Here is a 45059-nt window from a genome sequence, read left to right on the forward strand (position 1 = left end):
AAAGATGTACGATTTTCATTTGAAAGACTAAAAGAAGTTCACTCTCCTTTCGAATGGTTAACAGAAGAAATTGTTCAAATTGAAACACCATCACCACTGCAAATTCGATTTCATTTAGCAAAACCAAATTTATTTTTCTTACACTATGTAAGTTCCATACAACTAGCAATTTTGCCACATGATGCAGTTATTCAAAATCATCATTATATAGGTACTGGACCTTTCAAACTTGCTCATTACTCTGAAGACAATATCGTACTCGAAGCGTTCACTCATTATTTTAAAGAGCGCGCGTTATTAGATCGTATTGAATTTTGGGGTATTCCGGATCATGTACAAATCGATGCTGATTATGAACTACCAAATGAAGAAGAAAATGAAAGGCATGATATACAAATAGAAGAAATAGGTTGTATTTATGCTGGCTTCAACTTTACAAAACCTGGTCCTCATCACGACATTTACTTTCGAAAGGCTTGGAGAGAACTATATGACGTTGAAATGATACTTCGTAACATAGAAGGAAGACGAACAATTGCTGCATCAAGCTTTTTCCCTGAAAGAAGCCGCCAAGCTCCTAAAAGATCTTACTCTTTAGAAAAAGCGAAAGAGTATTTAAAAAAGAGCACTTATAATGGAGAGACGATACATATTTACTTCTTCGCATTTAAAGATAGTGCAAATGATGCATATTTCTTAAAAGAACGATGTGAAAGTTTAGGTATACAAGTAGAGCTTCACCCATTTCTCGTTTCAGATTATATGAACCGTTCTATCGATCAACATGCCGATATTATTTTCATGGGAGAAGTGTTTGCTGCCGATCATGAACTTGCATTCTTAAATGTATTTAAAAATAAAAGTTGCTTCGTAAACCGGTTTATGGACCCGCATTATGAAAAACAAATTAACTGCTTACTTGATACATTTTTATTAGAAGAAAATAAAGAAAAGCGCTACGAGCTCATGTATGAGATCGAAGAATTTTTACAAACAGAACACATCATTTTATTTAACTATCACGTTTTAAAAAGAAAGACATACCCTTCTTCTTTAAAAAACGTAACAATTGATTCATTCGGTTGGGCAAATTTTGCGAAGTTATGGATACAGCCATCCACTTATTAAATTATGTGGGCTTTTATAAAAGGAGAAAAACATGAAACGTATAAACTTATATTTTATGAGTTTATACACTATTAGACTTCTCCATATATGTGCATCAACTTAAAAATTTTATAATGTCCCCACAAGATAAAATCTATATTTTTTCTTGTGAGGGTATACACGCAAAGCAACTAAATCTTTGGCTTGTTATTTACTGGTTCGTTGCACAAACTAAACAACTTTAAAGAGCCATTCCACAATAAAAAGTAGAATGGCTCTTATATTTTTATATCAAAATTTATATTGATTTTACAAACACAAAACTTAGGGGCATAAATATTAGTAATTGTTTTTATGAAAGTATTAGTATGACAATGGAGAGTTTAGAGTAATACGAAGTTTCACCCGATTAAACAATAAAGTGCCCCCAATTATTAGCATTAAATAATTCATTTTTTCGTTGATCATTACTATGAGTATGGATACGCAATATATTCTTTTCCAAAGTACAAAAAATCCCTAACATATTATATATGATAGGGATTCATTTCATAATCATTTTATAAATTGAACCTTGATAACTCTGATAAGGGGTTTTATTACTTCGCAAAACTCTCAGCTAACTGTTTCTCTCTCCACATAAATGTAATAGCGAGACCAACTATTAAGACAACTCCTGAAAATGCATATGGATAATGAATATTCATATCAAATAATATTCCGCCCATCGCTGGTCCTGCTATATTTCCTAAACTCGTATAAGTCGAGTTCATACCAGCAACGAATCCTTGCTCTTTTCCAGCTGCTTTTGATAAAAACGTCGTTAAAGCTGGGCGAAGCAAATCAAATGCAAGGAAAATAAAGCAAGTAACGAGAAGTACAATCCAATAATTAAAGACTACAGTTGAAACGAACGCTAATACTGCACCTACAATTAAACAGATTTGAATTAACACTTTTTCACCGAACATATCAACTAATTTACCAAACATAAATACTTGCACAACTACCCCAAAGATTGAACTAATTGTAATAATTGCCGCAATATCTTTCGGTGTGAACCCAAACTTATGATCAGAAAACAGACTAAACACAGTTTCATACGCCGATAAACCAAATGCAAGGACAAATACGATAATAAATGCGATTGCATACATTGGATGTAATGATTTCTTTAAATCTCCAATAAAACTTGATTCTTTCGTATTAGAAGAAATCTCTGCAAGCTCTTCTTTCGTTAACGGCTCTTTTAAAATAAAAATCGAAATGACACATGCTATAAAAGCAATTGCTGCTGCAACGAAAAACGGCACACGTATACCGTATTCTGCAATAAATCCGCCGATTCCAGGTCCTATAATAAAGCCGGTACTAATAGCAGCAGATAAATATCCCATCGCCTTTGGACGTTCCTGTATAGATGTAATATCCGCAACATATGCCGTAACACCAGGCATAATAAACGCAGCACTAATTCCGCCTAACACCCTCGCTGCATAGAGCATCCATACATCTGTTCCTAATCCAAACAGAAGCTCTGAAACACCAAAAATAAATAATCCAATGATTATCATTTTCTTTCTACCATAAAGGTCGACCCACCGGCCTGTAATAGGTGAAGCAATAAGTTGAGCCATTGCGAATACTGCAACGAGATACCCCATCGTCTTCCCTGTTAAATGCATATCATTCATAAAAGACGGCATAACCGGAATAATTAATCCAATCCCTAAAAAAGCGATAAATATATTACTCAAAAGAATGACCAATACCATCTTTTGTTCTTTTATCGGTTTCTTCACTTTTAACACCTCTTCCCGTAAATTCCTCTCAAAAAATAATGCCCAAGAAGCTTTTTCTTTATCCTGCTATTTATGGGCTAATAATGAGTGAAGATGTCCCACTCATTAGAATTTCACTCTATCCTTCCACACATACATACGCATTAGGTGAATGACTATCATTCAGTTTTCCTCAAAAATGAACCTACCTTTTCAGACAGGTTCATCCCACTATTTCTTTATATGTAGTGCATGTGTTAAAAAATCTAGTACTTCTGCCTTTTGCAAATCCACTTGCTCATCATCTTTATGATCATATAAATAAACTTGTTCCGCTGCTGATTCAACTAGAGCGATAAATAACTTCGCTGTTCGCTCTGCGTGTACCGACTCACGAATTTCACCCGCTTCTTTCGCCTCACCTAAAAATTCACTTAGCCACATATAAAGAGGCTCATACACAGCTTCCCATTCTTTTATATGTTCTGTAGATGCAAGACCCGCATACATTAAAGCTTGTATTTCACGATATTCCTCTATGAAGTGAAACACCGCATCTATTACTTGCGTTACTTTACTTAAGAAAGGCGCATCGTTTTGCACTTTTTCTTTTACTGCAAGTATCATCTTTTCAACCATCACTTCTGCTATTGCAGGCATAACAGATAACTTAGAAGGAAAATATAAATAGAAAGTTCCTTGTGCAATGCCAGCTAATTTCACGATATCAGAAATCTTCGTTTTTTCAACGCCCTTTTCCTGAAATACTTCAATCGCTGCATAGACAATTTTCTCTTTTTTATTCATCATCTAAACCCTTTCACACGCGTATTGAATGACTGTCACTCATTTTATAGAATAACTAGCTGTACTGTCAATTATCGTGTACTTTTTATAATAAAAATCTCCTAACGACTTGTTAGGAGATACAGTATATCTTTACGAAAGAGCCTTTAATCCTGTCACTCCGCATACAATAAGAGCCACACTAATGATACGCGCTTTACTTTTCGACTCACCAAACAAGAACATGTTTAATAAAACGGCTCCCGCTGTTCCAATACCAATCCAAACCGCATACGCGACACTTACTTGTAAAAATAAGAAAGATGTATACAAGAATGCGAAGGATGTAGCAAAGCCACCTATATAAAGTGCCCCATTTGCTAACGTTTTATCTTTACTATACATTTTAAGACCGATCACACCGACTATTTCACTAATTGCAGCACAAAATACGAAAAACCAACCCATTTTTAAGCAGCTCCTTCCACAGTTTCTTCCTTATTATCAGCTAGCTTTAAACCGATAACGCCGGCTACAACCATCACGATAAAGAATAATTTTCCTACACTGAAACTCCCGCCAAAAAGGAAGACATCCATTAAGAAAGTACCTACCGTACCAGCTCCGGCGAACACAGCATATACGGTCCCTGTTGCAAGATGTTCACACGCTTTAGAAAGGAAGTGAAAATCAACAGCGATAACTCCTAAAATGATAATCCAATGCCACCAAGTATTGGCCGTATTAAAACCAAACACCCAAAAAATTTCAAAGATACATGTTAATATGACATATAACCAAGCTTTATTTTTCATACCTCTCACCTCTTATGACTGACTATCAGTCATTTTGTTTTAAAAAAATATGCTCTTTCATCACTACTATATATAAACAACTATCATCCTCATTTACCTTTTGTATTTGTTCCGTTTTCAAACTAACTACATCCTGACACAGAATATGACTGAATGTCATTCATATGTATTGTACATGAATATTTTAAAAACTGTCAATGCCGAAAGTTTATTTAAAATTTCTTTCATCTGATTTGTATATTTCCTAATAATCTGTCAATACTGCTAGTAACATAATATTTTCTCCACTCCCCCTTGGAGAGATCCCTTGAATAGAGCAGTTAGCTTTTGCTAGCTGCTCTTATTTCTTTTGCTTCATCCAACGTACCGAATCATCGCCACCTCATCACAATAATCTACCTTTGGACAATGTCTACAATCAATCCATACCTTCTCTGGTAACGCCTCTCTATTCACAAAATCAAACCCGCACTTTTGAAAAAATTCCGTTTCATATGTTAAAGAAATAACTCTGCTCACTTTTATTTTCGCTGCCTCATTTATTACATGGTTTACTAACATACGTCCGATACCTTTCCCTGCATAAGTATGCGAAACGACTAACGATCGTACTTCTGCAAGGTCCTCCCCTAATACATGTAAACCAGCAACTCCGACGATTTCCCCCTCTTTTTTCACAACATATAAACATTGTAAATATTGATAGAGAGACAAAAGAGAACGCGGTAAAACCACTCCCTCTTTTGCATAAACTTCAATGAGACTATAAATTTCTTTCACATCACTCGTAACCGCATTACAGATTTTCATATGCTATCCCCTTGCCCCCGATATTAATATTTATAACCCAAAATGAATTTTAATACATAATTTTATATAATAATACATCTCTCTTTTCTTCTCGTCAATCACTTTATACAAACAAAAAACCAAGCAATCTAATCGATGCTCGGTTCCTCATTTCGTATCGGTAATACCGTCGAATATTTAATTTCACGTAGTGCTAAACTCGTCTGTATCCTTGTAATACCAAGCTTATTTAGCTTTCTAATAAACTGTTCCAGCTCTTTACGATCACGATTTGCAACCTTTAATAAATAATCATACTCCCCTGTTAAACAGTGACATTCTAACACTTCCGGCATCGCTTCTAATTCTTTTTCCAACACTTCAAGTTTATCCGATTGATGAATATTCGTACTCATAAAAATGAAGCATAACAAATCAAAACCAAGCTTTTCTTGATTTAAAATAGCTACTTGCTTATCAATGAATCCTTCTCCATCTAATCTTTTTATTCTCGCATGCATTGCAGCTGGTGATAAATTAACACGTCGTGCAAGCTCTGCATTACTTACTTGTGACTCCTTCTGCAATATATCTAAAATTTGTACGTCTAGATCATCCAACACTTTAATAACAGACGACTCCATCGAAATCCTCCTTTTTATTACCGATGATTATTCGAAAAAACACCTTATAACTTATATAAAACTGAATATTTTTCTGTGAATTTCATTTATAACAAAACATTTTATCGACTTTTATTCATTATACAAAATAATATATTACACAATAAAGAAAAATGCTAAAATTATTTACAATTCACATTGATTACAACAAAGGGGATTTTAATATGCCTTATTTTTATGTATTTTTACTATTACTAACGAGCTTATTATGGGGAGGAAACTTTGTCGTTGGAAAATCACTTGTTGATCACGCATCTCCAATGACACTTACAAGTTTAAGATGGATGATTGCGATTGTTTGTTTATTACCAATGGTATGGTTTAAAGAAAAGAAAATCATTCCACCACGCGCTGCGATACTTCCGTTAATATTGATGGGAATTTCAGGGGTTGCTCTTTTTAACATCTTTCAATTTCTAGCATTAGAAAAAACATCCGCAACAAATGTAGGGCTTATTTCTACATTAAACGCGATTTCCATTGCACTATTTTCTGTCTTATTTCTAAAAGAAAAAGTAAATACACTTCAAATTTTATCTATGATTCTTTCATTCTTCGGGGTTATCCTCGTCCTATTAAAAGGTAACTTTACCCTTTTATTTTCACTACATTTTAATAGTGGCGATTTATGGATGATCGCGGCTGTTTGTATTTGGGGAATGTATTCTGTTTGTAGTAAATGGGCAACAAAGACAACAACACCACTTATGGCGACGCTATACTCTGGTATTTTCGGCGTTATTTTATTACTGCCATTTAATATAGAGAGCTTCACTGTTACAAATATAAATACTTCTTTCATAACTTCACTTTTATATACAGGGCTTATTTCCACAGTTCTTTGCATGGTATTTTGGAATATTGGCGTACAAAAATTAGGAGCAACTACATCAGGTATTTTTCTAAACTTCAACCCCATCTTCACAGCTATTTTAGCATTCCTTTTCCTCGGAGAAGAATTAACGTGGATTCAAATTTTAGGGACAATGATCGTTGTGACAGGATGTTATTTATTTTCCCATTTCAAAACGGTTACTGTTCAGCCAACTAGAGCTTTAATGCGAAAACATTCTTAATCCAAAAACATCGCCACCGAAGTGGCGATGTTTTTATTTACGTTTCATTTCTTTCACATACTGCTTTTCTTCTTCTGGCGATAAACGTTCTGTCGCCTTTCCAGTATCACCACCTTGAATTTCCCACAAAAAGTTATGCTCCTCAACCGTTTGTGAAAAATCCCCTTTCTCCCAGCGCTCCAAAGTAGAAAGTAACTCTGACTTATATTTAAAATTCGTACTGCTTTCTACTGCGTTCTTCGCACCACGAATTTCCTTATTTGTCATTTCAATAAATCCCCATTTTTCAGAGGATTTCACTTTTTGATGTACCATCCTATGCATTGTAGAAATAATTTCAGCTTCACTAACTTGTTGCTTCTCTTCCTCTGCTTTCTTTCCTTGTTGTCCCATTACTTTTTGTGCTTTAAGACTCTTCTCCTCTTCTTCTATATAATTAATACCTTTAGTAACACCGAATACAGCTCCTATCGCAATTACGATCACTGTAATTGTCCCTATAATCCATTTTTTCATATTATGTATTCCCCATTCCCCTAATAATCACATAAACAAATGGAATCGCCTGCACACAGTCGATTCCATTTGTTTCCTTATTTCATTTTAAACCTTAAGCGCTTCTCGCACAATATAACTATCCACACATTGCTTGAATTTTATGATTTTTCCATTTTCAAGTTGCCATACATGAACAAATTCTGCTTCAAATGATTTTCCTGTTTCTTTATAAACTCCTGAATAAACACCTTCAGCAATAATTACATCTTTTTCACTTACTTCATGATACGTATTTACACTTGCTTTATAAGCATCCCATTCTGATCCTAATCGGCTAAATACATTTTCCATTATTGCTTCTACACCGATATAAGTTCCCCCGTACGGGAATCCTTCTGCCTCTGTCCATTCTACTTTTTCAGAGAGGGCTTCTGCTAAATGTTTTGCATTCGAAGAAGCTGATCCTTCATATGTACTTCGAATAATTTCTAAATTTGATTTAGACATGTTACTTCCTCCCGTTATATTTATTTTTCGCACAAGGTGTAACCAAACGTGTTACAACTTGTGCGAAAAAATATTTAAATTATTTTATTCTTAATCTAAGAGTTGTAATTATTATAGTTACAATAATGATTCAAGTCAACAATTTATAAATAGAGTCTACTGCGTTTTCATTACTTTCTCTTTTATGAAACGGTCTACATATCCTTCTGCTTTTACAACGAATAAATACGCACCCATTGCTAATAATGCAAGGTCTAATTCATATCCTGGATTCTTTCCATCTCCTAATAATCCTGCTGCTCCATTTACCTTTACGATAGCTCCAGCTAAAATAAGAGCGAATAACAATCCTAAATATTTTACGCCTAAACCGATAATTAATAATATACCACCAACTAATTCAACTGTTGCTACGCCATATGCAAGACCGCCTGGTAAGCCAATGCTTGTAAACCAGCCTGCTACATTATCGATACCTGATTGAAACTTCGCTAAACCATGTGCAAAGAACGTTACTCCTAACACGATACGAATAATTAAGTTACCAATGTATTGATTCATTTTGAACTCTCCTTTTTGTTTTGTTATGGTGAACTTTTATTTACAAGTCAAAACAATACGGTATTTCATTTCATTCGTCAAATACTTTTTTAAAGAAAACAAAAAACATTATCCCTTTTACGGATAATGTTTTCTTACAAAATAGCGCTAATGCAAGCTTTTACTCTATCGCACAAAAAAGTTGAAACATTTTTCCAGCACCAACATACGGCAATAAAGATATATCCTCTTCTACAACGATGCCAACAACGTTCACTTTCTCATCTGCAGGTAAATCATGTATAGCAACTTGCATCTCTCCTGCATATCTACCGTACAATTCATTATCAATTGTAACGCTGCCTTTCTTTCTTAAAATTGCATTCATCGGCTGTAAGATCACTTTATTTTCTTCTCGTGATTCTACAGAACGAATGACATCACGCGCTGGATCTAGTCTATTTGTATGCACTTGTTCTACCATTTTTAACACTTCACTTTTCTCTATCAATGGCTCGTATCGCAGCGGAATAATTCCTCTACTCGCACTCGCTATTTCTTGTACACTTTCTATACTTCCGCTTATATCCCCGATTAACACTTTATCGACACCACAATCTTGTACAAGTTCTAAGTACGCTTCAAGCGGGCGCATATAGCGGTGCTTTTCTAACGTTGGTAAACCTTCACATAACGGACCGCGTTTTTCACCATCTCCCGGAATAAATGCCATCGTTTTTATTCCACACTCATGTAAATATTGATTTTGCTGTTGCAAGAAGGACTTTGCTAGTCCTGTTTCTGGACGCGGATAAAAATTATGCCATGCTTCTACATTCTCTACCCGTATCTTTTCAGTGATTAACTCTTTCCAAAATGAATCTGTAATCGTACTCGCATTTAAAGCTACTTTCATTTTATGGGATACACGTGCGATTTCTTTCGGCGTGATGCCATAGTCCATTCGTAAACCAGTAATTCCCCACTCTACTAACTCTTCCACATTTTCGTACGTCATTCCTAAATGGTGTAGCGATTTTGGGGAAACATCAACCATTAATTCCATTTCATTTTCAAGAGCCTGTTTCCCAAGTGTTTGAATTAACTCTTTATACGTATTTGGATCATCTTCTGGTATATGAAGTGATGTAAAAATAGATAAAAATCCGTTTTTCTTCGCTACTTTTAGCCATTCTTCTTGCTTCTTTACTCGTTCTTTTGCAAGGTAAATTGAAACTCCAATCATATGAATCTCCCTTTCTATGAATAAAAAAAGAGAAAGGAATCCCTTTCTCTATATGTTTTCTGCCATTTCTTCTTTAAATCCGAAGAAGTACGTAAAGATGAATCCGAACGTATATGCCACTACTAATCCAAGGAAATATAATAAATATTTATTATCAGCAATTAACGGAATTAATGATAATCCAGATACACCGATTCCGAGTGCAGCTGTTTTCATAACTGCTTGGAATGCACCGCCAACTGCTGCTCCTAAACAAGCTGTAAGAAACGGTTTTCCCAGTGGTAATGTAACCCCGTATAATAACGGTTCACCAATTCCTAAAAATCCAACTGGTAATGCTCCTTTAATTACGTTACGAAGTCGTTTGTTTTTTGTTTTTACAAAAATAGCAATCGCTGCTCCTACTTGCCCAGCGCCAGCCATTGCAAGTACCGGTAATAAAGGCGTTACGTGCGTTTGATTAATAAACTCCATATGAATCGGTGTTAAACCGTGATGTAATCCGACCATAACGAGCGGTAAAAATGTTCCAGCAAGTACTGCTCCCGCAAACGCTCCGCCAATATTTAAAATGCCATTAATTCCGTTTGTAATTCCTTCAGATAAGAAACCTGCTACCGGCTGAATTGCTAACATCGTTACGATACTTACCACTAACACAGTAATAAGCGGCGTTACAATAATATCAACTGCATTTGGTACAGCTTTTCGAACTTGTCTTTCCACTACAACCATAAGCCACGCTGCAAAAATAACTGCAAACAATCCGCCCCGTCCGGGTACGAGCGCTTCACCAAATAACTTTACGTTCGCCATCGCCGGATTGAAAATTAAAATACCAGCAATTGCCCCAAGAACTGGTGTCCCGCCAAACTCTTTCGCTGTATTCCAGCCCACTAAAATGCCTAAGAATGTAAAGATACCGCCGCCAATAAGTAGTAACATTTGTAGCCATGTTGCATTCGGATCAGCGCCTGCGTTTTTCGCAAAGTTAGCAACCCCGTTTATAATACCTGACGCAACAAGACCCGGAATTAACGGAATGAAAATACTTCCTATTTTTCTTAAAAAGTTTTTCACCGGTGTATTATTTTTCTTCTTCATCTCTGACTTCATCTCTTGCCCAAGATCTTCAAGGTGATGATCTGCCACCTCACCAATTCGCAGTCCCGTTAAACCTTCCATCTCTGCTGCTACTTTATTTACCGTTCCCGGACCAACGACAACTTGAAGCGTCTCATCTTCAATAACGCCCATAACCCCTTCAACCTTTTTCAAAAGGTCCATGTTCACTTTACTTTCATCATGAAGCGTTAATCGTAGTCTCGTCATACAATGAGCGATGCCACGAATATTTTTTACTCCCCCAAGTTGCTCCGAAATTTCTTTCGCCATTCTCTCTTCTTTCCTCATAATAGAATCCCCCTCCCTATTATTTATAGTGCCTTCTTCACAAACCCTTTCGCTTCTTTTAGTTTCTTCAGTGCTTCCCCATACTCACACTGCAATAACACCATAACAATCGCAGCTTTCACGTTACGTTCTGCTTTTTCATAATGCTCTGCCGCTACTTCATAACTAACCCCTGTTGCTTCCACAATAATTCGTTTTGATCGTTCTATTAACTTTTCATTCGTAGATTGAACATCTACCATTAAATTTTTATATACTTTTCCAACACCAATCATAGAAGCTGTTGAAATCATATTCAGTACTAATTTTTGCGCTGTACCAGCCTTCAACCGCGTTGAACCTGTTAAAATTTCTGCGCCTGTTTCTACTTCCACATTTAGTTTTGCATATTTACTTATTTCAGCATTTTTATTACAAGAGATACTAGCTGTACTCGCTCCTACGCTATTCGCGTACTTCAAGCCGCCAATTACATAAGGAGTTCGGCCACTTGCCGCAATTCCAATCACTGTATCTTTCTCGTTTAATCCAATACTTTTTAAATCTTCTTCTGCTAATTCTTCGCGATCTTCTGCACCTTCTACCGCTTTAGTAAACGCTTTCAATCCACCTGCTATAAATCCTTGCACCATTTTATCGTCTGTGCCAAATGTCGGCGGACATTCCACTGCGTCCAAAATACCTAAACGGCCACTCGTACCAGCCCCAATGTAAATTAATCGGCCCTCTTCTTCGAAAGATTTAATAACAGTCTGCACAACTTTTTCAATCTGCTCTATTTCATTTTCAACTGCTAATGCAACAGTTCGATCTTCTTCATTCATACTTTGCAAAACTTCTTTTATGCTCATCTCATCTAAATTCATCGTCTTCTCATTGCGATGTTCTGTCGATAAATTTTCTAACATATTCCCACCTACTTTGAAATTTAATTTCATACTTTCATTATAACTTCAAGAAATTTAAAATCAATATCACTTTATTATTTTATGAAATTTCATTTCTTTTCATGACGAATTTATGTCCGTCCGTATGCAAAAAAGATGGGTTTCCCCATCTTCTCATTTCAGCTTCCGTAATCGCAAAGCTTCTTCTCTTGTTTCCATAAATTGATCCAGCACTTTATTACCAATACGATTAAACGTAATCACATATAGAGCATCTATCATGTTCAATTGCGTCATTCTTGAAGCAATACTTGCAATACGATGATCTTGTTCTACATCTGGCATACAAAGACGAATATCCGCCTCTTTATATAACGGTGATGATTGATCAAGCTTTGTAATCGCGATAACTGTTGCACCCTGTCTCTTCGCATATTGCGCCATTTCAAGTACATCTTTCGTACGACCAGATGTTGAAATCGCCACAAATATATCGCCTTCTTTTAAATTCGTCACAAGCGGCAACATCATATGAAAATCAGATAGCATCATCGCTGTAAATCCGAGCCTTGTAAATTTATAAGCTCCGTCCATCGCCGGAGTAGCTGATCCGCCTACTCCGTAAAAGATAATTTTATCGGCATTTACAATATGATCTGCAGCTTTTTCAAGTTCTTTTTTATCTATCGCCGTCACGCTCGCCTCAATTGCAGCTTTATTCACATACGTAACTTTATTAAACAAGTCGTACGGGCCATCTTCCGTATTCATCACTGAAAAATCATTAATATTATAATCAGCAATCGTTAATTCACGAACGAGAGCGATTTTAAATGCTTTAAAGCTCCCAATCCCAATCGACTTACAAAAACGAACAACACTCGCCTCACTTGCGCCTGCATTCGTTGACACTTCTTTCGTCGTTAAGTTCGGAACAATCTCTGCATTCTCCATTATGTACATGGCAACCTTCTTTTCAGCTGGTGAAAATTGATCCATATTACTTTCAATTTTAAATAGTAATGTTGAAGCTTTCACTATTTAACCTCCACTTCTTACGGTTGCGTTCACTGATTTTCTCTTGCTTCAAGAAGGTAAAAACCATCATCGCCAGGAGGATGAAACACATTTACAATGCGATTCCCTTTTTGATAAACAGTTCTTTCCCCTTCTGTCCACTTCTTTTCCCAACCGTTCATCCAAATCGCAACATCAGGTAAAAAAGCGGTATATTTCAGCTTCTGATCGTACTCACCATCTGCTTCTTCCGAGAAAATAGAAACCGGAAAATCTTTCACTTTTGATTCTTTCCATGCAGTAAATGGTATGCACAATAAAAGAAGTATAATTACACCTATAATCTTTCCCTTCGTAATCCTCAAACACATCCCTCTCCTTGTCATATCACATACATAGATTTTACCATAATTACAAACCTTTCATGCCACATGACTATTGCTTTTCCAATAAAAAAAAAGCTTACCCACATCAGATAAGCTCTTCCTCTCTATACAAAATACTTCTTCAAAAGCGGCGGGGTAATAATCGTTGTCAATATAACAACAATAACAATCGCTGTGAAATTTTCTTTCGCTAATAAATTCGCCGTAAGTCCATTCGCTGCGATGATAAGTGCTACTTCTCCGCGCGACACCATTCCCGCACCGATACTAATAGAAGATTGAAGGTTGAATCCTGTTAACCTTGCTCCTAAACCTGAACCAATTAACTTTGTGAAAATCGCAATAAGCGTCATGATGATAATGAACCAAAGCTGGCTTCCGATACCTTGAAATGTAATTTCCATTCCGATACTTACGAAGAACACCGGTACAAATATTGCATAAGCAATCGGTTCAATTTTATGTTCTACTTCGTGCTTATACTCTGTTTGAGAAATGGCAATTCCGGCTGCAAATGCTCCAATAATGCCTGCAATTCCCATCATTTCACTGTAATAAGAAAAAGAGAAGCAAATAATAAGAGCCGCGCTAATTAACGCTTCTGTTACACGAAGCGGCACGAGCATTTTCATAATCCAAGGAACAACTTTCCATGCAATAAAAACAATGCTAACAAAGAAGATAATTTTCTTTACGATAACAAGTGTTATATTCACATCTTGCGTTCCTAAAAAGCTCATAACAAACGCTAATAAAATAACGACGATGACGTCATCAAATACGGCAGCACCTAAAATCGTTGTACTTTCTCTCGTATTCATTTTCCCTAAATCTCTTAGCGTCTGCACTGTAATACTAACTGACGTTGCGCAAAGTAATAATCCTAAAAAAATGGCATGAGATTGTATTAATCCAAACAGCAATCCTGTTACATAACCACCGATGAAAGGAAAAATAATTCCACCAGCTGCTACTGCAAATGATGATTTCAAATTCCGATTTAGTTCTTCTAAATCTGTTTCAAGTCCAGCCATAAACATAAGGAGTAAAACACCAATCTCACTCAGCTCATCAATCAGTTCAGAACTATTTATAATACCAAGTACAGCTGGACCGATAATAATACCGATAATTAATTTACCAAGTACAGAAGGCTGGCCAAGCCTCACGCTAATATCACCAGCTAATTTCGTACAAAGTAAAATGACGACAAGTTCAAAATAAAATAACATAACATCTTCTCCTACTTTAACTTTAATCAGTGGGGCGTTAACCCTCGTCCATTCCTGCAAGTAGTTTCTCCTATTCATCCGCATTTTATTTGTCATATTTTTATTTGACAAAATATTCTGAATTATATTAAGATTAATCCAGCAATTTTAAAAAACTACGCACCATAACTGTACCTCCATTTCCTTACATACTCTTTTCTAGTGGGCTCATACTACATTCGCAGTTATGGAAATGAAAAACGGGGGGAGAGTCCAAAGTGAAATCATTATTACGAAAAAAGGCGATTACTACTGAATCACCACGACAACTACAAAGAACATTAACCGCACTTGATTTAACGTTTTTAGGAATTGGCGCCGTAATTGGGACAGGGATATTTGTATTAACAGGTATTGTTGCAGCGAAACATTCTGGTCCTGGTATTATGCTATCATTTCTTATTGCTGCATTTACTTGTGCTTGTGTAGCCTTTTGTTATGCCGAATTTGCTTCTTCTATTCCTGTCTCAGGAAGTGTGTATACTTACGCATACATGACAGTCGGTGAAGTCGTCGCCTTCATCGTCGGATGGTGTTTAATGCTCGAATATTTACTTGCCGTTGCAGCAGTAGCTGTCGGTTGGTCTGGTTATTTACAATCTTTACTACAAGGATTTAACGTCCATCTTCCCGCCATAATCGCCTCGGCTCCTGGCGTAGGAAAAGGTGGTCTCATTGATTTACCAGCTGTTTGTATTTTACTACTCATTACTGGACTTTTAAGTTTTGGTATACGCGAAAGCGCACGCATTAATAATATTATGGTTCTTATTAAGTTAGCCGTTATTATCGCCTTTATCGTAGCAGGTGCAAAATATGTAAAACCTGAAAATTGGACACCGTTCATCCCATTCGGATATGACGGTATTATTACTGGGGCTGCTACTGTATTCTTCGCCTTCTTAGGATTTGATGCAATCGCAACCGCTGCGGAAGAAACGAAAAAACCACAGCGTGATTTACCAATCGGCATTATTGGCTCTCTTCTTATTTGCACTGTTTTATATATGATCGTATCTTTCGTTTTAACAGGTATGGTTCCTTATACACAATTAGATGTTTCTGATCCAGTTGCATTTGCCTTACATTTCGTTGGCGAGGATACAATTGCAGGACTACTCGCTGTTGGAGCGATGACTGGAATGACAACCGTTCTCTTAGTCGTTATGTATGGACAAGTTCGCGTTTCGTATGCGATGAGCCGTGACGGTTTACTTCCAAAAGCGTTAGCACGTGTAAATAAAAGAGTGAAAATCCCTTTATTAAACACGTGGATTACTGGTGTTGTTGCCGCTTTATTAGCAGGACTTTTAGATCTGCACGTATTAGCGAATTTAGTAAACATCGGGACATTAACAGCCTTCACCTTCGTTTGCTGCGCAGTACTTATTTTACGAAAAACACACCCTGACTTAAAACGCGGATTCCGCACACCTTTCGTACCTGTACTACCAGTTGTCGCAATTCTTTGCTGCTTATATTTAATGATCAATTTGTCTAAAACAACATGGATTAGCTTTGCCGTTTGGCTTATAGTCGGCTTATGCTTCTATTTCTTCTACTCTAGAAAGCATAGTCACTTAGCGACCGAAAAAACGAATGATGAAAAGAAAAAAGCATAACAAAATAGCTCGCCGTTTTAGCGGCGAGCTATTTTTCTGTACTATTATATTTTTTCGTTAACGATTGTAAAATGAAAAATATGCCGATGCAAGCTGTAAACGATGCCCAATTTCCTATTGGTGTTGCGTATTTCACAATTCCAATACCTACAAGTAATAGGAAAATAATCACCTGATATATGAGCTTCCACTTTTGCATATATTCCCTCCTTTACTTCGTTCCCTTCTTTTTCTTCTTCCATGCATTTAAACTATCAAAGAAGAAATTAATAAATAACGTGCCTAAACCCGCTAATAAAAACGTCATTAAAAATAGAACCCATATACTTTTTTCTTTTAAGAAATAATATCCTACAAGGAGCACAACCGCGATCCATACATATTCAAGAATTCTTTTTAGCTTTTTCTCTTCCAAATTATTCGCTCCTTCATTCTATGCTATTTTTAGTATAACAAAAAAGAAGCCTATCATGATAAGCTTCTTTTCTTCTCTCTTATTTGTTTATGCTTTTTTCAACAAGTGAAATCGTATACTCTAATGTACGATTCATCGTTTCTACTTGTGCATCCTTTACTTTTACATCTTTCACTACAGCTTCGGCCACTGTAATTTTTTGACTCAGTGCTTTCACTGAACCGTCCGTTACATTTGCAGCTTGCGCTTTTTTCACTACTGCTTTTGCAGATTCAATATTGATTTGTAATTTTTCTTTCGGTGTTTTCGGTTGTTCTACTACTTTAGATTGTACAAATGTTACATTAGCTGTTTTTAATTCGTTATACGTTTGAACGATTTGCTCTCCCGTACTCCCTACATTTTCAAATGCTTGCTTTGCATTATTATAGCTTTTCTCTAATTCTTGAAATGCTTCCTTTGAATATTGACCTGGCTTATCACCAAACTCATACGTACCAGCTAGCACTTCTTTTACTTTTCCAAGCTCTTCAAATAACGCATTTACTTGCTCTAATTTCGTACGGTTAGAAAACTCATTGTACGCCGCTAATACTTCTGAAGAACTTAACGCTTTACTATATAATCTTGCAAGCGCGATTTGTCCGTTCAACGGAATACCACCATTTCCGTTACTATCAGGGTCAGCTCCAAATGCAAATGGTACGTTCGGATGAGACACTTTCCCTTTAGCTGGTTGGCTATTTACTTTTTTACCATCGACATAAATAGCTACTTCACTTCCGTTATACGTTCCTGTTAAGTGATATGTTTTATTTGCTTCTAATTGAACACCAACGCGTTTATAACTGCCGCCAATGTGAGCCCATAATTCAACATATCCACTTCCTGTAGATTCAAAACCAATTCCGCCACTCTCTGTATTTTGCAAAATACCTTGTCCGCGAATTTCATTCATTGAAAATACAGTTTCTAGCGTGAACGTATTTGCTACTTTCTCTTTTTGTGCTGCTGAAAATGGAAGGTATCCAAATGTATTAGCTTGTCCATTCAATTTCATTACATTTGTTTTTAAAGCTTTATCGTATGCAATAGATACATTTCCTTTCACATCGCCCTTCGTTCCAAACGATGAGTTATCTTTAAATGTACCATCTAAGAAATTCACATCAAAAACATCTGCCTTTGGCACTTTTACATTCGGATCAATATTATCTTTTTTCGTAGTAACTTCTGCCGTTAACGGCTGCGAACTTTCATTACCGAACGAATCGATTGCAACTACTTCAAGCGTATATGTTTTTCCACCATCTAATCCTGCAAGCGTAAACGTAAGATCTTTTGGCACTGGATCACGATAAAACTCTGAGAATGCTAACAATTTATTCTTTATTTCGCCCGTTTGCTTATCTCTAGCTTGTACACGATAAGAGTGAACAAGAAGGTTATCCAGCGCTTGTGGGAATGTTACTGTTGCTGCATTTTCTGTTACATTTGATACAGCGAGCTTTGCATCCTTAGCAAAGTAAGGTTTTTCTTTATCACGATCTTCTACATGTGTAAAAGTTTCTTTCTTTGCTGGTAATTTAATTTTCCAAGGCTCACCTGTCCAAGAATTTGTATGGAAATCACGACGGTTAATCGTTACTTCTTCATCATCTACTTCTACTAATAAACCTTGGCTTAATGTACTAGCTCCTGGCGGGATATTCCCCTGTACTTTACCACCTTCAACTTCCATGTAACTTATAGAAGATGTACCAACGGATGTAAAGTCTTTTTGATGAATCGATCTTGGATCATCTAGCGGATAATGTGAATGACCTGAAAACGTAATAGCCTGCGGATATTCTTTTAATACCGCATTAATTTTTGCACTATCTTGCGTCCCCCATTCATGACTACCGTATACTGTCTCTTTAATGTGTTGATGTAAAAATACGAAAATCGGTTTTTCTGGGTCATCTTTTTGTGCTTTCGCCATCTCTTCTTTTAACCAATTAATTTGCTTGTCTGAATAATATCCGTGTGTTGTCCCATTTTCTGGCGACATAACAAGGAAGTGATACCCTTTCACCACTTTATGATAATAAATCGATTCCATTCCTGTTTTTTCTAAGAAACGCTTCTGTGCGCCCTCTACAGATAAACCGTTCCAATAATCATGGTTACCAAGAGAATTCATTCGTACGGCATCTTTATTTGCATTTTCATTATACACTTGCATGAAACGATCATATTGCTGCAGTGACCCTGTATCTGTGAAATCACCTACGATAACAAATGCATCTTGCTTTGGTGCAAGCGTATTGAGCTGTTCAATCGCTCGTTTCCAGCGAAACGTATCATCCGTTCCACTATTTTTAATATGTACATCACTTACAACTGGAAAAACGATCTTCTTTTCACTAGGTACCTTTTCTTGCTTCTTCTCTTCCGCTTTAACTGATGTACTCCACGGAAATGATACAAATGCTAATACAAAAACCATTAATAATCCAATAAGACCTTTTACTTTTCGTAAAGCAGTTCTGTCCACGTGTATCCTCCTCATAATAATCGATTCATTACAAGGGCTATTTTATCTAAAGCATATTAATGTCGTTTAAATAATAAATGAATTTTATTAGATTCTTGTAAATATACAGTTAATTAAAGGTTAAGTCCAACATTCTTCTTACTATTGTGTATACAACCACTTTTTGTCTAAAAGAGTCTGAGCATTCTTTTCCCATGTTTATTCACATATAATCTTTTCTATAACATGAATAATAATTTAAGTTTTAAGCCTGTTAGACAATCTTAATTTTTAACATTTCCTTCTTTTTTTAACACATCGGCCATGCTTCTACATTTAATAGTAGTAAAAGACTACTTAAAAAGGAGGGGGTTGTATTGAAGAATAAAAAAAACATTGGCTGTTTTGCTCCTTTGTCTATCATTTGCCCAGATCCTTGTCCACCTCCCCCTCCTCCAGATCCAGATTGCGAGCGAGTAACAAATGAATTTGCAGGAAATTTCCTTATAACGAATAACAACATTCCCTCCGCCAAAGATGAATCGCAATCGATGATAATGTGGCAAAGTGATGGAATGCTGCCCCTGAGCACTCACAAGACATAGTTGTTTCCCCTCTCTTTTATATTCCCTATATGTGTATGTCCCTCAGAGTCTTTTGCCTGTACGATTCATCTATTTTCAAAAAATATACAAATATCAATGACTAGATAGATTCCGTGCTGTTCCTTTTTTTCATAAATTTATAGGTTAATATACCACCGACAACGATAACGACGACTAGTAATATCGGTAGCATATATTGCCCCACAACATCCGCCGCTTTTTCCCAATGCGGACCTAATTTCATTCCAAAATAGACATATAAAGTTGTTAACGGGAACATTGCTACAAATGTATATATACTAAATTTCCATATGTTCATTTTCGCCATACCACATGGAACAGAAATAAGCGTTCGAACGCCAGGTACAAAGCGTCCAACAAATGCTACAACTGGTCCATATTTCTCAAAGAAATCATCTGCTTTTTGAATTTGTTCTTCTTTAATAAAGAAGTATTTCCCGTACTTTATTAATAGAGGACGACCACCGTAATAACCGAGTGCGTATAACGTTAACGGTCCTGTCGTTCCGCCAAGCGTTCCAGCTAATACAGCTAGCCAAAAATTCATATCACCCTCGTACACCCAATATCCAACCATAGGCAAAACGACTTCTGCGGGAATAAATTCAAACGTTAAAGCCAATACAACTCCAAAATAAGAAAACTGCTTTAAAAACTCAATTATATCTAAAATAATTTGCTCCATATTTTAACTCCTATCCTACATTTACGTTATGCTTTTCTTGTAATTGAACTGGAGCCATTTTTACAATTCGGTTCAAAATAAATAACACAATCCCAATATCATCTAAAATACCGATGAACGGTAAGAAGTCTGGAATTAAATCGAGCGGCATCGCTACATAACCAACTAAAAAAGCAATGGATAAGATTTTCTTCTTTATTGAAACCTCTTTTGAAGTAAAAAAGTCAAATAGGAATGGAACAAATCGGCGAACATGAAATACAACTCTTAATCTACTAATAAGTTTTTTCATTTTTATATCTCCTCTCCTTGTATACAAAAAGGCCCCTACCAAATATGGTAAGGGTCCTAAAAAAGACAATAAGGGGCCTTTACCATTGCTGGTAAAGGTCTCACTAACAACGAAACGTTGCCAATAAAGCCGAGGGTTTCTCCCTGTAATGACGACTTTACTGTAATAAGTTACTCCCCTTTATATACACAATTTTATACAATCACATTAAAATATTTTAGAGGGCTTGTCAATATATTTTATATTCCAATCCCTTCTGCTTACCCTTCCATAAAAAACAAAAAACGTATAGGAAATTTCTTACTATCTCATAATATACATAATCATTTTTGAATGAAAGGAGAGGCTTCATTTGCATACAGTATGGAAAGGTGCACTTTCACTTGGACTATTAAATATAGGAATTAAACTATATAGCGCCGTAGATGAAAACGATATAAAATTTTTAAGCCTCCATAAAGAATGCTTAACACCTATTAAATATAAAAAATTCGCTCCCAATTGTACAGATGAAGAAGTCGATGATAAAGATATTGTAAAAGCCTATGAATACGCACCTCATAAGTACATTATTATGGATGAAAAAGAATTAGCTGCGTTACAAAAAGCTCATGAACCACGATCTATTCGTATTATATCTTTTATCCAAAATAACGAAATTGATTCTGTTCTCTATGATCGTTCTTATTTTATAGGCCCTACTCCAGGACACGAAAAATCGTATCTATTATTAAAAGAAGCTCTTGAACGTACGAATAAACTTGGTCTTATCCATATTTCCATTAGAAAAAAACAACATTTAGCTATTATCCGTAACTTTGAAGATGGACTTATGTTGCAAACTATTCACTATCCTAATGAAATTCGCGATATAACAAATATACCTAACTTACCAAGTAACGAAAATTATCCGATTCAAAAACAAGAACTCACCGCAGCAATCAACTTAATTCATCATCTTACAAACCCTTTCGAACAAGAGTTATATACAGATGAATATAAAGAAGCCCTTACCGAATTAATAGAAAATAAAATTGAAGAACAGGAAAAAACGGAAACCATCTCTCCTGCTCCAAACATCATCAATATTATGGAGACATTACAGGCAAGTATTGAACAAGCAAAAATAAAAAGAGACAATAAAACAGAAAAAGAGGCCAAATAAAATTGACCTCTTTTTCTTTAAAGCGGATTACATTTCGGCATTTCGAGTCCAGATGATTGGGCTAATTTTAATAAATAATAACATTCCTCTCTTGCCATATGATCTGCCATTCTCGCTGATAATGCACTTAATATTTCATTTGATAACTCTAATTCTTCCACTTCATGTAAAAAATGCGAAAACAATTTTAGTTCAAGTGAAACATCTTTTGTAAACTTCTTTAATGCAGGAAAATGATGAAGCTCTGTTCTTAAATACCCCGTCATTTCAACTGCCTTCAAATAAAACTGTTCAAAGTGCTTCTCGAATTCTTCACTTTTCTCTTTCAACCTTTTTTCAACAAGATCTAACCCACCAGAAATAGAGCCTGCATGACCAGCTGCATCTGTTAACCAAACGAGATGATAATGCAGTTCATGAAAAACAGGTGGAACTTCCCCCTTCTTCAAAAACTCTAAAACCGTTATATACTCTTCCACTTCGTTTACCATATGATTAATAAAAGTCGGCGTAAAATGAATAGTAATTCTTCCTTCCAACTGTTTCTGTATAATATTTAATTTAAACATTCGTATTTCCTTAGCGGCTTGTTCCGCCTCTTTGGAAAATGCCATGAGATTCACATTACGAACTTTATTTAACAGATTCGTAAATGTTTCAACAAAATAAGTAGCTTTTTTTATATCTTCTTTTTCCTTTGGGGCTAACGCATCAAGTAAAAATTGCGAATGATCACTCAGCACTTTTAGCCAAAATTGATGCTCGAACAACGCACTTTCTTCATAATTTCTCTTCACCAAATCCCCTCCGTTTATTCATCCTTCTCCACCACTTGAAGTTTATATCCATCTGGGTCTTGTACTACAATACTCTTTGCACATTCATTTTCTGTATATAAAATTTCATAAAACGCTAGCTTCTTTTTCAATTTCTCTATGTTAGAAATCGTAAATGTTAAAACCTCGCATGAATCTGTAACACCTTTTTCCCGCCCACCTAAAATACGATCCATGACAAAACTAATTCTCTTTGAATCAGAATCATACCAAACCCCCGTTACATCTAATTGAGGTCTTTCTAAACTAGGTTTAATTCCTAAAATCCCTTCATAAAAATACAAAGTTTCCTTTAAATTCTTCACTTCTAATACAATACATTGCTCCACATTCATTCCCCCTGTACCTATTACCTTTTTATATGTGTCATAAATGCCTATTATGTCTGAATACAATACGTAGTGATGAAGAATATAGGGAGGTTTATTAATGGATAAATATATGAAATCATATGTGCCATACCATAGTCCTCAAGATCCTTGTCCTCCTATTGGTAAAAAATATTACTCTACCCCTCCTAATTTATATTTAGGTTTTCAACCGCCAAATTTACCACAATTCTCACCGAAAGAAGCACTACAAAAAGGAACTTTATGGCCTGTTTTTTATGACTATTACGAAAATCCTTATAAAAAAGGGCGGTGACGACTGACGTGAACCAGCCACTACCAGAAGAATATTATCGACTTTTAGAGAATCTCCAAGAATTAGACTTTGTACTAGTCGAACTAACGCTTTACTTAGACACCCACCCAGACGATACAGCAGCTATTAATCAATTTAATGACTTTTCCTATAAACGAAGAGTACTAAAACAACAGATGGAAGAAAAATATGGACCACTTCAACAGTACGGAAATAGCTATTCTAATGCCCCTTGGGAATGGAGCAAAGGTCCTTGGCCATGGCAAATATAAAGGAGAGAAACTATGTGGATTTATGAAAAAAAATTACAATACCCTGTTAAAGTAGGAACTTGCAATCCAGCACTTGCAAAATTATTGATTGAACAATATGGCGGTGCAGATGGAGAGTTAGCTGCTGCACTCCGTTACTTAAATCAGCGTTATACAATTCCTGATAAAGTCATTGGCCTCCTTACCGATATTGGTACAGAAGAATTTGCGCATCTTGAAATGATTGCTACAATGGTTTATAAACTAACAAAAGATGCGACTCCTGAACAGATGAAGGCAGCTGGTCTTGATCCTCATTACGTCGACCATGACAGCGCACTTCATTACCATAACGCGGCTGGTGTTCCATTTACTGCAACCTATATACAAGCTAAAGGTGATCCAATTGCTGATTTATACGAAGATATTGCCGCTGAAGAAAAAGCACGTGCCACATATCAATGGCTTATTAACCAATCAGACGATCCCGACATAAATGACAGCTTGCGCTTTTTACGTGAACGAGAAATTGTCCATTCACAACGTTTCCGAGAAGCAGTTGAAATTTTAAAAGAAGAACGCGATCGAAAGATTTATTTTTAACACACGTATCCTAGCGATATGTGTTTTTTTTACGTTTAAAGTTAAATCCTTCCTATTAAACATATAAATAGTATATTTATTCGATTTAATGCATTATTTTTTAATTTTTTCAAAATTCCCTATTGCTTTCTAGTCATCAGACCTTTAAAATAATAACAGTTACTCGACAAATTGTTTGAATTTTCGACAAAAACACTCAGTAGGAGGATTTTCTTTATATGCGTACAACTTTAAAACCAGCGCAAATACTTTCGATTAGTTTATTACTATTCGCAGTTTTCTTCGGTGCTGGTAATATGATTTTCCCGCCCCTTCTCGGCCTTTCTTCCGGAGAAAACATGTGGATTTCCATTACAGGATTTATTATTACAGACGTCGGTTTATCTTTACTAGCTATCGTCGCTGTTGCCCTTGCCGGTGGTAGTTTTAACACTTTAGCAAGCCGTGTTCACCCAAAATTCGCAGCAGTATTTGCTATCATTATTTATCTTTCAATCGGCCCACTATTTGTTATTCCACGAACTGGATCTGTATCTTATGAAATTGGGATTGCACCACTTTTCCCAGACCAATGGTACTCTATGTTAATCTTTAGTGCGATTTTCTTTACAGTCGTCTACTTCTTATCATTAAATCCATCAAAATTAGTAGATCATATCGGAAAAATATTAACACCAATTTTACTTGGAATTATTGCGATTATGGCAACAAAAGCAATTCTTTCACCAGGAACGTTTGCAGAACCTGTTGGTGACTATAAAGAAATTCCGTTTTTCAAAGGATTTCTTGAAGGATTTTTAACGTTAGATGCAATCGGTGCACTCGTACTATCAACGATTGTTGTAAATGCAATTCGCCAAAATGGTATACAAGAGAAGAAATCAATTGCGAAATATACAATTATTTGCGGAAGCATTGCCGCTCTATTTTTAACAATTGTGTACTTCTTACTCGGTTATATCGGGGCTTCAAACGGCAACTTAGGACAATTCGAGAACGGTGGTCAACTATTAGCAACTGTTATGTATCACTTCTTTGGGACAAGCGGTAATGTTTTATTAAGCATCGCCATTATCTTCGCTTGTTTAACGACAGCAATTGGTGTTGTAAGTGCATTTGCAAACTATTTCGCAACAGTACTAACAAATGTTTCTTACAAAAAGCTCGTACTATACGTTTGTATTTTTAGCTTCGTGATTTCAAACTTAGGATTAAGTTTACTAATTAAAATTACTTTGCCTGTATTAATTATTCTATATCCAATTACAATCATTTTAATTTTCGTATCATTTATCGATAAATATACGAAACGTAAACCTTCTGTCTACATCGGGGCAATGATCGCAGCATTCCTTATTAGTTGTATTCATGCACTTGATAATGTGGGAATGATACCAAACTTTATTGCTAATATTGTACACACCATTCCTTTTTATAACTTAGGAATCGGTTGGATCGTTCCAGCAATAATTGGTGGTATAATCGGATACTTTATTCCGCAAACAGAAGCTGAAGGCGAAGTTTCTACAAAATAAAGAACAGAAGCAAGCATGAAATACATGCTTGCTTCTTTTTATTTTCTATCGCTACATACTGTATTTGTGTATGAACGGACCGTTAACGTATAGTAACCAAAGTAAATGATGATATACACCCCTATACTACCTAATAAAGGAATGCTATATTCAAACATACCTGTAAATCCCATCAAGCTTAAAAATGCAAAGAATGTATGACAAATCGCAAGAAGTAATGGCATTAAAAATATCGCACCTACTTGCTTTCTTACAGACTCTCTTGCTTCCTTTTTCGTGAGTCCGATTTTCTTTAACATTCCGTACGCTGGACGCTCTGCCATCGCTTCTGTTATTTGTTTAAAGTATAAAATACAACCTGTTGCAAGAATAAAGACAATCCCTAAAAATACACTAGCAAACAATAATACTGCCCCATCTTGCAATTCAGATTGGCTCGCCTCTTCAAAGGATTGGAATTTCGCTTCTTTGGAAAGGATATTCGCTAGATTTTTCGTTACCTCTGCATTACCATTTCCTTCAACAATAAATCCACTTACTGTTGAAATAGCTTTCCCTCTTTGCAACTTATTAAATAACGAATCTTGAACAACAAGTCCAACTGGTGCAAGTTTTGCGCTAACAACTGTTTCTTCGCGGTGATCAGCAATTATTACCTCTCTCTTCATCCCTTCAAAGGACACATTATTTCCTTCAAGCGAATTCTTTTCGATGTTATATGATTTATACGGATCTAATAAAACAACTTCCTTTTCAGAACCTAAAACAGCTTTTTTATTACCTAATATAGAAGCTGCTTTATTATAATCTGACTCTTTTATAACTTGTACATTGCCATCACTAATTAAATATCCTGTTAACATACTCGAACCATCTATATTTACTTGCCCCGAAAACAACTCTACTTTTGTTTCACCCTTAATGATTCCTCCATGTTTTTGTATCTCTTCTCTAACTTTCTTATTTAATTCCTTCCCAGTGGTTACATATTCATAACTAACTGGATTCATAAGTGTTGCTGTTTTCTTTGCTCCATAATACATACTAGAACTTATACCAATTGTGCATAGTGTTACCGCACTTAATAAAGATAGTAAAGCTAACATCTTTACGTTTCCTTTTATTCTAAAGAACAATGAAGAAACCGATAAAATGTTCGTTCCATTCCAATATTTCGTTTTATCTTCCTTGATTGTATGGAGTGATTTCACTGTATATTGCTCAAATAGTAAAAACGTACCTTTTACAATACAGCCAAAAATAAGTAGACCTGTAATAAAAATTGCTCCAAATCCAAAAACTTGTGTAAGTAGCGCAATGATATAACCTGTAATTAATAAAACAATCGCTCGTTTTGCCTTCTTACTTGAATACGTAGGTGCCTCTTCTTTTTGATTTTCACCATATAGTAATTCAACTAAACGATGCTCATAAATTAACTTTTTACTTTTCCATGATGCAATAAAGAAAATTGCTCCTATCGTTATAAGAACTTCTACTATAGATAAAAATGAAATCGTAAATGTAAAAGTAAATGCACTTCCCATTAACTTTACGAGAAACCCTGCGCACATATTCGCTATAAATAAACCAGCAAGAATACCTAACACACTTGCCGCAGCACCAACTAATAATGTTTCATAAAAGAGTAATTTCGCAATCTCCTCTTTACGAATACCTAATAAACTGTATAGTGCAATTTCTTTTTTCTTCTTTCGTAAAAAGAAGCTATTACAATAAAAAATAAATATCGTTAAAAAGATAATCAACAATATTTGTGCAAACGTAAATGTCGTTTCCACCTTATCTGATTCTTTTAAAAGAGCTACTACACTTTCATTTCGTTTAATCGATACGAATGTAAAATAAATAATAATGCTGCCTACTAATGAAATAAAGTATAGAAAATAATCTTTCATATTTCGTTTTATACTACGTTTTGATACTTCTAAAAAATCCATCGTATACCTTCACCCGCTCTCGTATTTCTCTATACATGAAGTGTATACGAAATTGTATTTCTCCCCTATCGATTTTCATTACATCTCTCTTACGATATTGTAATATAATAAAATAAAAAGAACCTAGTCTCCTAGGTTCTTTACATCGTATGTTTAAACGTAAACAACTCTTCTTTTGAATGCACAGCAGATTGTTCCTCTTCTACAATGTCCTTCTTTATCTCTCCTCCCAACCTTACTTTCATCATCGCCTCTTCTATACTTTTTACAATCATATTTCCTGAAAAAATAGTAAGTCCAAAAAATGTAATAGGAACGAGAGGAATCCACGGATTCACTGTTAATGACCTATAGTATACTCCAATTAAACCTGACCATTCATGCGTATAAGATTCCACCTCTTTTATTTGTCCACCAAACATTACAGTCCCACCAAAGAACACTTCAAGTAATCCTAAGTGCAGTAAAATAGTAAGAGTCTGCGTAAACTGCTGAAGAAATACGAGTATAAACGGCATATAGAGATGCGGAAAAAGATGCTTTATAACAATATGTCTTCTCGATCCACCTAATATGCGCGCGGCATCAACAAATTCTTCCGTTCGCAATTTACGAACTTCCTTCGCAACATACAGTGCAATAACTGGCATTACAAGCAGTACAAGTAATACCACTTGAAACGAAGCCCTTTCAAAAAAGGTTGTTGTCTCCTCTCCGCTTCCAAATGTATTTGCAGATTGAAGAAAAAAATACGCAATCATAACTGTCGGAATAACTGTAAAACTATCAAAGAAAGCCTCAATTTTTGAAAATCCTCTTTTTATATACGTTCCGAGTACGACACCGAAAAACACACCTATTACCATTCTAAGTGCCGCAATTAAAATAGATATACCAATCGTCCACTTCGCGCCCTCAATGACTAAATGTAACAGGTCATACCCTTTCCGGTCTGTCCCGAGTAAAAATTGTAATGAAGGTGGAAACGGTGGCACTTGTGGATTTTCATCCGCATCATATTGCAATGTAACTTGTCTAATATGTCCATCATTCCATAACGTATTTCCGATGCTCAAAAGAACTAATAGGAGAAGAAATCCAATACTTATCCAAAATCTTTTATCACGTTTTATATACGTCCACATATTATAATCTCTCCTTCATCGCAGCCGGAATGAGATAATGAAACAATTTAAATAAAATAAAAATCGGAATATATATAAGAAGCACACTAACAATGAAAACCTCAACTCTAATACCGAAATACGATTTCAAAAACATAAAAATACCACCCGTATTAAAAATCCATTCTATAATATATAAATTAGATAACATAAAAAAGATATTCGTTTTCGCAAAGAATAATGTACTAAGCAACACATTTCGTAAAATATGACGATTTAAAATATGAAAGCGCCCCAGCCCTTTCGCCTTAGCAAATAGTACATAATCTTTTTCTAGTTCATTTTCAAAACGAAGCACGACCATTTTTACAAACATAATCGTAGTCGGGATGCTCAAACACAATATTGGCAACCCCCTAATCGACTCGCCTCCAATTGAAGCAATTTGAAAAGGTAAAAAACCTGTTTGTTTAAAAAACCATACAACTAAAATTTGTGATACTAAAATAAGAAGAATATCTGGAATGGATTCTAGGAAGATAAGAAATGATTTAATTCGATGTTGTATACGCGGTGAACTACTCATAGTCACATAAACAATACAAAATGCTACAAATAATGAAATGAAAAAAGCAGCTAAAAATATAACAATTGTTTCTTTATAATGGACAAACAACTGCGGAAATAAAAATTTATCTCCCACATATTTAAAATTGGAGATGTTCATTAAATTCACAAACACTTCTTGTAAACTCTTTATGTACTGTGATGCATGCAGCTCAAATCCATAAAATAGTTTCGGCAATGTCCCTAAACAAATAATACCCAAAATCGAAATAAGAAATTGAATCGTCACTTCCATCCCATTCAAAAATACTTTTTTGATCATTTTCGCCCTTCTCTCTCTATAATTTACCCTTTAATTTTATTCTTAATTTTCTGAATTGTAAATATTTAATATATAAAAAATCGCTAGGTTATGACCCTAACGATTCTTTATGTAACTGTTTTTCTCTTTTCGCAAATGGCATATACAAAATAAAACATCCAATAAGCGCAGCTATTTCTAATGAAATAATATAGTAAGGATGCGGCCCTAACATATCGAGTAATGAAGCAGTTTCTGGCTTATGAGCTAAAAACATATAATTACCGCCTGTTTTGTAATTTACAAACGAAACAATTGGAATCAATATGTTTAAAAATATCATTGTGCGTTTAATAGATTGTACTGTCGGACGATATCCTTCCACCCAAGTCATAAAGAGTGGCGCCCAAATGAGCAATATATGCGCGATAAAATATTCAATGAACCGAAAATGCGGAAAAGCATACTGCAAGTTTGGCGTTAAAATGGCTTGTGATGCACCAATAATTCCTGTAAAAAATACAATCTCATATATACGGTAACTTTTCGTTATGATCATAATTGACGCTAACAACAAACTAATCGTACACAACTCGAATGGTAATGAAGTAGCTAGCTCAAAAATCCCTGCTTTCCACTCCCACATATGAAGTCCAATTTCACTCCCTATAAATAGAAATGCAATCGCATATCGAACCGTTATATTCCACTCATTTTGACGTAATACATCTTGGTATTGATATAAAAAAACGATTCCCACCAACAGAATAAATAATATAATGGCATGTTGCCTTGAGTAGGGAATAAACGGTTTTAATGGATGCGCACTAAAATAAGCTTCCATCTTCCTTCCTCCTCTCCTTCATACAATATTATTGTAAGAAAAAAAACAAGCGTCAATTCATTTGCTTAAACTAAGACAACCTCTACCTTACATTTACATATTCATACCTTACAAAACTGTAAGGTTATTGTAAGCTAAAACGATTTGTCAGATTCTTCACCTCTTCTATACTGAATGTAGATACTAAAACGAACGAAAAGGTGATAAATAGATGAAGAAGAAAAATAAAGTGTTAATTACTAGTGTAGTAGCAATCGGAATTGCAGCTGGATCATACTTTGCATTTGCTGGCGGCGGTTCAGAAGTAGCAATGGCATATAGCGGATATAAAGTAACAGAAAAACAGATTGAAAACGCGCAAAAATTTGGCGGTGAAGTTATTCCAAACGGCATCGAAACAATTTCATTTGATCCAACAAAAGGAACGTATGAATTAGCTGTAAAAAAAGGCGATGAAGTAAAAAAAGGGCAACTCCTTTTTAAATACAATGACCCTGCTGCTAAACAAGGTGTAACAGAAGCAGAAATGCAAAAGAAAATCGCACAAAAAGAAGTAACATTGTTCCAAAAACAAATTGATGCAGCGAAACAAAAATTACAAAAAGATAAAAATGCAGGTCTTCCTGCTGAAGCATTAAAAGCATCAGAAGTCGAAGTTGGACAATTAGAATCACAACTTGAAATGAAAAAGTTTGAAATAGAAAAAGCTGATGAAATGATTAAAACGGCAAAAGAGAGAGTAAGCAATCTTTCTGTAACAAGTCCTGCTGATGGCATAATTGATGATATCGTAAAAACTGCTGATGAAAAAACAGGTATGAGCGGTATTACACTTCGTCACGCTGGCCCATTTAAAGTAAAAGGTCAACTTTCTGAATATGAACTTGCTAGTATGAAAGTTGGGCAAGAAGTAACTGTTTCTTCAAAAACGGTCGCTGGTAAGACTTGGACAGGAAAAGTAACAGAAATCGGTTCTACACCATTAAAGAGTATGGACGAAAACAAAACAGTTTCTAACTATCAATTCACTGTCACATTAGATAATAGTGAAGAATTACAAAACGGCTTCCACGTTTACGTAACGAGTAAATCTGGCGAAGCAACTGGCACAATTGTTCCGAAAAGCAGCATCGTGAAAAAAGGTGACAAAAATGTTGTCTTCGTCATAAAAGACGGTAAAGCGAAAGAACAAGCAGTTACTGTTGAATTCGAGACAGATAGCGAAGCAAAAGTTTCTGGAGTGAAAAAAGGAGAACAAATTATCTCTAAACCGGAAAAAGACTTAAAAGATGGTATGGAGGTTGTCGTTGAATGATTAACTTAAAAGGCATCACGAAATCCTTCCAAAATGGTGCAGAGTCCGTTCAAATATTACACGGAATTGACGTAACACTGAACCAAGGAGAATTCACTTCTATTATGGGACCATCTGGTTCTGGTAAATCAACATTAATGAACATTATCGGTTGTTTAGATAAACCAACGACAGGTACGTACGAACTAGCTGGACAAAACATTTCAAACATGTCTGAAACAGAACTTGCACATGTTCGTAATAAAGAAATCGGATTCGTATTCCAAAACTTTATGTTATTACCGAGACTTTCAGCACTTCAAAATGTAGAGCTCCCTCTTATTTACGCTGGAGTCGATAAAAAAGAAAGGCGCGAGCGCTCATTAGCTGCTTTAACAAAAGTAGGTTTAGCTGATCGTGCTACTCACCTGCCGAACGAACTATCAGGTGGACAAAAACAGCGTGTCGCTGTTGCACGCGCAATCGTAAATAACCCGAAATTTATCTTAGCCGATGAACCGACGGGGGCACTTGATACGAAAACAAGTACACAAATTATGGACCTCTTTTACGAATTAAATAAACAAGGCTCAACAATTATTATGATTACCCATGACCGTGAAATCGGGGAAGCTGCAGCACGTCAAATTGTAATTCGTGACGGAAATATCGTCCAAGATTGGAGAGGTTAATTTTGAACACGAGTGAAAATATACGCATGGCCCTTTCCTCTATCTTTGCTCATAAAATGCGTTCTATTTTAACGATGTTAGGTATTATTATCGGTATTAGTGCCATCATTACTATCATTTCAATGGGTGATGGTACAAACGCAAAGTTTAAAAAAGAGTTAGGCCAAGGAAAAGATAACGAAGTAACGATTTACTACAACAATCCTGACTATGGAACAGATAATGCCAAAATTACAGCTGATATGCTAAACCGACTGCAAACTGTACCAGGCGTTAAAGATGTGTATCCAGATGTAAGTATGAAAGTAAAAGCATCTGCTGGTTCAAAAGATGTAAATCTTGATTTAAAAGGCGGAACAGGCGCCTTTATGACAGATTCGAAGATAAAATTAGTTCACGGTCGTGAATTAAACGACAGTGAGCTAAACCAAGCAATCCCTGCTGTTATATTAAATGAAGAAGCTTTCAATAAATTATTTAGTGGTTGGGAATCAAATCAATACACAGATATAAAAGGAAAGCCGTATAAAATAGTCGGTGTATACGAAACGAAAAACGACTTCGGAATGCCTATGCCTGAAGGTTATACATCACTTGAAAACGCGCCTGTCATTTCAGGAGTAACTGAGTATGACTCTGTCAGATTAACAATGACCTCTCCGGCCGAACGTAAAAGTGTAGAAAAACAAGCCGTTTCTGTTTTAAACGAAATGAAAGCTCCTAAATTTGAGCACAAATTCGAAGCACAAGATTTAGGTGAATTTACGAAGCAATTAGATGAATCAATCGGTATGATGAAAATGGTATTCGGTGGTATTGCCGCTATCTCCTTACTTGTTGGTGGTATCGGTGTAATGAACATTATGCTTGTATCTGTAACAGAGCGTACACGTGAGATCGGTATTCGTAAAGCTCTTGGTGCAACGCGTGGTAAAGTATTAACACAATTCTTAATTGAATCTTGTATTTTAACAGGACTCGGTGGTTTCATTGGTTTCATGCTCGGTATCTTCTTCGCTTGGATCGTCTCCATCTTTGCCGGATGGCCACTCGTTGTCTCAAAAGAACTTGGACTTCTTGCAGTAGGTATCTCCATGTTAATCGGTATTATATTCGGTCTACTACCAGCTAACAAAGCTGCAAAACTGGATCCAATTGAATGTTTACGATATGAATAAACAAAAACGTAGGAGTTTACACTCCTACGTTTTTTATTTATCTATTAAATCATGTTTCTTCTATTATATATGTTTCACGTTATAAACATCTTTCATTATTTTAATCTACTAAATCTATTATAGAATCCTATTATTGCAAAAATACTATGTGAAAGTCGAAAATCAAGGCGTAATTTTTTCCATACCTCGACTTATTTTGTAACAATTATAGCGATATTTTATTAAATTTCACCTCATTTTTATTTCTCCACAACTAAAATAGTTATTTTTACATAACTACTTTTCTGTTCCGACAGCAAAATACGTCATTTTTGTAATGATTACGAAATAATTACGTAATACTATAGAAATAATATTAACCTATCAGAAATTGAAATACTACCTTTTTTATGCATCACATGCTCAAACCTCCCCTAAAAACTATAAGAAAGCGCTTTTAGGATATTACTGGAATTATTACAAAATATTAATGACCCGTTACGAAAGCTTTGTAATTTTATGTTTTTCGCAAATAAGAAAATAATGGTTGCTATAATGAGGTCAACGAAAACAAATGCAATGGAGGCTATTATGAAAAAATTTATGGGTATAGCAACAGCAGCGGTTTTTGGTCTTGGGATTTTCACAACATCTGCTAAAGCAGAAACGTTTGTAACGACTGATGTACTAAATGTACGAGAAAACCCAACTACTGAATCAAAAGTTGTAGGAAAATTATTAGATGGATATAAAGTTAACGTTTTACATACAGAAAACGGATGGTCAAAAGTAAAATTGAATAGCGGTAAAGAAGCTTTCATTAGCGCTGACTACACAAAAGACACTTACTACGTAACAGCTAACGTATTAAACGTACGTGCTGGTGCAAACACAGACTCAGAAATTCTTGGTAAATTGAAACAAGATGATGTAATTGAAACAACACACCAAGTTGAAAATGATTGGATCCAATTTGAATATAACGGAAAAACAGCTTACGTTCATGTTCCTTACTTAACAGGTAAAGCTCCAGTTAAAGTTCAACCAGCAGTAAAAGTTGAAAAAACAACGAAAGTTCAAGATACAGCTAAAACTGTAGCAGCAACTAAAACTCGTGAAGTAGCTGAAATGCAAGCAAAAGCTAAAGCTCAGGAAGCAACTAAAGCTCGTGAAGCAGCTGAAGCTCAAGCAGCGGCTAAAGCTCGTGAAGCAGCTAAGGCTCAAGAGGCAGCTAAAGCTCAGGCAGAAGCTAAAGCTCAAGAAGCAGCTGAAGCTCAAGCAGAAGCTAAGGCTCAAGAAGCAGCTAAAGCTCGTGAAGCAGCTAAAGCTCAAGAAGCAGCTGAAGCTCAAGCAGCGGCTAAAGCTCAAGAGGCAGCTAAAGCTCAAGAAGCAGCTGAAGCTCGTGAAGCAGCTAAAGCTCAAGAAGCAGCTGAGGCTCAAGAAGCAGCTAAAGCTCGTGAAGCGGCTAAAGCTCAAAAACCAGCTACACAACAACCTGTTGCAAAAGAAACTGAAACAAGTGCACCATCATCTTCTCGTGAGTTACGCGTTGTAGCAACAGCTTACACAGCAGATCCACTTGAAAATGGTTATAAAGCAGGCGACCAAGTAAAATCAGCTTTAGGTCACAACTTAACAGCTAATCCAAACATGAAACTAATCGCAGTTGATCCAAGTGTCATTCCATTAGGTTCAAAAGTATGGGTTGAAGGTTACGGAGTAGCAATCGCTGGTGATACTGGTGGAGCTATTAAAGGAAATAAAATCGACGTTTTAATGCCAGACAAAGGTACATCAAGTAACTGGGGACGTAAAACAGTTACAGTTAAAGTATTAAACTAGTTTGTAAAAAAAGAGTCAGTCTCATTGAGGCTAACTCTTTTTTATAATTCTTACATTCTCTCTTTCTCTTGAAAGTAAGTAATATTATCTCGAAGCCATTTCCTCTCCGACACAAACAAGTTTCCACGTTTTTTGTACACTTTATCAAATGTCTTTAGAACTTCTTCATGATTAGCAAACTTATGTAAGAAACGAAGAGCAATGAGGATTTCTGATTCATCAATAGACTCTACTTGATTTTTACGTCTTCTAGAAACAACTTTCGTTACACGTTCGCAAATTGGCTTAATCGCCATTTCATCTCCATATGCATAAATAGCTCGAATGGCCTCATATTTCACCATGACACTTCTATCAGATAAAGCATCAATATAAACTATTTGTAAGTCTGTTCTTCCGATTTCTGCCAAAGTCTCAATGGCTGCCGAACGAATATAAGCACTATCGCTGTGTAAAAGTTTCGTTAAAGATAAAATTGATCGCTTTGTTCCAATCTCATGTAAAGTAGCACATATATTTATAATATCATCTCGATTCTCTTCCACTGTAAGTAACTTCAATAAGGCATCTTCTGCTTCTAACGATTTACACAACTTTAAAGCAATGACAGCGGAATAACGAACTCCACTATTTTTATGATATATGTAAGGAATAATTTTATGTGCATTGCTCGCTTCCGATAATTTACTTAAATCTATAAGCATACTATCCAACACTACCCTGCTTTCTTCACTTTCTAACCGATTTATCAAATAATCTGCAATATACATCTCTCTAGTATTTATTGCAAGTTGTGTAATTAAAAAATAAAGGCTCGTTTTTATATATACTTTTCGTGCTTCCGTTACTTTCTCTTGGAAACAAGAAAAAAGCGATAAATCATTTAACTCCCTCGCTTCTTCATACGCACATTGCCGAATACCTGCTTCTTCATCATCCATCCGCCTTAATAAATCATCTATATACTCTTCCATCTCCTTCTCTCCCGTCCAAATTAAGTCTATCTCTTTGCATTCTATATACGATAGACTACCATTTCAACAGAAAAAAAGGATGCCACAGCATCCTCTCCTTCTCTCCCCTATTCCACACAAGTAAACTGCGTCCAAGCTCCTACATAATCTAGTAAGAATAACTCTTCTTCTGCAATTGTACCGACAATATTTTTCCGTTCATCTATCGGCATTTCTTTTAGAATGATTTGTAGTTCACCTTTATACTTACCAAATGAATTGTTTCCAATTACAACTTGCCCTCTTTCCTGTCGTACACTTTCGCGCACCGGGAAGTCATAGTCTTTGTATTTCTTACGTACTTCTGTAGAACGTACCATATATTCTGTTATGTCGCCGCGTCTTACGTGTAACTCTTGCAGTGTCGCCCTCTTCTCTACTTCAGTTACTTCGTCTACAAAGTTTACTTTCAGCTGTAACATGTAACGATTTAAGTTTCCTAGTTTCTCTAACTCTTCTTCACTCGCATAAGCATTTCCGATAATAACGTCATCAATAAGCCCTGTCGCCCATAAATGTTTCGCTTGTACCTCAATCGGTAAGTTACGATGCTCTTCTAATGTACATAATCCGTCGTTAATATCCCATGGGCCGATGTTAGCTGCATGTGACGTAATAAATGCTGCTGTGCGAATACCATACTTTTTAAAGCGTTCACTACAGCGAATGAAATAGTCATACGGAAGTCCAGTAAATTTTTGCGGATAGAAGTTATGACAACCGATTAAAGCTGACTTATTCGCTTGATGCGAAAGAATATTTTCTAAGTACGCAATATCGTTACTTACGTTTAGCTCAATTTTTAAGCCGTACGGATTATTCGTCATTTTCGCTTCAGTTAATCCGTCAAACCCTAAATCTAATCGAATACCGTCTGCACCTAACTCTGCGAAGAATGATAGATCACTATAACTAATACCGAGCTGATCAAAGACAGCTGGAGCTACATCTAAAATAACTTCCATATTGTTATCTTTCGCATGATGAATAATTTCTTTAAATTCAGCTACAATTTCTTCTTTCGGTCGATTCACAGACAATAGGCATGTGAATATTCTTGAAAAACCGTGGCGTGCCGCTGCCGAAATGTATGCCATATCTTTTTCTTTCGTTGAATGCTCTGGATAAAGTGAAATTCCTAATTTACGCTCCATGCTTTTGCATCTCCTTCACACGTTGTATTAATGCCATGCTCGTAAATCTATATTTTGCAGATAAACATGTTGCACATAAAATCGTTGGTACAATAATTACGTACGGTGATTGTAAGCTTAGCATTACATAGGCACCCATTGAACTACCGATAAATACAATTGATACTAGTAGTAAAACTAATAAAGATTTACTTTGTACCCATTTTGAATAATGTGCAATACACTGCCCCGCTACAAATGTAATTAAGATGATAATTGCTCCGAGCATTTTTCTTTCTCCTCTCCTGCTAATTGTTGTTTCTCATACATTTTGAAGAACGGATAGTAAATAACGAATGAGATAACAAAGTTAACAAGTACAAGTACACCAGCCATAATTGTCCAGTCCGTACTAATAATCGCTGCAATTGGTGCTAACATCGTAAATGGCAGTTTCGCCATCATCATCGGAATCATACCTGAAACAACTGCGAAATATGATACTGTCGTTGTCACTAACGGTGTAATAACGAACGGAATAATTAAGATTGGGTTCATTACAATTGGTGCCCCGAAAATAATTGGTTCGTTAATATTGAATAAGCCTGGCACGAATGATAATCTACCTAACTCTTTTAAGAACTTAGATTTAGAGAACATAAACATAATTACTAAAGCTAACGTTGAACCTGATCCACCAATCCATACGAACCATTGAATAAATTGCTCTGTAAATAAGTTTGGTAATTGATGTGCATTTCCTGTAGCTGTGAATACTTCCATATTTTCAAGAATTGCAGAATCCCACATTGGACGAATAATCGGTCCTAAAATCGCAGGGCCATGTATACCGAATGACCAGAAGAATACGATTAAGAATACTGTTAATAAACCGCCGAATAAATTATTTCCTACTAATACTGATTTTAGTGGTGCGATTAAATATGTGATTGTTGTATTTACATCAAATTTCAAACCGTAGCGAATACCCCAGAATAAAAGAATAACTGCTAACGTTGGAATTAATGCTGCAAACGAATTTGAAACTGCTGGTGGTACACTATCTGGTAATTTAATTGAGATATTATGCTTAATCATAAAGTGATAAATTTCTACTGCAATTAAAGCTGTAACAATTGCGCCGAATAAAGATGTTGCACTTAATGTTCCTACTGAAATATATCTACCTGCATCAATAACACCTGGTACGGCTTTCGTAATTTGAATTGGTTCAACTGATGCTAGTAAAAAGGCGAGTACAGATAATAACCCTGCACTTAACTGATTGAGCTGATAAAAGTTCGCGAGCGAAGCCCCTACCCCAAATGCTGCATATAATGCCATTAGTCCTACCGTAAATCGGAATGGAATATCTAAAATATGGCGAAACGGTGCAATCCACTCCATATATGCATCAATTGGTAAGTTTAAAAAGATAACGAAAAATGATCCGACAATCGTTAACGGTAATGTAGAAATAACCCCGTTTCGAATTGCTAATAAATGTCGCTGTCCGGCAATCTTTTGTGTTGTTGGCATAATCTTTTGTTCCATAAAACTCATAAAACCATTCATCAAAACCCCTCCTCTTTCTCTTTTCTATGAAAGAATGAAATAAAGTTATAACATTATAATGTTTATATTTAAAAAAATATAATTATGCTAAAACTAATTGTTCTGCTTGTTTCAATACTTTCAAACCATCACACATGCCATAATCTCGTTGGTCTATAATCGCAACTGGTATATTGTATGAATTTGCAAGAAACTCTACGGCTGGAAATAAATATTTCACTTGCGGACCAATTAAAACAACATCAGCATTTTTTATTTCCAGTTTCACAAGTTCTGAATCAACTGCTTTAATTTTATAATCCTTCCCTTGTTTCATTGCCTCTTCTTGCATTTTTCTTACAACCATACTCGTTGACATGCCTGCTGCACAACATAATAAAATGTACATCTTATACTGTCACTTTCTCTTCTATTCGTTTATGAAGAGTGATAAATTCTTCAGCAAGTTCTTTCACTGTAATTGCATTCATTAAATGATCTTGTGCATGCACTAACAGTAAACTGATTTCTGCATGATTTCCTCTTGCTTCTTCTTGAATTAAGTCTGTTTGAATACGATGAGCTGCTGAAATTTCTTCCCTAGCAAGTGTCATCTTTTCACTCGCACTCTCAAAATCTCCTTGTCTTGCAAAAGCAATTGCTTCAAGTGACGCGCTTCTCGCGTTGCCACCATGTAAAATTAACGCAAATGGAGTTTGCATATTAGTCATTTTAAATTCCCCCAAGCCATCTTTTTTCTATATTGTTATCTTATTATGAAAACGCATACAATTAAACATAAAAAACTTCCGTTGTGTAACGGAAGTTTTTATATACTTCTCTTATAACGATAATAATATCTCTTGAAAATCTTCAACCACTTCAGCCTGAGCTAATTTCTCTATCGTATTTTGATTAGACATAATATCATATAAAAAATCATAAAGCTTTTGTAAATCTTCATTATTATTGCGCTTTACACTAAATAAAATAATAACTTGTACTTTCTTATCTCCCCAGTCAACCGCTTTATTAAGTGTACAAAACATCAAAAATGTTTTCTCACTTAATAACTGCATCGGATGTGGAATCGCAACTAAATTCCCAACTGCTGTAGGGGATGTATTCTCTCTTTCCATAACAGAGTCATAAAAGTGTTCTGGTACATAGTTTTTCTCAGCGGCTTTCTCACATAAAAATTGGATAACCTCTTCCTTCGTAGAAGCAATATGATTTAAAAAGATTAAATCTTCCTTCATATATTGCTGTACACTATTATTCACATGCGTAAACAACTGCTGACCAATTGACTTAATCTCTTTATCATCAAATATTGAGTTTACTTTTATAACAGGCACAGGTAAACCACTTGGTATATGAATCGTACTAATAATACAATCTATCTTTTCTTTGTAGAGATCTTCTACTTTCAATTGATAATAGCCTGTAATCCCTACAATCTCTAATTTATCTCGGAACTGTGATAAAACTTTATATTTCAATAGCTGGGCGCTTCCTTGACCAGTCGCACAAACTAATAAACATCTCTTCTTTTGATTTTGTTCCTGTAAACGGCTCATTGCTCCGCCGAAGTGAATGGCAATATAACCAATTTCACTTTCCGGAATCGGCTCACCTGTATATTCACCAATTATATCCCCAACGAGAACCGCAATTTCAAAAGCATACGGATAATTCTTTTTCACTTCTGCCAAAAGAGGGTTTCTCGTATTTAACTTATACTTCAAACGGTTTAATAACGTTTTTAAATGAACACCAAACCCGAATAATAATTCTTCATCATAATAAAAAATAAGATTCCGTTCTTCCGCTACTTTAAAAAGAATATGTTGCATGAATGCATATAGATCTTTTCCTAATAGTTCTTCCACATTTTCATAACGATCTTTCGTTGTAACAGCAGTGCTTAATAAATGCATCGTCACATATAAAACTTCTTCTTCTGGGAATGAAAAATGCAACTCTTTCTCTAACTCTCCTAAAATCTCTTTCGCAATTGTATATTCTTTCTTTATTATAAATTCAGCTTGCTCTACATGTAGTCCTTTCATATAATGTTGATCTTCACAACGCTTTAATGCAATTGCAATATGAATGACTAAATTATCAATTTCTATATCTGATAAATATATCGCTCCTCCTTCGATATACTTTAATATAATCGAACGGATAAGCGGTATATGAGGTAACGATAAGTATGTATCACTCTGCTCAAATTGCTCATGAAACGGAGTATGGTCATAACGCGGTAAACCATATTGTGATAAACAAGAACGAATATGAAACTCCTCTCCAACAATACGTATACCATAATAAGGTCTCTTTTCAATTTGTAATTGATAGCGACCACATATATCTGTAACATCTTTCATAATTAAATTTACAGTCGATTTACTTACATAAATCTCCTCTGCTAACTGTGAAAGCTTCACATATCCCTCGGTGGTTAAAATACGTTGCAGAATGTACGCTATCCTTTCTTCATAAGAAGTTGGGATTTTTTCTGTCTGTTTTTGAAATAGACTCACGCAAAACTCTTCAAACTTCTTCGCTTGTATAATTTCTAGTTCATATCCAGTCCCTCTTTGCGATTCAATTTTCGCTCCATTTTCTTCCAATATATCATTTAATAATTTTATATCTTTTTGAATCGTCTTCGTTGATACATGTAAACGGTTCGCTAAAAAAGCTCGATTTAACATCGATTTCTCTTCTAAAAACTCCTCTAAAATAGAAACTAATCGCTGATGCACCTTTGTCATAGCTCTTCCTCTCGCAATTTATATATAAAAAGGAAAAAGCTGCTGAGATCAGTAGTTTTTTCCTTTTTTTAACTTATCTATTTCTTTAATGTAAATCCGAATTTATCCCATGCTTGCAAATAATCTAATAAGAAAATCTCTTCTTCTACAATTCGACCAACTACATTTGTTTTTCCTGTATTCACCATATCTTTTAATGCAATTTGCAATTCACCTTTATATTGGCCATATTGCTCATTATCAATTAGAAGATCGCCGCGCTTAATTTCACGTGTATGATGAGGTTTAAACTCTTCTTTTTTATATTTCACACGGCTTTGTGTAGAGCGAATCATATATTCAGATACATCCCCGCGATAAAAATGAGGTTCGTCTAATACGATAATTTTTTCTAGTTCTGTCGTTGTATCATATAACTCTATATCAAATGTTTGTTTCTCTTTATTTAATGCACCTAGTGCTTGTAATTCTACTTCTGATGCATAAGCATTCGCAATAATAACATCATCAATTAATTCTGTTGCAAATAAATGCTTCGCTTGTGTTGTCATTGGTAATTCACGATGCTGCTCTAACGTACATAATCCTTCTGTTACTGGCCAAGGTCCATATGTTGCATCAAATGATGAAATAAAAGCAGCCGTTCTCATACCGTAATCTTTAAATTGTTTCGAGCATTTCATAAAATGATCATATGATAATCCAGAATAACGATGCGGATAAAAATTATGGCAACCAATTAAATTTTCGCGATTTGGTCTATGACTCATAATGTTATCTACATACTTCGTACCGTTACTCATATTGATCTCAATTTTTAAGCCATACGGATTGTACGTCATAATTGATTCTTCTAATCCTGAGAAACCAACATCTAAACGAATACCGTACGCACCTAGTTCATGGAAAAACGATAAATCGTTATATGAAATACCTAATTGCTCAAAAACAGCTGGACTAATATCAACTAACACTTGGAATCCTAATGCATTTGCATGAGAAATCGTTTCTTTAAACTCTTCTATAATTTTCTCTTTTTCACCATCTACAGATAATAAACATGTAAATACACGAGTAAATCCGTATTTACTTGCTAATGTTAAATACTCTTTATCTTTCTCTACTGTTGAATGTTCTGGATAAATAGAAATACCTAATCGTCTCATATGTACACGCCTCTTTCTTCATCATATTGTAAACCTTTTCAAATATATGTAGCGAAAAAGTATATATCCCCTTCTCATTCACTACTTTTTGAATCCGCTTTCTTTAAAGAAAAAACAATTTCTATCATTCATAGCAACTACCAGTCTATACATCTATACTTTACATCTTTTTTTCATAGTTGTGTAGTCTTTCCACAAATTTGTCAGTTTTTTACCTCGAAAATTGTTGTACGTTTTCAAGGCACCTTCCTTGACTGTTACATTGGCCAATACATATACTCGAAAGAAAAGAGAAATTTTTTATATAGGGGATGAATACATGGGAGAAGCAATACTCGTAAAACGAGAACCGTTATGGACGAAAGAATTTGTCGCGCTAATTCTAGCAAACTTATGTATGTTTTTAGGATTTCAAATGTTAATTCCGACTTTACCTGTTTATGTGAAAGAAATTGGAGGTACAAGTTCCAATATTGGATTTGTTGTCGGTATGTTTACTGTTGCGGCACTTTTTGTTAGACCGCTAACTGGAAATGCCTTGCAAAAATTCAGCAAAAAAATCATTTTAATGATCGGTACTGCTATTTGTTTACTCGCTATGGGTAGTTATCTTTTCGCTTCAACTGTTTTCCTATTGCTTGCCGTTCGAATTTTACACGGAGCTGGTTTTGGTATTACAACGACTACATATGGAACTGTCGTTTCCGATTTAATTCCGCAAGCTCGCCGCGGTGAAGGCATGGGATATTTCGGTCTTTCTGGAACGATTGCAATGGCGCTCGGTCCACTTATCGGACTTTGGCTTATGCAAACATATAACTTCACGATTCTTTTTTTATGTGCACTTTCCTGTACAATTGTTTCATTAATATTAACGAAACTACTTCAAATCAAAAAATCGCCGCAATCACCACAGCAAACATCTGGTACCTTTCTCGATGGATTTATTGAGCGCAAAGCTTTACTTCCTTCATTATTAATATTATGTATTACATTAATGTACGGGGGAATCGGAAGCTTTATTACGTTATTTGCTACGGAAGTCGGCATTGCTGATATAAGCCTCTTCTTCTTATTTAATGCACTTGCAATCGCTATTACTCGTCCATTTTCCGGAAAGTTATATGATGCGAAAGGTCATTCCTTCGTAATTATTCCAGGAGTTATTATTACGTTTACAGGTATTATTTTATTGTCGTATACAACTACCATTCCAAGCTTAATTATTGCAGCAGCATGCTACGGAAGTGGTTTCGGAGCGATTCAACCTGCACTACAAGCGTGGATGATTGACCGAGTAGCACCGCACCGACGAGGAGTCGCAACAGCTACATTCTTCTCAGCATTTGACCTTGGAATTGGTGCTGGCGCGATTATTTTTGGATTCATTGCACATTTTACAAACTACGCAACTGTATATCGTTATTCCTCTCTACTACTTATTGCTTTCCTGTTCATTTACATTACAAGTGTAAAAAAACAAAAGCATGGTGATAAAAATACGGAAAAAGCTGCTGGATAATTTGAAGTGCACCCCAATTGTTAGACACAGTCTAACAATTGGAGGTGCATTTTTTATGGCTAAATTTTCTTCAACAGAAAAAATTCAAGCAGTGAAACGATATTTAGATGG

At 35.5% G+C, this 45059-nt stretch carries 47 protein-coding genes and 1 pseudogene (1 of these 48 running past the window's edge); 14 read left to right on the forward strand and 34 right to left on the reverse strand.

Going from position 1 to position 45059, the window contains the following annotated elements; genetic code table 11:
• On the forward strand, positions 1–1128 hold the 3' portion of the coding sequence (locus MR147_RS10340) for an SgrR family transcriptional regulator (protein WP_242304071.1). The gene continues 612 nt to the left of window position 1, outside the view; 1128 of the gene's 1740 nt are visible here — the last part of the coding sequence; its start codon lies beyond the left edge, outside the window; the stop codon is at positions 1126–1128.
• A gap of 578 nt (positions 1129–1706) precedes the next feature.
• Here MR147_RS10340 and MR147_RS10345 read toward each other — a convergent pair.
• From MR147_RS10345 to MR147_RS10370, 6 genes are all read right to left on the reverse strand, one after another.
• Positions 1707–2909: an MFS transporter gene (locus MR147_RS10345; RefSeq protein WP_242304072.1), complete on the reverse strand. Its 1203-nt coding sequence runs from the start codon at positions 2907–2909 to the stop codon at positions 1707–1709.
• 210 nt (positions 2910–3119) lie between these two features.
• The gene (locus MR147_RS10350) at positions 3120–3698 is read right to left on the reverse strand and encodes a TetR/AcrR family transcriptional regulator (protein WP_242304073.1); all 579 of its coding nucleotides are present in this window, start codon (positions 3696–3698) and stop codon (positions 3120–3122) included.
• A 129-nt stretch (positions 3699–3827) separates the two neighbouring features.
• Positions 3828–4142, reverse strand: coding sequence for a DMT family transporter (locus tag MR147_RS10355; protein WP_000539674.1), 315 nt, complete (start codon positions 4140–4142; stop codon positions 3828–3830).
• Positions 4143–4144: 2 nt separating this feature from the next.
• Positions 4145–4489, reverse strand: a complete 345-nt coding sequence (locus MR147_RS10360; protein WP_000790626.1) for a DMT family transporter — start codon at positions 4487–4489, stop codon at positions 4145–4147.
• A 354-nt stretch (positions 4490–4843) separates the two neighbouring features.
• Positions 4844–5299: an N-acetyltransferase gene (locus MR147_RS10365; RefSeq protein ID WP_242304074.1), complete on the reverse strand. Its 456-nt coding sequence runs from the start codon at positions 5297–5299 to the stop codon at positions 4844–4846.
• A 128-nt stretch (positions 5300–5427) separates the two neighbouring features.
• Positions 5428–5922, reverse strand: a complete 495-nt coding sequence (locus tag MR147_RS10370) for an Lrp/AsnC family transcriptional regulator (protein WP_000446106.1) — start codon at positions 5920–5922, stop codon at positions 5428–5430.
• Positions 5923–6125: 203 nt separating this feature from the next.
• Here MR147_RS10370 and MR147_RS10375 point away from each other — a divergent pair, with 203 nt between their 5' ends.
• Complete coding sequence (locus tag MR147_RS10375; RefSeq protein ID WP_242304076.1) at positions 6126–7037, forward strand: DMT family transporter; 912 nt, start codon at positions 6126–6128, stop codon at positions 7035–7037.
• A gap of 33 nt (positions 7038–7070) precedes the next feature.
• Here the strand turns inward: MR147_RS10375 and MR147_RS10380 are convergent, their stop codons facing one another.
• The 9 genes from MR147_RS10380 to MR147_RS10420 all read right to left on the reverse strand — a co-directional run bounded on the left by MR147_RS10380 (position 7071) and on the right by MR147_RS10420 (position 14841).
• Positions 7071–7553: a DUF6241 domain-containing protein gene (locus tag MR147_RS10380; RefSeq protein WP_242304078.1), complete on the reverse strand. Its 483-nt coding sequence runs from the start codon at positions 7551–7553 to the stop codon at positions 7071–7073.
• Positions 7554–7640: 87 nt separating this feature from the next.
• Complete coding sequence (locus MR147_RS10385) at positions 7641–8042, reverse strand: nuclear transport factor 2 family protein (protein WP_242304079.1); 402 nt, start codon at positions 8040–8042, stop codon at positions 7641–7643.
• Between the two features lie 156 nt (positions 8043–8198).
• On the reverse strand, positions 8199–8603 hold the full coding sequence (locus MR147_RS10390; protein ID WP_074609000.1) for a DoxX family protein: 405 nt from the start codon (positions 8601–8603) through the stop codon (positions 8199–8201).
• A 160-nt stretch (positions 8604–8763) separates the two neighbouring features.
• Positions 8764–9828 carry a DUF871 domain-containing protein gene (locus MR147_RS10395; RefSeq protein WP_074608999.1) on the reverse strand — a complete coding sequence of 355 codons (1065 nt, stop codon included), beginning with the start codon at positions 9826–9828 and terminating at the stop codon, positions 8764–8766.
• A 48-nt stretch (positions 9829–9876) separates the two neighbouring features.
• Positions 9877–11241, reverse strand: coding sequence for a PTS transporter subunit EIIC (locus MR147_RS10400; RefSeq protein WP_242304081.1), 1365 nt, complete (start codon positions 11239–11241; stop codon positions 9877–9879).
• A 23-nt stretch (positions 11242–11264) separates the two neighbouring features.
• Complete coding sequence (gene murQ, locus MR147_RS10405) at positions 11265–12149, reverse strand: N-acetylmuramic acid 6-phosphate etherase (RefSeq protein ID WP_074608995.1); 885 nt, start codon at positions 12147–12149, stop codon at positions 11265–11267.
• A gap of 153 nt (positions 12150–12302) precedes the next feature.
• The gene (locus MR147_RS10410) at positions 12303–13166 is read right to left on the reverse strand and encodes a MurR/RpiR family transcriptional regulator (RefSeq protein ID WP_000648157.1); all 864 of its coding nucleotides are present in this window, start codon (positions 13164–13166) and stop codon (positions 12303–12305) included.
• A gap of 29 nt (positions 13167–13195) precedes the next feature.
• Complete coding sequence (locus tag MR147_RS10415) at positions 13196–13510, reverse strand: hypothetical protein (RefSeq protein ID WP_001223244.1); 315 nt, start codon at positions 13508–13510, stop codon at positions 13196–13198.
• Positions 13511–13635: 125 nt separating this feature from the next.
• Positions 13636–14841: a cation:proton antiporter gene (locus tag MR147_RS10420; protein ID WP_117611429.1), complete on the reverse strand. Its 1206-nt coding sequence runs from the start codon at positions 14839–14841 to the stop codon at positions 13636–13638.
• Between the two features lie 179 nt (positions 14842–15020).
• On the opposite strand from MR147_RS10420, the gene MR147_RS10425 reads away from it, so the two are divergent.
• The gene (locus tag MR147_RS10425) at positions 15021–16424 is read left to right on the forward strand and encodes a branched-chain amino acid transporter BcaP (protein WP_046198846.1); all 1404 of its coding nucleotides are present in this window, start codon (positions 15021–15023) and stop codon (positions 16422–16424) included.
• A 28-nt stretch (positions 16425–16452) separates the two neighbouring features.
• Here the strand turns inward: MR147_RS10425 and MR147_RS10430 are convergent, their stop codons facing one another.
• The 3 genes from MR147_RS10430 to MR147_RS10440 form a co-directional block, all read right to left on the reverse strand.
• Positions 16453–16623, reverse strand: a complete 171-nt coding sequence (locus tag MR147_RS10430) for a hypothetical protein (protein WP_001174836.1) — start codon at positions 16621–16623, stop codon at positions 16453–16455.
• A 12-nt stretch (positions 16624–16635) separates the two neighbouring features.
• Positions 16636–16839, reverse strand: coding sequence for a hypothetical protein (locus tag MR147_RS10435; RefSeq protein ID WP_000391504.1), 204 nt, complete (start codon positions 16837–16839; stop codon positions 16636–16638).
• Between the two features lie 79 nt (positions 16840–16918).
• Positions 16919–19378, reverse strand: a complete 2460-nt coding sequence (locus MR147_RS10440) for a LamG-like jellyroll fold domain-containing protein (RefSeq protein ID WP_139302835.1) — start codon at positions 19376–19378, stop codon at positions 16919–16921.
• A gap of 356 nt (positions 19379–19734) precedes the next feature.
• Here MR147_RS10440 and MR147_RS10445 point away from each other — a divergent pair.
• Positions 19735–19947 (forward strand): annotated as a pseudogene (locus MR147_RS10445) (S-Ena type endospore appendage); the annotation flags it as partial.
• Between the two features lie 115 nt (positions 19948–20062).
• On the opposite strand, the gene MR147_RS10450 reads toward MR147_RS10445, so the two are convergent.
• Both MR147_RS10450 and MR147_RS10455 read right to left on the reverse strand, forming a co-directional pair.
• On the reverse strand, positions 20063–20668 hold the full coding sequence (locus MR147_RS10450; protein ID WP_000435022.1) for a DedA family protein: 606 nt from the start codon (positions 20666–20668) through the stop codon (positions 20063–20065).
• A gap of 10 nt (positions 20669–20678) precedes the next feature.
• Positions 20679–20960: a YkvA family protein gene (locus MR147_RS10455; RefSeq protein WP_000733844.1), complete on the reverse strand. Its 282-nt coding sequence runs from the start codon at positions 20958–20960 to the stop codon at positions 20679–20681.
• Between the two features lie 352 nt (positions 20961–21312).
• Between MR147_RS10455 and ku the strand changes: the two genes are divergently transcribed.
• Positions 21313–22125, forward strand: a complete 813-nt coding sequence (gene ku / locus MR147_RS10460; RefSeq protein ID WP_074608990.1) for a non-homologous end joining protein Ku — start codon at positions 21313–21315, stop codon at positions 22123–22125.
• Positions 22126–22142: 17 nt separating this feature from the next.
• Here the strand turns inward: ku and MR147_RS10465 are convergent, their stop codons facing one another.
• Complete coding sequence (locus MR147_RS10465) at positions 22143–22922, reverse strand: DUF2935 domain-containing protein (RefSeq protein WP_074608988.1); 780 nt, start codon at positions 22920–22922, stop codon at positions 22143–22145.
• 14 nt (positions 22923–22936) lie between these two features.
• A complete protein-coding gene (locus MR147_RS10470) occupies positions 22937–23296 on the reverse strand; it encodes a VOC family protein (RefSeq protein WP_074608987.1) in 360 nt (119 codons plus the stop codon).
• 94 nt (positions 23297–23390) lie between these two features.
• Between MR147_RS10470 and MR147_RS10475 the strand changes: the two genes are divergently transcribed.
• The 4 genes from MR147_RS10475 to brnQ2 all read left to right on the forward strand — a co-directional run bounded on the left by MR147_RS10475 (position 23391) and on the right by brnQ2 (position 25995).
• Positions 23391–23606 carry a spore coat associated protein CotJA gene (locus MR147_RS10475; protein ID WP_000362188.1) on the forward strand — a complete coding sequence of 72 codons (216 nt, stop codon included), beginning with the start codon at positions 23391–23393 and terminating at the stop codon, positions 23604–23606.
• A gap of 8 nt (positions 23607–23614) precedes the next feature.
• Positions 23615–23878 (forward strand): spore coat protein CotJB, encoded by a 264-nt coding sequence (gene cotJB / locus MR147_RS10480; RefSeq protein ID WP_001075543.1) that lies wholly within the window; start codon positions 23615–23617, stop codon positions 23876–23878.
• A gap of 12 nt (positions 23879–23890) precedes the next feature.
• Entirely contained in the window at positions 23891–24460 is a 570-nt protein-coding gene (gene cotJC / locus MR147_RS10485) for a spore coat protein CotJC (RefSeq protein WP_000265278.1), read from the forward strand.
• Between the two features lie 218 nt (positions 24461–24678).
• A complete protein-coding gene (gene brnQ2, locus MR147_RS10490) occupies positions 24679–25995 on the forward strand; it encodes a branched-chain amino acid transport system II carrier protein BrnQ2 (protein ID WP_074608985.1) in 1317 nt (438 codons plus the stop codon).
• Between the two features lie 38 nt (positions 25996–26033).
• Here the strand turns inward: brnQ2 and MR147_RS10495 are convergent, their stop codons facing one another.
• The 4 genes from MR147_RS10495 to MR147_RS10510 all read right to left on the reverse strand — a co-directional run bounded on the left by MR147_RS10495 (position 26034) and on the right by MR147_RS10510 (position 30792).
• A complete protein-coding gene (locus MR147_RS10495) occupies positions 26034–27956 on the reverse strand; it encodes an FtsX-like permease family protein (protein ID WP_074608983.1) in 1923 nt (640 codons plus the stop codon).
• A gap of 140 nt (positions 27957–28096) precedes the next feature.
• On the reverse strand, positions 28097–29101 hold the full coding sequence (locus tag MR147_RS10500; protein ID WP_242304082.1) for an ABC transporter permease: 1005 nt from the start codon (positions 29099–29101) through the stop codon (positions 28097–28099).
• A 1-nt stretch (position 29102) separates the two neighbouring features.
• The gene (locus MR147_RS10505) at positions 29103–29969 is read right to left on the reverse strand and encodes an ABC transporter permease subunit (protein WP_242304083.1); all 867 of its coding nucleotides are present in this window, start codon (positions 29967–29969) and stop codon (positions 29103–29105) included.
• Between the two features lie 88 nt (positions 29970–30057).
• Positions 30058–30792, reverse strand: coding sequence for a YwaF family protein (locus MR147_RS10510; protein WP_000388673.1), 735 nt, complete (start codon positions 30790–30792; stop codon positions 30058–30060).
• Between the two features lie 211 nt (positions 30793–31003).
• Between MR147_RS10510 and MR147_RS10515 the strand changes: the two genes are divergently transcribed.
• The 4 genes from MR147_RS10515 (at position 31004) to entC (ending at position 35777) form a co-directional block, all read left to right on the forward strand.
• A complete protein-coding gene (locus tag MR147_RS10515; RefSeq protein ID WP_242304085.1) occupies positions 31004–32107 on the forward strand; it encodes an efflux RND transporter periplasmic adaptor subunit in 1104 nt (367 codons plus the stop codon).
• Positions 32104–32778: an ABC transporter ATP-binding protein gene (locus MR147_RS10520; protein WP_000609099.1), complete on the forward strand. Its 675-nt coding sequence runs from the start codon at positions 32104–32106 to the stop codon at positions 32776–32778. Before MR147_RS10515 ends, MR147_RS10520 begins: the two co-directional genes overlap by 4 nt.
• A 26-nt stretch (positions 32779–32804) precedes the next feature.
• A complete protein-coding gene (locus tag MR147_RS10525; protein WP_002020451.1) occupies positions 32805–33956 on the forward strand; it encodes an ABC transporter permease in 1152 nt (383 codons plus the stop codon).
• Between the two features lie 447 nt (positions 33957–34403).
• Positions 34404–35777, forward strand: a complete 1374-nt coding sequence (gene entC / locus MR147_RS10530; protein WP_242304097.1) for a cell wall-binding protein EntC — start codon at positions 34404–34406, stop codon at positions 35775–35777.
• A 50-nt stretch (positions 35778–35827) separates the two neighbouring features.
• Here entC and MR147_RS10535 read toward each other — a convergent pair whose 3' ends face one another.
• The 8 genes from MR147_RS10535 to MR147_RS10570 form a co-directional block, all read right to left on the reverse strand.
• The gene (locus MR147_RS10535) at positions 35828–36751 is read right to left on the reverse strand and encodes a HEAT repeat domain-containing protein (RefSeq protein ID WP_242304086.1); all 924 of its coding nucleotides are present in this window, start codon (positions 36749–36751) and stop codon (positions 35828–35830) included.
• A gap of 107 nt (positions 36752–36858) precedes the next feature.
• A complete protein-coding gene (locus MR147_RS10540) occupies positions 36859–37944 on the reverse strand; it encodes a DUF871 domain-containing protein (protein ID WP_074608977.1) in 1086 nt (361 codons plus the stop codon).
• Positions 37934–38212 (reverse strand): hypothetical protein, encoded by a 279-nt coding sequence (locus tag MR147_RS10545; RefSeq protein WP_000900037.1) that lies wholly within the window; start codon positions 38210–38212, stop codon positions 37934–37936. Before MR147_RS10545 ends, MR147_RS10540 begins: the two co-directional genes overlap by 11 nt.
• Complete coding sequence (locus MR147_RS10550; protein ID WP_074608976.1) at positions 38188–39498, reverse strand: PTS sugar transporter subunit IIC; 1311 nt, start codon at positions 39496–39498, stop codon at positions 38188–38190. Before MR147_RS10550 ends, MR147_RS10545 begins: the two co-directional genes overlap by 25 nt.
• 82 nt (positions 39499–39580) lie before the next feature.
• Positions 39581–39886 carry a PTS sugar transporter subunit IIB gene (locus MR147_RS10555; protein ID WP_000275647.1) on the reverse strand — a complete coding sequence of 102 codons (306 nt, stop codon included), beginning with the start codon at positions 39884–39886 and terminating at the stop codon, positions 39581–39583.
• 1 nt (position 39887) lies between these two features.
• On the reverse strand, positions 39888–40208 hold the full coding sequence (locus MR147_RS10560) for a PTS lactose/cellobiose transporter subunit IIA (protein ID WP_074608973.1): 321 nt from the start codon (positions 40206–40208) through the stop codon (positions 39888–39890).
• Between the two features lie 111 nt (positions 40209–40319).
• Positions 40320–42260, reverse strand: coding sequence for a BglG family transcription antiterminator (locus tag MR147_RS10565; protein ID WP_074608972.1), 1941 nt, complete (start codon positions 42258–42260; stop codon positions 40320–40322).
• A gap of 77 nt (positions 42261–42337) precedes the next feature.
• Complete coding sequence (locus MR147_RS10570) at positions 42338–43426, reverse strand: DUF871 domain-containing protein (protein WP_001253343.1); 1089 nt, start codon at positions 43424–43426, stop codon at positions 42338–42340.
• Positions 43427–43745: 319 nt separating this feature from the next.
• Between MR147_RS10570 and MR147_RS10575 the strand changes: the two genes are divergently transcribed.
• On the forward strand, positions 43746–44948 hold the full coding sequence (locus MR147_RS10575; RefSeq protein WP_242304088.1) for an MFS transporter: 1203 nt from the start codon (positions 43746–43748) through the stop codon (positions 44946–44948).
• Positions 44949–45059 lie beyond the last annotated feature (111 nt).

This window comes from Bacillus cereus group sp. BfR-BA-01350 (genome assembly GCF_022663775.1).
GTDB lineage: Bacteria > Bacillota > Bacilli > Bacillales > Bacillaceae_G > Bacillus_A > Bacillus_A paranthracis.

Coding starts and splice junctions, on each gene's coding strand:
- brnQ2 (WP_074608985.1), top strand. CDS start 24,679: ATGCGTACAACTTTAAAACCAGCGCAAATACTTTCGATTAGTTTATTA.
- MR147_RS10470 (WP_074608987.1), bottom strand. CDS start 23,296: ATGAATGTGGAGCAATGTATTGTATTAGAAGTGAAGAATTTAAAGGAA.
- MR147_RS10525 (WP_002020451.1), top strand. CDS start 32,805: ATGGCCCTTTCCTCTATCTTTGCTCATAAAATGCGTTCTATTTTAACG.
- cotJC (WP_000265278.1), top strand. CDS start 23,891: ATGTGGATTTATGAAAAAAAATTACAATACCCTGTTAAAGTAGGAACT.
- MR147_RS10365 (WP_242304074.1), bottom strand. CDS start 5,299: ATGAAAATCTGTAATGCGGTTACGAGTGATGTGAAAGAAATTTATAGT.
- MR147_RS10565 (WP_074608972.1), bottom strand. CDS start 42,260: ATGACAAAGGTGCATCAGCGATTAGTTTCTATTTTAGAGGAGTTTTTA.
- MR147_RS10430 (WP_001174836.1), bottom strand. CDS start 16,623: ATGCAAAAGTGGAAGCTCATATATCAGGTGATTATTTTCCTATTACTT.
- MR147_RS10575 (WP_242304088.1), top strand. CDS start 43,746: ATGGGAGAAGCAATACTCGTAAAACGAGAACCGTTATGGACGAAAGAA.
- MR147_RS10510 (WP_000388673.1), bottom strand. CDS start 30,792: ATGGAAGCTTATTTTAGTGCGCATCCATTAAAACCGTTTATTCCCTAC.
- MR147_RS10360 (WP_000790626.1), bottom strand. CDS start 4,489: ATGAAAAATAAAGCTTGGTTATATGTCATATTAACATGTATCTTTGAA.
- MR147_RS10395 (WP_074608999.1), bottom strand. CDS start 9,828: ATGATTGGAGTTTCAATTTACCTTGCAAAAGAACGAGTAAAGAAGCAA.
- MR147_RS10380 (WP_242304078.1), bottom strand. CDS start 7,553: ATGAAAAAATGGATTATAGGGACAATTACAGTGATCGTAATTGCGATA.
- MR147_RS10385 (WP_242304079.1), bottom strand. CDS start 8,042: ATGTCTAAATCAAATTTAGAAATTATTCGAAGTACATATGAAGGATCA.
- MR147_RS10450 (WP_000435022.1), bottom strand. CDS start 20,668: ATGGAGCAAATTATTTTAGATATAATTGAGTTTTTAAAGCAGTTTTCT.
- MR147_RS10560 (WP_074608973.1), bottom strand. CDS start 40,208: ATGACTAATATGCAAACTCCATTTGCGTTAATTTTACATGGTGGCAAC.
- MR147_RS10555 (WP_000275647.1), bottom strand. CDS start 39,886: ATGTACATTTTATTATGTTGTGCAGCAGGCATGTCAACGAGTATGGTT.
- MR147_RS10475 (WP_000362188.1), top strand. CDS start 23,391: ATGGATAAATATATGAAATCATATGTGCCATACCATAGTCCTCAAGAT.
- MR147_RS10540 (WP_074608977.1), bottom strand. CDS start 37,944: ATGGAGCGTAAATTAGGAATTTCACTTTATCCAGAGCATTCAACGAAA.
- MR147_RS10550 (WP_074608976.1), bottom strand. CDS start 39,498: ATGAATGGTTTTATGAGTTTTATGGAACAAAAGATTATGCCAACAACA.
- murQ (WP_074608995.1), bottom strand. CDS start 12,149: ATGTTAGAAAATTTATCGACAGAACATCGCAATGAGAAGACGATGAAT.
- MR147_RS10545 (WP_000900037.1), bottom strand. CDS start 38,212: ATGCTCGGAGCAATTATCATCTTAATTACATTTGTAGCGGGGCAGTGT.
- MR147_RS10520 (WP_000609099.1), top strand. CDS start 32,104: ATGATTAACTTAAAAGGCATCACGAAATCCTTCCAAAATGGTGCAGAG.
- MR147_RS10370 (WP_000446106.1), bottom strand. CDS start 5,922: ATGGAGTCGTCTGTTATTAAAGTGTTGGATGATCTAGACGTACAAATT.
- MR147_RS10515 (WP_242304085.1), top strand. CDS start 31,004: ATGAAGAAGAAAAATAAAGTGTTAATTACTAGTGTAGTAGCAATCGGA.
- MR147_RS10420 (WP_117611429.1), bottom strand. CDS start 14,841: ATGAATAGGAGAAACTACTTGCAGGAATGGACGAGGGTTAACGCCCCA.
- MR147_RS10535 (WP_242304086.1), bottom strand. CDS start 36,751: ATGGAAGAGTATATAGATGATTTATTAAGGCGGATGGATGATGAAGAA.
- MR147_RS10495 (WP_074608983.1), bottom strand. CDS start 27,956: ATGGATTTTTTAGAAGTATCAAAACGTAGTATAAAACGAAATATGAAA.
- MR147_RS10500 (WP_242304082.1), bottom strand. CDS start 29,101: ATGTGGACGTATATAAAACGTGATAAAAGATTTTGGATAAGTATTGGA.
- MR147_RS10400 (WP_242304081.1), bottom strand. CDS start 11,241: ATGAGGAAAGAAGAGAGAATGGCGAAAGAAATTTCGGAGCAACTTGGG.
- MR147_RS10390 (WP_074609000.1), bottom strand. CDS start 8,603: ATGAATCAATACATTGGTAACTTAATTATTCGTATCGTGTTAGGAGTA.
- MR147_RS10570 (WP_001253343.1), bottom strand. CDS start 43,426: ATGAGACGATTAGGTATTTCTATTTATCCAGAACATTCAACAGTAGAG.
- MR147_RS10505 (WP_242304083.1), bottom strand. CDS start 29,969: ATGATCAAAAAAGTATTTTTGAATGGGATGGAAGTGACGATTCAATTT.
- MR147_RS10350 (WP_242304073.1), bottom strand. CDS start 3,698: ATGATGAATAAAAAAGAGAAAATTGTCTATGCAGCGATTGAAGTATTT.
- MR147_RS10375 (WP_242304076.1), top strand. CDS start 6,126: ATGCCTTATTTTTATGTATTTTTACTATTACTAACGAGCTTATTATGG.
- MR147_RS10455 (WP_000733844.1), bottom strand. CDS start 20,960: ATGAAAAAACTTATTAGTAGATTAAGAGTTGTATTTCATGTTCGCCGA.
- MR147_RS10355 (WP_000539674.1), bottom strand. CDS start 4,142: ATGGGTTGGTTTTTCGTATTTTGTGCTGCAATTAGTGAAATAGTCGGT.